At 57.8% G+C, this 56,660-nt stretch carries 53 protein-coding genes and 1 other RNA gene (1 of these 54 running past the window's edge); 16 read left to right on the top strand and 38 right to left on the bottom strand.

Going from position 1 to position 56,660, the window contains the following annotated elements:
* The 4 genes from B347_RS0103940 to B347_RS0103930 form a co-directional block, all read right to left on the bottom strand.
* Positions 1-424, bottom strand: the 5' portion of a protein-coding gene (locus tag B347_RS0103940; RefSeq protein ID WP_019408408.1) for a 5-formyltetrahydrofolate cyclo-ligase. The gene continues 182 nt to the left of window position 1, outside the view; only the first 424 of its 606 coding nucleotides appear in the window; the start codon lies at positions 422-424; its stop codon lies off the left edge, out of view.
* Positions 425-516: 92 nt separating this feature from the next.
* A non-coding RNA gene (ssrS, locus tag B347_RS25760) (6S RNA) lies at positions 517-694 on the bottom strand.
* Between the two features lie 31 nt (positions 695-725).
* Positions 726-1,043 (bottom strand): cell division protein ZapA, encoded by a 318-nt coding sequence (locus B347_RS0103935; protein WP_019408407.1) that lies wholly within the window; start codon positions 1,041-1,043, stop codon positions 726-728.
* Positions 1,040-1,249 (bottom strand): TIGR02449 family protein, encoded by a 210-nt coding sequence (locus B347_RS0103930; protein ID WP_019408406.1) that lies wholly within the window; start codon positions 1,247-1,249, stop codon positions 1,040-1,042. The genes B347_RS0103935 and B347_RS0103930 overlap by 4 nt, the downstream gene beginning before the upstream one ends.
* Positions 1,250-1,383: 134 nt before the next feature.
* On the opposite strand from B347_RS0103930, the gene B347_RS0103925 reads away from it, so the two are divergent.
* The 8 genes from B347_RS0103925 (at position 1,384) to gcvH (ending at position 10,427) form a co-directional block, all read left to right on the top strand.
* Positions 1,384-1,947 (top strand): YecA family protein, encoded by a 564-nt coding sequence (locus tag B347_RS0103925; RefSeq protein ID WP_019408405.1) that lies wholly within the window; start codon positions 1,384-1,386, stop codon positions 1,945-1,947.
* A 29-nt stretch (positions 1,948-1,976) separates the two neighbouring features.
* On the top strand, positions 1,977-3,311 hold the full coding sequence (gene pepP / locus B347_RS0103920; RefSeq protein ID WP_019408404.1) for a Xaa-Pro aminopeptidase: 1,335 nt from the start codon (positions 1,977-1,979) through the stop codon (positions 3,309-3,311).
* Entirely contained in the window at positions 3,308-4,495 is a 1,188-nt protein-coding gene (ubiH, locus tag B347_RS0103915) for a 2-octaprenyl-6-methoxyphenyl hydroxylase (protein WP_019408403.1), read from the top strand. Before pepP ends, ubiH begins: the two co-directional genes overlap by 4 nt.
* 76 nt (positions 4,496-4,571) lie before the next feature.
* The gene (locus B347_RS0103910) at positions 4,572-5,798 is read left to right on the top strand and encodes a 2-octaprenyl-3-methyl-6-methoxy-1,4-benzoquinol hydroxylase (protein WP_019408402.1); all 1,227 of its coding nucleotides are present in this window, start codon (positions 4,572-4,574) and stop codon (positions 5,796-5,798) included.
* Between the two features lie 144 nt (positions 5,799-5,942).
* Positions 5,943-6,944 (top strand): extracellular solute-binding protein, encoded by a 1,002-nt coding sequence (locus B347_RS0103905; RefSeq protein ID WP_019408401.1) that lies wholly within the window; start codon positions 5,943-5,945, stop codon positions 6,942-6,944.
* 182 nt (positions 6,945-7,126) lie between these two features.
* Positions 7,127-8,743, top strand: coding sequence for an ABC transporter permease (locus B347_RS0103900; RefSeq protein ID WP_019408400.1), 1,617 nt, complete (start codon positions 7,127-7,129; stop codon positions 8,741-8,743).
* 156 nt (positions 8,744-8,899) lie between these two features.
* Positions 8,900-9,982, top strand: a complete 1,083-nt coding sequence (gcvT, locus tag B347_RS0103895; protein ID WP_019408399.1) for a glycine cleavage system aminomethyltransferase GcvT — start codon at positions 8,900-8,902, stop codon at positions 9,980-9,982.
* Positions 9,983-10,043: 61 nt separating this feature from the next.
* Entirely contained in the window at positions 10,044-10,427 is a 384-nt protein-coding gene (gene gcvH, locus B347_RS0103890; protein WP_019408398.1) for a glycine cleavage system protein GcvH, read from the top strand.
* 59 nt (positions 10,428-10,486) lie between these two features.
* Here the strand turns inward: gcvH and B347_RS0103885 are convergent, their stop codons facing one another.
* The 6 genes from B347_RS0103885 to B347_RS0103860 form a co-directional block, all read right to left on the bottom strand.
* Positions 10,487-11,629: a DegT/DnrJ/EryC1/StrS family aminotransferase gene (locus tag B347_RS0103885; RefSeq protein ID WP_019408397.1), complete on the bottom strand. Its 1,143-nt coding sequence runs from the start codon at positions 11,627-11,629 to the stop codon at positions 10,487-10,489.
* Positions 11,630-11,787: 158 nt separating this feature from the next.
* Positions 11,788-12,102 carry a DUF2388 domain-containing protein gene (locus B347_RS0103880; protein ID WP_019408396.1) on the bottom strand — a complete coding sequence of 105 codons (315 nt, stop codon included), beginning with the start codon at positions 12,100-12,102 and terminating at the stop codon, positions 11,788-11,790.
* Between the two features lie 65 nt (positions 12,103-12,167).
* Positions 12,168-12,617: an NfeD family protein gene (locus B347_RS0103875; protein ID WP_019408395.1), complete on the bottom strand. Its 450-nt coding sequence runs from the start codon at positions 12,615-12,617 to the stop codon at positions 12,168-12,170.
* Between the two features lie 3 nt (positions 12,618-12,620).
* A complete protein-coding gene (locus B347_RS0103870) occupies positions 12,621-13,541 on the bottom strand; it encodes an SPFH domain-containing protein (protein WP_019408394.1) in 921 nt (306 codons plus the stop codon).
* Between the two features lie 102 nt (positions 13,542-13,643).
* Positions 13,644-15,410, bottom strand: a complete 1,767-nt coding sequence (locus tag B347_RS0103865; RefSeq protein WP_019408393.1) for a GspE/PulE family protein — start codon at positions 15,408-15,410, stop codon at positions 13,644-13,646.
* 115 nt (positions 15,411-15,525) lie between these two features.
* Complete coding sequence (locus tag B347_RS0103860; protein WP_019408392.1) at positions 15,526-15,852, bottom strand: hypothetical protein; 327 nt, start codon at positions 15,850-15,852, stop codon at positions 15,526-15,528.
* Between the two features lie 127 nt (positions 15,853-15,979).
* On the opposite strand from B347_RS0103860, the gene B347_RS0103855 reads away from it, so the two are divergent.
* Complete coding sequence (locus B347_RS0103855) at positions 15,980-16,444, top strand: Lrp/AsnC family transcriptional regulator (RefSeq protein ID WP_019408391.1); 465 nt, start codon at positions 15,980-15,982, stop codon at positions 16,442-16,444.
* Positions 16,445-16,591: 147 nt separating this feature from the next.
* On the opposite strand, the gene B347_RS0103850 is transcribed toward B347_RS0103855, so the two are convergent.
* The 5 genes from B347_RS0103850 to B347_RS0103825 form a co-directional block, all read right to left on the bottom strand.
* Positions 16,592-17,518 carry a hypothetical protein gene (locus B347_RS0103850; protein WP_019408390.1) on the bottom strand — a complete coding sequence of 309 codons (927 nt, stop codon included), beginning with the start codon at positions 17,516-17,518 and terminating at the stop codon, positions 16,592-16,594.
* Positions 17,519-17,774: 256 nt separating this feature from the next.
* Positions 17,775-18,245: a glycine zipper domain-containing protein gene (locus B347_RS0103840; RefSeq protein WP_019408388.1), complete on the bottom strand. Its 471-nt coding sequence runs from the start codon at positions 18,243-18,245 to the stop codon at positions 17,775-17,777.
* Between the two features lie 286 nt (positions 18,246-18,531).
* Positions 18,532-20,880 (bottom strand): FdhF/YdeP family oxidoreductase, encoded by a 2,349-nt coding sequence (locus B347_RS0103835; RefSeq protein ID WP_019408387.1) that lies wholly within the window; start codon positions 20,878-20,880, stop codon positions 18,532-18,534.
* Positions 20,877-21,716 (bottom strand): formate dehydrogenase accessory sulfurtransferase FdhD, encoded by an 840-nt coding sequence (fdhD, locus tag B347_RS0103830; protein WP_019408386.1) that lies wholly within the window; start codon positions 21,714-21,716, stop codon positions 20,877-20,879. The genes B347_RS0103835 and fdhD overlap by 4 nt, the downstream gene beginning before the upstream one ends.
* 94 nt (positions 21,717-21,810) lie before the next feature.
* Complete coding sequence (locus B347_RS0103825) at positions 21,811-22,698, bottom strand: LysR family transcriptional regulator (RefSeq protein ID WP_019408385.1); 888 nt, start codon at positions 22,696-22,698, stop codon at positions 21,811-21,813.
* 66 nt (positions 22,699-22,764) lie between these two features.
* On the opposite strand from B347_RS0103825, the gene lysM reads away from it, so the two are divergent.
* Positions 22,765-23,205, top strand: coding sequence for a peptidoglycan-binding protein LysM (gene lysM, locus B347_RS0103820; protein WP_019408384.1), 441 nt, complete (start codon positions 22,765-22,767; stop codon positions 23,203-23,205).
* Positions 23,206-23,313: 108 nt separating this feature from the next.
* Here the strand turns inward: lysM and yrfG are convergent, their stop codons facing one another.
* The gene (yrfG, locus tag B347_RS0103815) at positions 23,314-23,976 is read right to left on the bottom strand and encodes a GMP/IMP nucleotidase (protein ID WP_019408383.1); all 663 of its coding nucleotides are present in this window, start codon (positions 23,974-23,976) and stop codon (positions 23,314-23,316) included.
* An 88-nt stretch (positions 23,977-24,064) separates the two neighbouring features.
* Here yrfG and nudE point away from each other — a divergent pair, with 88 nt between their 5' ends.
* Positions 24,065-24,631: an ADP compounds hydrolase NudE gene (gene nudE, locus B347_RS0103810; protein ID WP_019408382.1), complete on the top strand. Its 567-nt coding sequence runs from the start codon at positions 24,065-24,067 to the stop codon at positions 24,629-24,631.
* Positions 24,628-25,452: a 3'(2'),5'-bisphosphate nucleotidase CysQ gene (cysQ, locus tag B347_RS0103805; protein ID WP_026013976.1), complete on the top strand. Its 825-nt coding sequence runs from the start codon at positions 24,628-24,630 to the stop codon at positions 25,450-25,452. Before nudE ends, cysQ begins: the two co-directional genes overlap by 4 nt.
* A 157-nt stretch (positions 25,453-25,609) precedes the next feature.
* Here the strand turns inward: cysQ and B347_RS0103800 are convergent, their stop codons facing one another.
* From B347_RS0103800 to rfbB, 5 genes are all read right to left on the bottom strand, one after another.
* Entirely contained in the window at positions 25,610-26,065 is a 456-nt protein-coding gene (locus tag B347_RS0103800) for a thioesterase domain-containing protein (RefSeq protein WP_019408380.1), read from the bottom strand.
* 20 nt (positions 26,066-26,085) lie between these two features.
* A complete protein-coding gene (locus B347_RS0103795) occupies positions 26,086-27,480 on the bottom strand; it encodes a sigma-54-dependent transcriptional regulator (RefSeq protein ID WP_019408379.1) in 1,395 nt (464 codons plus the stop codon).
* Complete coding sequence (locus tag B347_RS0103790; RefSeq protein WP_019408378.1) at positions 27,477-29,291, bottom strand: sensor histidine kinase; 1,815 nt, start codon at positions 29,289-29,291, stop codon at positions 27,477-27,479. Before B347_RS0103790 ends, B347_RS0103795 begins: the two co-directional genes overlap by 4 nt.
* 124 nt (positions 29,292-29,415) lie before the next feature.
* Positions 29,416-30,285 carry a dTDP-4-dehydrorhamnose reductase gene (gene rfbD / locus B347_RS0103785; RefSeq protein WP_026013975.1) on the bottom strand — a complete coding sequence of 290 codons (870 nt, stop codon included), beginning with the start codon at positions 30,283-30,285 and terminating at the stop codon, positions 29,416-29,418.
* Between the two features lie 17 nt (positions 30,286-30,302).
* Positions 30,303-31,385 carry a dTDP-glucose 4,6-dehydratase gene (gene rfbB, locus B347_RS0103780; protein WP_019408376.1) on the bottom strand — a complete coding sequence of 361 codons (1,083 nt, stop codon included), beginning with the start codon at positions 31,383-31,385 and terminating at the stop codon, positions 30,303-30,305.
* Positions 31,386-31,694: 309 nt separating this feature from the next.
* Between rfbB and aguA the strand changes: the two genes are divergently transcribed.
* Positions 31,695-32,801, top strand: coding sequence for an agmatine deiminase (gene aguA, locus B347_RS0103775; protein ID WP_019408375.1), 1,107 nt, complete (start codon positions 31,695-31,697; stop codon positions 32,799-32,801).
* 293 nt (positions 32,802-33,094) lie between these two features.
* On the top strand, positions 33,095-34,378 hold the full coding sequence (locus tag B347_RS0103770; protein WP_019408374.1) for an OprD family porin: 1,284 nt from the start codon (positions 33,095-33,097) through the stop codon (positions 34,376-34,378).
* A gap of 103 nt (positions 34,379-34,481) precedes the next feature.
* Here the strand turns inward: B347_RS0103770 and B347_RS0103765 are convergent, their stop codons facing one another.
* The 12 genes from B347_RS0103765 to B347_RS0103705 form a co-directional block, all read right to left on the bottom strand.
* The gene (locus B347_RS0103765; RefSeq protein ID WP_019408373.1) at positions 34,482-36,896 is read right to left on the bottom strand and encodes a TonB-dependent siderophore receptor; all 2,415 of its coding nucleotides are present in this window, start codon (positions 36,894-36,896) and stop codon (positions 34,482-34,484) included.
* A 111-nt stretch (positions 36,897-37,007) separates the two neighbouring features.
* The gene (locus B347_RS0103760) at positions 37,008-37,955 is read right to left on the bottom strand and encodes a FecR domain-containing protein (RefSeq protein WP_019408372.1); all 948 of its coding nucleotides are present in this window, start codon (positions 37,953-37,955) and stop codon (positions 37,008-37,010) included.
* Complete coding sequence (locus B347_RS0103755; protein WP_019408371.1) at positions 37,955-38,455, bottom strand: sigma-70 family RNA polymerase sigma factor; 501 nt, start codon at positions 38,453-38,455, stop codon at positions 37,955-37,957. Before B347_RS0103755 ends, B347_RS0103760 begins: the two co-directional genes overlap by 1 nt.
* Before the next feature lie 541 nt (positions 38,456-38,996).
* Complete coding sequence (locus tag B347_RS0103750; RefSeq protein ID WP_019408370.1) at positions 38,997-39,773, bottom strand: hypothetical protein; 777 nt, start codon at positions 39,771-39,773, stop codon at positions 38,997-38,999.
* A 13-nt stretch (positions 39,774-39,786) separates the two neighbouring features.
* Entirely contained in the window at positions 39,787-40,614 is an 828-nt protein-coding gene (locus tag B347_RS0103745) for an acid phosphatase (RefSeq protein ID WP_019408369.1), read from the bottom strand.
* 52 nt (positions 40,615-40,666) lie between these two features.
* Complete coding sequence (locus B347_RS0103740) at positions 40,667-41,509, bottom strand: MipA/OmpV family protein (RefSeq protein WP_019408368.1); 843 nt, start codon at positions 41,507-41,509, stop codon at positions 40,667-40,669.
* A 71-nt stretch (positions 41,510-41,580) separates the two neighbouring features.
* The gene (locus B347_RS0103735) at positions 41,581-42,615 is read right to left on the bottom strand and encodes a DUF1254 domain-containing protein (protein WP_019408367.1); all 1,035 of its coding nucleotides are present in this window, start codon (positions 42,613-42,615) and stop codon (positions 41,581-41,583) included.
* Between the two features lie 158 nt (positions 42,616-42,773).
* Positions 42,774-43,757, bottom strand: coding sequence for an AraC family transcriptional regulator (locus tag B347_RS0103730; protein ID WP_026013973.1), 984 nt, complete (start codon positions 43,755-43,757; stop codon positions 42,774-42,776).
* 237 nt (positions 43,758-43,994) lie between these two features.
* On the bottom strand, positions 43,995-44,234 hold the full coding sequence (locus B347_RS0103725; protein WP_019408365.1) for a pyocin S6 family toxin immunity protein: 240 nt from the start codon (positions 44,232-44,234) through the stop codon (positions 43,995-43,997).
* A gap of 51 nt (positions 44,235-44,285) precedes the next feature.
* Positions 44,286-44,525 carry a pyocin S6 family toxin immunity protein gene (locus B347_RS0103720; RefSeq protein ID WP_019408364.1) on the bottom strand — a complete coding sequence of 80 codons (240 nt, stop codon included), beginning with the start codon at positions 44,523-44,525 and terminating at the stop codon, positions 44,286-44,288.
* A 127-nt stretch (positions 44,526-44,652) separates the two neighbouring features.
* Positions 44,653-44,886 (bottom strand): pyocin S6 family toxin immunity protein, encoded by a 234-nt coding sequence (locus tag B347_RS0103710; RefSeq protein ID WP_019408362.1) that lies wholly within the window; start codon positions 44,884-44,886, stop codon positions 44,653-44,655.
* A complete protein-coding gene (locus B347_RS0103705; RefSeq protein WP_019408361.1) occupies positions 44,883-45,944 on the bottom strand; it encodes a colicin E3/pyocin S6 family cytotoxin in 1,062 nt (353 codons plus the stop codon). Before B347_RS0103705 ends, B347_RS0103710 begins: the two co-directional genes overlap by 4 nt.
* A gap of 317 nt (positions 45,945-46,261) precedes the next feature.
* On the opposite strand from B347_RS0103705, the gene B347_RS0103700 reads away from it, so the two are divergent.
* Complete coding sequence (locus B347_RS0103700) at positions 46,262-49,036, top strand: UvrD-helicase domain-containing protein (protein ID WP_019408360.1); 2,775 nt, start codon at positions 46,262-46,264, stop codon at positions 49,034-49,036.
* A gap of 79 nt (positions 49,037-49,115) precedes the next feature.
* Here B347_RS0103700 and B347_RS0103695 read toward each other — a convergent pair whose 3' ends face one another.
* The 5 genes from B347_RS0103695 to B347_RS0103675 are packed head-to-tail and all read right to left on the bottom strand — an operon-like array spanning position 49,116 to position 55,306.
* Positions 49,116-50,855 (bottom strand): acetyl/propionyl/methylcrotonyl-CoA carboxylase subunit alpha, encoded by a 1,740-nt coding sequence (locus B347_RS0103695; protein WP_019408359.1) that lies wholly within the window; start codon positions 50,853-50,855, stop codon positions 49,116-49,118.
* Complete coding sequence (locus tag B347_RS0103690; protein ID WP_019408358.1) at positions 50,852-52,471, bottom strand: 5-oxoprolinase/urea amidolyase family protein; 1,620 nt, start codon at positions 52,469-52,471, stop codon at positions 50,852-50,854. The genes B347_RS0103695 and B347_RS0103690 overlap by 4 nt, the downstream gene beginning before the upstream one ends.
* Positions 52,472-52,480: 9 nt before the next feature.
* Complete coding sequence (locus B347_RS0103685; protein ID WP_019408357.1) at positions 52,481-53,287, bottom strand: putative hydro-lyase; 807 nt, start codon at positions 53,285-53,287, stop codon at positions 52,481-52,483.
* Positions 53,284-54,054, bottom strand: coding sequence for a LamB/YcsF family protein (locus tag B347_RS0103680; RefSeq protein WP_019408356.1), 771 nt, complete (start codon positions 54,052-54,054; stop codon positions 53,284-53,286). The genes B347_RS0103685 and B347_RS0103680 overlap by 4 nt, the downstream gene beginning before the upstream one ends.
* 19 nt (positions 54,055-54,073) lie before the next feature.
* Positions 54,074-55,306, bottom strand: coding sequence for an NRAMP family divalent metal transporter (locus B347_RS0103675; protein WP_026013972.1), 1,233 nt, complete (start codon positions 55,304-55,306; stop codon positions 54,074-54,076).
* Between the two features lie 321 nt (positions 55,307-55,627).
* Between B347_RS0103675 and B347_RS0103670 the strand changes: the two genes are divergently transcribed.
* Entirely contained in the window at positions 55,628-56,227 is a 600-nt protein-coding gene (locus B347_RS0103670; protein ID WP_019408354.1) for a GntR family transcriptional regulator, read from the top strand.
* Positions 56,228-56,660 lie beyond the last annotated feature (433 nt).

The following is a 56,660-nucleotide window of genomic DNA, read 5'->3' as shown; positions in this document are numbered from 1 at the left end:
CAAGTCGGCCACCGGTTGCATCGAACCCCACCAACGGCAGCAGCACCAGATCGAGTGCCCATACCTTGCGTTGGCGTGCGTGATTGATACGCGGCTCAAGAATTCGGAAACGGTTGGGGATCAGCTTTTCGCCCGGCGCAATACGCTGGAACACCATCTTGGTTCTGGGCCAGGCGCTGAGCACCGGCAGGTAGGTGATTTTGCCCCGTCTCTGGGCTTCCCGCAGCAGCAGGCGCGGGTCGATTTCACCGTCTGTGGGCAGGTACAGCGAGATGTGTTTAGCGCGGCGAAACAGCGGGTGCTGCGCCAATTGGCGGTACAGGCCACGGGCTGCTTGACGTTGCTCGCTGGGCGACAATTCGCGGCGGGCCTTGCGCAGCAGTCGGCGAAGTTGCGGGCGGGTAGGCGTCGCAGGTTCGGTCATGATGGCGTGCTGTTCGAGATCGAGCTAACCGGGCAGTTAGCTCGTAGAAAGCCAACGCCAGTAAAAAGAATCTGGCATTGCGCTAGAAAATCAGGCTCCCCGACGTACCGCTGTCGGCTTGGCCCTTGAACCCGAAAGTTCAAGGTGGAAGTTGCAGTAGACCTTAAGGCTTTCCGTCTAGCGGACATGCACACCGGTCCAACGTGCAAGCTCCAGGGTAGTGCGAATCGGCTCAGGGACATCGCTAACTGGCGAATACTCCAGGGAGTGGCGCGAGTATACCCCAAAGAAACGTTTTGAATCAGCTCTGACGTTCGTTCGGATCAGTGGCCAGCACCAAATCGACCCGGTCTAGCAGGTCGCGCACTTGTTCGCGCGTCGCGGTGCTGGTCTGTACCTCAGGTGCTTCCTGCTTATGCAGCAGGTCGTGGGTAATGTTCAGGGCCGCCATCACGGCGATGCGGTCGGCACCAATCACTTTGCCGCTGCTGCGAATTTCGCGCATTTTGCCGTCCAGATAACGGGCGGCACTCACCAAGTTGGCGCGCTCTTCCTGGGGACACATGATCGAATACTCTTTATCAAGGATGTGTACGGTGACGCTACTGCTTGTACTCATGAGTCTTGCTCCAGGGCTTTGAGACGCGAAATCATCGATTCCACCTTGTGCCGGGCGATTTCGTTTTTTTCAATGAGGTGCGCGCGTTCCTCGCGCCAAGTCTTTTCCTGAGCTACTAAGAGTCCGTTTTGACGTTTAAGTTGCTCGACTCGCGTAATCAGCAGCTCGAGTCTAGCCATCAGTGCATGCAGGTCGGTGTCTTCCATTGTGTCCTACTGTGTATTTTCTGATGGATGGCGACTGTCAACCGAGTTGACGCCTCGATGGTCTAGCCCGTCTGCCGATGCTAGGATACAAGGCCTCCATTCTAGACATAGCGCCGCTTGGCGCCTAGCTGACCATGCCTATTCAGAACTCTCCGTATCAAGCCTTTGCCACCCTGCTGACGACCAGCGGCCATAATATTTCGCCTGCAGAACTGCATGGCCTGTTGTTGGGCCGCAGCGCTGCGGGTGCCGGCTTCGACCACGATGGCTGGTTAGCTGACGCGGCCGAGCTGTTCCAAAGCGAAAATGAAATCAGTGACAACGTACGCAATGCCTTGATCGGTTTGCAAGAAATGGTCAAAGGCGAACTGACCGGCGATGACATGACGGTCGTGCTGCTGTTGCCAACCGATGACGCGCCGCTGACCGAGCGCGCCATTGCGCTGGGCCAATGGTGCCAGGGCTTTCTGGCCGGTTTTGGCCTGAACTATCGCGACAATGCCTTGAGCATTGAAGGCAAAGAAGTCCTGCAAGACTTGGCGGCGATTTCCCAGGTGCAAGACGCTCTGGAAGAGTCCGATGATGGCGAAAGCGATTACATGGAAGTGATGGAATACCTGCGCGTCGCGCCGCTGTTGCTGTTCACAGAAACCAAAAAGCCTGTTGAACCCGCACCTGCTAAGCCTTCGTTGCACTGATTGATCTTCAAGAAGGAACCCGTCTGCCCATGATCCATATCCCGAAAGCGGAATACACCCGTCGCCGTAAGGCGCTCATGGCGCAGATGGAGCCCAACAGCATTGCGATCCTGCCCGCTGCCGCAGTGGCCATTCGCAATCGCGATGTCGAACATGTGTACCGCCAGGACAGCAACTTCCAGTACCTGAGCGGTTTTCCCGAGCCGCTGGCCGTGATCGTCTTGATCCCGGGCCGGGTGCATGGCGAATACGTACTGTTTTGTCGCGAGCGCAATGCCGAGCGTGAGCTCTGGGATGGCTTGCGTGCCGGGCAAGAAGGCGCAATCTGCGACTTTGGCGCAGACGATGCCTTTCCGATTACCGACATCGACGACATCTTGCCGGGGCTGATTGAAGGCCGTGACCGGGTGTATTCGGCGATGGGCAATAACCCTGAGTTCGACCGCCATCTCATGGAGTGGATCAACACCATTCGCTCCAAGGCCAGCCTTGGCGCCAAGCCGCCAAACGAATTCGTTGCTCTGGATCATCTGCTGCATGACATGCGCCTGTATAAATCGGCGGCAGAGATCAAGGTCATGCGCCACGCGGCGCAAATATCTGCCCGCGCGCATATCCGTGCGATGCAGGCCAGCCGCGCCGGGCTGCACGAATACAGCCTGGAGGCCGAACTGGATTACGAATTTCGCAAGAGCGGGGCCAAAATGCCCGCCTATGGCTCAATCGTCGCCTCGGGTGATAACAGTTGCATCCTGCACTATCAGGAGAACGACGCTGCGCTCAAAGACGGCGATCTGGTGTTGATTGACGCGGGGTGTGAAATCGACTGCTACGCCAGTGACATCAGCCGTACGTTCCCTGTGAGCGGCACGTTCTCGCCTGAACAAAAAGCCATTTACGAGTTGGTGCTGGCTGCGCAAGAAGCCGCTTTCACCGAAATTGCGCCAAACAAACACTGGAATCAGGCTCACGAAATCACCGTTAAGGTGATCACGGCTGGGCTGGTTGATCTGGGGCTGCTGCAGGGCGATGTCGACGAACTGATCGCCAGCGAAGCCTACAAATCCTTCTACATGCACCGTGCTGGCCATTGGCTGGGGCTGGATGTGCATGACGTCGGTGAGTACAAAGTCGGCGGTGAATGGCGCGTGCTGGAACCCGGCATGACGCTGACCGTCGAGCCCGGTATTTATATCAGTCCGAACAACCTGCAGGTCGCGAAAAAGTGGCGTGGTATTGGCGTACGCATTGAGGACGACGTGGTGGTCACCAAAAACGGCTGTGAGATTCTGACTGGCGATGTGCCGAAAACTGTCGCCGAGATTGAAGCCTTGATGGCCGCAGCACGAGCGAACGCAGCATGAGTCGATTCAATCTGGCGATCATCGGTGGCGGGCTGGTCGGCGCGAGCCTTGCGCTGGCATTACAGGCCGGGGCCAAGGCGCGGGGCTGGAAGATCGTCCTGATCGAACCCTTTGCCCCCGGCAATACCTATCAGCCCAGTTACGACGCTCGTTCGTCGGCACTGAGCTATGGCGCCCGGCTCATTTATGAGCGTTTGGGCCTGTGGCAAGCGATTGCTGAGCGGGGCGAGCCGATCAAGGACATCCACGTGTCCGACCGTGGGCGCTTCTCTACCGCACGTTTGTCGGCCAGTGAAGAGGGCGTGCCAGCACTGGGTTATGTGGTTGAAAACGCCTGGCTCGGTCAATGCTTGTGGAAAGGCCTGGACCCGGATGTGATCAGTTGGCGTTGCCCGGCTGAAGTTATCCACATGCAGCCGATTGAAGCGGGTTATCGCCTGACCCTCAATGATGAAACCATGCTCGATTGTGACTTGGCGATTTTGGCCGATGGCGGACGTTCCGGCTTGCGTGAGCAGTTGGGCATTCATGTGCGTAAACGGCCTTATGATCAAAGCGCACTCATCGCCAATATCACCACCAGCCAGCCTCATGACGGAATGGCCTTCGAGCGCTTCACCGAGGAAGGGCCGATGGCGTTGTTACCGCTGGCTGATAACCGTTGTGCGCTGGTCTGGACCCGTCTTGGCATGGACGCCCAGCGTCTGGCGGCGCTGGATGAGCGCAGCTTTCTCAGCGAGTTGCAGGGCGTCTTCGGCTATCGCCTCGGCACCCTTAAGCAGGTTGGCGCGCGGCACTTGTACCCGCTCACGTTGATTGAAGCCCAAGAGCAGGTACGTCCGCATCTGGTGGTGTTGGGGAACGCGGCGCACAGCTTGCACCCGATTGCCGGGCAGGGTTTCAACCTGTCACTGCGTGACGCCCAAGCCTTGGCCGATGCCTTGCTCGCGAGCGATAAAAAGCCCGGCGATCTGGCCACGCTGCTGAGTTATCAACAGCGTCAGCAACGAGATCAACACCTCACGATTGGTTTCTCGGATCAAGTGACGCGGCTCTTTGGCAGTGATCAAACGCTGATTTCGTTTGGCCGCAACCTAGGTTTGCTGGGCCTCGATTTATTACCTCCGGCCAAGCGCTGGTTTGCCCGTCAGGCTATGGGCCTGGGCACACGCGCAGACAGCTGATAGCGGCCGGGGCGTTTGCCTCGTGTCGATCCATTTTTAGAGGCGGCCCTGGCCGCTAGCGAGACAGGCATAAAGCATGGAAATGCGCGCAGATCTGCTGATTGTCGGGGCCGGAATGGTCGGAAGCGCCTTGGCGCTGGCGCTCAAAGACAGTGGGCTGAACATTGTGCTGCTCGACGGCAGCCCGCTCAGTGTCAAACCCTTTACCGCCCAAGACCCCTTTGAACCCCGGGTCAGCGCCTTGTCGGCCGCCAGCCAACGCATTTTGCAACGCCTTGGCGCTTGGGACGGGATCCGTTCGCGGCGTATCAGCCCGTATTCGCACATGCACGTGTGGGACGGCAGCGGCACCGGGCATATTCAATTCTCAGCGGCCAGCGTGCATGCCGAGGTGCTGGGCCATATTGTTGAAAATCGCGTGGTGCAGGACGCCTTGCTGGAATGCGTGCAAGGCACCGATATCGAGATGCTGGCCAGTGCGCGCCTGGAGCAAATGCGTCGCGCGGGTGACGACTGGCTGCTGACGCTGGCTGATGGCCGCACCTTGCGCGCGCCGCTGGTGATTGCCGCCGACGGCGCCAACTCGGCGGTGCGCCGCCTGACCGGCTGCGAGACCCGCGAGTGGGATTATCAGCATCACGCCATCGTCACCAGCGTGCATTGTGCGCAGACGCATCAGCAGACTGCCTGGCAACGTTTTACCGATCACGGGCCGCTGGCGTTTTTACCGCTGGAGCGTGAAGGGCAGCAAGACTGGTGTTCGATCGTCTGGTCGACCACCCCGGAGCAAGCTGAAAAACTGATGGCGCTGGACGACGCCGCATTTTGCCGCGAGCTGGAGTTCGCCTTTGAAGGCCGTTTGGGCGACGTGCTCAGCGCTGACCCTCGGGTGTGCGTGCCATTGCGTCAACGTCACGCCAAACGTTACGTGGCTGAAGGTCTGGCCTTGATCGGCGATGCGGCGCACACCATTCACCCGCTGGCGGGGCAGGGTGTGAACCTGGGTTTCCTCGATGCGGCAGTGTTGGCTGATGTGTTGTTGCACGCGACTGATCGCCGAGAACGCTTGGCCGATGTGCGGGTATTGAGTCGTTTTGAACGGCGCCGCATGCCCCATAACCTTGCGCTGATGGCGGCCATGGAAGGCTTTGAGCGACTGTTCCAGTCCGATTCGCTGACTGCACGCCTGATACGCAACACCGGTTTGAAATGGGTCAACCAAATGCCCGAAGCCAAAGCCCTGTTCGTGCGCCAGGCGCTGGGCCTCACCGGCGACCTGCCGCCGCTGGCCAAAGCTTTGTAGGAATACTTCTAATCGAACGCGGCTCTATAGGGAGATTTTGATTGTCTGCAACATCTGGTAACGCCTGCGGGGCGAGTTCGGTTGAGATGGCAAATGTGATTCACTACCATTTACGCCCGATTCGCATTAGAGAGACCACCTCCCATGCTGGTACCCAAGCGTCTACTGACTGCCCTGACCCTTACTCTGTTTGGGAGCAGCGTTTTTGCTGCCGATGAAGTGGTGGTTTATTCCTCGCGTATCGACGAACTGATCAAGCCGGTATTTGACGCCTACACCGCTAAAACCGGGGTTAAGGTTAAGTTCATCACCGACAAGGAAGCGCCGCTCATGCAGCGCATCAAGGCTGAAGGCCAAAACGCGACCGCTGACCTGTTGCTGACCGTGGATGCGGGCAACCTGTGGCAAGCCGAGCAAATGGGCATCTTGCAGCCGCTAAAGTCCGACGTGATTGATAAAAACATCCCGCCGCAATACCGCTCCTCTTCCCACGAGTGGACGGGGCTTAGCCTGCGCGCGCGTACCGTCGCGTATTCCACTGACCGGGTGAAGCCAGACGAGCTATCGACCTACGAAGCCCTGGCAGACAAGAAGTGGGAAGGCCGTTTGTGCTTGCGCACGGCGAAGAAGGTCTACAACCAGTCGCTGACCGCCACCATGATCGAAGTGAATGGCCCGCAGAAAACCGAAGAAATCCTCAAGGGCTGGGTGAACAACCTGTCCACTGACGTGTTCTCCGATGACATTGCGGTGCTAGAAGCGATCAACGCCGGGCAGTGCGATGTGGGCATCGTCAACACCTATTACTACGGTCGTCTGCACAAGCAGAAGCCGGATCTGGCAGTCAAACTGTTCTGGCCGAACCAAGCCGACCGTGGTGTTCACGTCAACTTGTCGGGCATCGGCCTGACTAAATACGCGCCGCACCCTGAAGCCGCCAAAGCGCTGGTGGAGTGGATGACCACCCCTGAAGCCCAAGCGATTTTTGCCGGCACTAACCAAGAGTTTCCGGCCAACCCAAGCGTTGCGCCGTCGGCTGAAGTGGCCAGTTGGGGGGATTTCAAAGCTGACGAATTGCCGGTTGAAGTCGCAGGCAAGCGCCAGGCTGAAGCGATCCGCATGATGGACCGCGCTGGCTGGAACTGATAAAACCCAAAAGCCTACCCTCACCCCAGCCCTCTCCCAGAGGGAGAGGGAGCTAATTGTGGAGTTGCACAGAACTGCTTTTGCTTTTAGTCCCCTCTCCCTCCGGGAGAGGGTTAGGGTGAGGGGCTTTTAATCGCTGCGCGCCCTACAATCCTGCGCACCAACCCTTCCGAGAATTTTTCGTGGCCCATCCTGCCCAACGTCGCTGGTATCCGCTGGTCTTTGTCATTGCCGCTTTAGTGCTGCTGCCGCTGAGCGTTTTGCTGCTGTCCTGGCAAAACATTGACAGCCAGATCTGGAGCCACCTATGGGACACGCAGATGCCACGTCTGCTGGGCAATACGCTCACGCTGATTGTCGGTGTCGGCATCGGGGTGACACTGCTCGGGGTCAGTCTGGCGTGGCTCACCAGCCTCTGCGAATTCCCCGGCAGGCGCTGGCTGGATTGGGCGCTGATGCTGCCGTTTGCGATTCCCGCCTATGTGTTGGCGTTTGTTTTTGTCGGTCTGCTGGACTTTGCCGGGCCGGTTCAAACCCTGCTGCGGGAATGGTTTGGGATGGGCCTGCGGCTGCCGCGCGTGCGTTCCACCGGCGGCGTGATCATCGTGCTGATTCTGGTGTTTTACCCCTACGTGTACTTGCTCGCGCGTACTGCCTTTTTGGCCCAAGGCAAAGGCCTGATGGAAGCTGCCCGCGTGCTGGGGCAAAGCCCGTGGCAGGCTTTTTGGCGCGTTGCTTTGCCCATGGCCCGCCCAGCCATCGGCGCCGGTGTCGCGCTGGCACTGATGGAAACCCTGGCTGATTTTGGCGCCGTGTCGGTGTTCAACTTCGACACCTTCACCACCGCGATCTACAAAACCTGGTACGGCTTTTTCAGCCTTTCGACCGCGGCTCAACTGGCCAGCTTGCTATTGCTGGTGGTGATGGTCGTGCTTTACGGCGAGCGTCGGGCCCGCGGTGCCAGTCGTGCCAGCAACGAGCGGCCGCGGGTCAAGGCCTTGTATCACTTGCGTGGCCCCAAGGCGTGGCTGGCTAGCGGCTGGTGCCTGCTGGTATTTGCCTGTGCATTCGTTATTCCAATGCTGCAACTGGTGGTGTGGTTCTGGCAGCGCGGGCGTTTTGACTTGGATGAGCGCTACACCGGGTTAATTCTGCACACCCTGTATTTGGGCAGCATGGCCGCGCTGATCACCGTGTGTGTGGCGCTGGTGTTGGCGTTTGCCCGACGTCAGGCTCCGACGCCTGCGATCCGGGCCGGGGTCAGCTTGGCCAACCTCGGCTACGCCTTGCCGGGCTCGGTGCTGGCGGTGTCGATCATGCTGGCTTTCAGCTATCTGGACCGCGAATTGGTTATCCCGGTGTCGGGCTGGCTGGGGGGGGCGGGTAAGCCGCTCTTGCTGGGTAGCTTGTCAGCGCTGTTGCTGGCGTATTTGGTGCGCTTCATCGCGGTCGCTTACGGCCCATTGGAAAATAGCCTGGCACGCATTCGGCCTTCATTGCCTGAAGCTGCGCGCAGTTTGGGCGTGAGTGGCCCGCGACTGTTTTTCAAAGTGTATCTGCCGTTATTGCTGCCGGGCACCTTGAGCGCCGCGCTGCTGGTGTTTGTGGATGTGCTCAAAGAAATGCCTGCCACGCTGCTGATGCGCCCGTTCGGCTGGGATACGCTGGCGGTACGGATCTTTGAAATGACCAGTGAAGGTGAATGGGCGCGAGCTTCCCTGCCAGCATTGACCTTAGTTCTGGTCGGCTTGCTTCCGGTCATCGGCCTGATTCGTCGCTCGGCCCATCGCAACAGTTAGGTGTCAGTCCTCCTGCATACGGCTACAATGCGCGGCATTCGGTGCGGTCTGTCTGTCAGGCCAGGTTGTTTGTTAAACACACTAAGGCCACTTTCAACGGTCTGAAATGTTGCGCAAGCCTGTCCGCACCTTCGCCAAGCCCGGAAGGAGAAACCCATGGGACAGCGTACGCCTCTGTATGACCTGCATCTCGCCCTAGGCGCGAAAATGGTCGATTTTGGCGGTTGGGATATGCCCTTGCATTACGGCTCGCAAGTTGAGGAACACCATGAGGTGCGCCGCGACTGTGGGGTTTTTGATGTCTCGCATATGACCGTGATTGACGTTACCGGGGATCAGGCCAAGGAATGGCTACAGCATTTATTGGCTAATGATGTCGACCGTTTAAACACGCCCGGCCGAGCACTTTACAGCGCCATGCTTAACGAGAAGGGCGGAGTGGTCGACGACATGATCGTCTACCTGATGCCCTCGGGTTATCGGCTTATCGTCAACGCCGCCACCCGCGACCAGGATTTGGCCTGGATGAACGCTCAGTCGCAAGGCTATGCGGTTAACCTGTTGGAGCGTCCTGAGTTGGCGCTGCTGGCGATTCAGGGGCCTCAGGCGCGGCAAAAAGTGGCCGAGTTGGTGAGCCAAGCGCGTAGCCAGCTTATTCAGCAACTCAAGCCCTTTGAAGGGCAGACCAGCGGTGACTGGTTTATCGCCCGCACCGGCTACACCGGCGAAGATGGCCTGGAAATTCTGCTCCCGGCCGATCAAGCCCCAGCATTCTTTAATGATCTGGTCGGCGCCGGAATTTCCCCTATCGGTTTGGGCGCGCGCGATACCTTGCGCCTCGAAGCCGGCATGAATCTTTATGGGCAGGATATTCACCTGTCTGTCTCGCCACTCTCAGCCAACATGGCCTGGACTGTTGCCTGGGAACCTGCCTCGCGCACGTTCATCGGGCGCGAAGCGCTAGAGGCCGAAAAAGCCAATGGTTCAGGGCTCAAGCTGGTGGGTTTGGTGCTCGAAGAGCGAGGCGTCCTACGGGCTCATCAGGTTGTTCGTATAGCTGATGTTGGCGAAGGAGAGATAACCAGTGGTAGTTTCTCTCCTACGCTAAGCAAATCGATCGCTTTGGCGCGAGTTCCAATGGCTACGGCTGACCGTGCCGAGGTCGAAATTCGCGGTAAGTGGTACCCGGTTCGCGTAGTTAAACCGACTTTTGTTCGTCTTGGCAAAGCCTTGATCTAACGTTTACTGGCAGGTTCGCACACGGTGTGAGCCGCTGACTTTTCTTCTGAGGACACTGAATATGAGCCTGATCCCTGCTGAGTTGCGCTTTGCTGAAAGTCACGAGTGGGCACGTCTGGACGCGGATGGCACGATTACCGTCGGTATCAGCGATCACGCTCAAGAAGCCCTGGGCGATGTGGTGTTTGTTGAGCTGCCAGAGGTTGGCAAAGTGTTTGCCGCGGGCGATGCCGCAGGCGTGGTTGAGTCGGTAAAAGCGGCGTCGGATATTTACTCGCCAGTGTCAGGCGAAGTCATTGCGGTCAACGAAGCGCTGGGTGACGCCCCAGAAGACCTAAACAACGACCCGTACGCCAGCTGGATCTTCAAGCTCAAGCCAGGCAACACCGCTGAGCTGGAAAAACTGTTGGACGCTGCCGGTTACAAAGCCGCCATCGGCGAGTAATCGCAACATGTAGGAAGAGGCAATCGAGCGTCGACTGGCTCTTCCTACAGTTTCAGGTGTTAAGCGTCTTTCAGTACGGCTTTAACGGCCGCCACAGAACGCTCTACATCGGCCTTGGTCATTGCCGTGAACATTGGCAGTGACACGATTAAACGTCCTACACGTTCGGCAATCGGGAACATCCCTTCCTTGAAGCCGCGTGCGCGGTACAAGCTCAGCAAGTGAATCGGCGGGTAGTGATAACCCACACCGACGCCTAGCGCCTGCATCTCTTTCATAAACGTCGCACGTGCAGGCTCACCGTCTTTGCGCTCTGGCAGCACCAGTTGGAACAAATGCCAGTTGGTGTTGTTGAAGTCCGCTACAGGCAATTGCGCCCCGTATTCGGCTTCGAAGCCTGGCCCGAAACATTCGAAATAATGTTTGGCCAATTCCCGACGATGGGCGGTAATCGCTTCAATATGCGCAAACTGACCTAGGCCAATGGCTGCGGCAATATCGGTCATGTTGAACTTGCCACCCAGCACGTCGACATCAAGCCCGTCAAAACCGGTGCGAGTTACGCCTTGCAGGCGATATTTCTCGGCCAGGCGCGCCTCTTCTTCGTTGTTCAGCACCAGGCAACCGCCCTCAGACGAGGTGATGTTCTTGTTGGCCTGAAAACTGAACGAAACAAAATCACCGCGAGCGCCGATGCGCTGCCCTTGCCAGCTCGAACCCAAGGCTTGAGCAGCGTCTTCAACCACGCGCAAGTTGTGCTTTTTAGCCAGCGCGTAGAGCGCGTCCATGTCCACCGGCAAGCCCGACAGATACACCGGAATAATAGCTTTGGTACGAGGTGTGATCGCGGCCTCAAGCTTGGCCAGGTCGATATTGCGCGTGACTGGGTCAATGTCGGCAAACACCGGCGTGGCGCCGACTTCAATGATTACGTTGGCGGTGGCCACCCACGAAATAGGCGTGGTGATGACTTCATCGCCAGCACCGATGCCCGCGATGCGCAGCGCGATTTCCATGGTGCAGGTGCCGGAGTTAAAGGTACGCACCGGTCGCCCGCCGAAATACTCAGACAATTGCGCTTCAAACGCTTGAACCTTTGGCCCGCTGGTGATCCAGCCCGAGCGCAACACGTCGCCCACGGCAGCAATGGTGGCTTCATCAATAGTGGGTTTGGAAAACGGCAGGAAAGGCAGAGAGCTCATAGAGGCTGGACGTCCGATGTGAATTTGGGTGAGTAAAGCATACCCAGTGCCTTGTTCACAGCCGGTGAAAATTCTGTATGAATGCTGAATGAGCTCGCTGGAGAAACTGCTCCGTAGCAGTTGCCGAGCCTGCTACGGGTTTATGAGCGCAGAGGGGATTACTCAGCTGTAGCGTTTTTAACCAGAATCGCGTTTGCCAGGTCCATGTCGCTGACGTTCAGACTCGGGTTGTCAGCGCGCACTTGCTGCATGGCCGATTCAAGGTAGGGGCCGCGAATTTCGCCGTTGCTGGCCACAAAGCTGCCGGCATCATCTTGAGCTGCAATCACTTTGCGGTCTTTCTTGAACGTTAGGTAGGTCGAACCGGTGGTCGCGCCAGAAGACAGAACATTACTCCAGAAGCTATCGGCCATGGCAGAGCCAACAGGAAGGGACAACAACGCAATAGCGGCGACAGCATATTTCAGGCGCATGACGGTAACTCCGAATAGGTTAACTGTCTGTTTGATTGTAGTTAGCAACCCGGAGTTCCGTAATGTTAGGTAGCAATTTCTACGCTTAATACCGTGCCGTTTTGCGCCGTGACGCGCACAGCCGTTCCGACTTCGGCGTCAGGTCCAACAGCCATCCAGACGCCATCACCCACTTTTATTTTGCCTCGCCCTTCTACAATCGCTTGCTGCACCACAAACGTACGACCAATCAGCTCGTGACCACGGCTGTTGAGTTCGGGTTGATCGCTGTGGGCGATGGTATTGCGCTGGCGCTTCCACCAGAACACTGCCGTAAGGATAGCCAGCACGCCAAATAGAGGGAGTTGTAGCGCCCAGGAAAGGGCGGGGATCAGAAAGGTCACCGCCCCGACGATGATCCCGGCAAGGCCCACCCACAGCAGATACCCGCCTGCGCCGAACACTTCCAGAATCAACAGGACGGTGCCCAGTGCCAGCCAGTCCCAGTAGCTTAGGTTTTGCAGGAACTCCCACATGTATCAGGCCTTTTTGTTGTCAAAAGTGGCTTTGACGATTTCGCCGATACCACCCACTGCGCCAATGACTTGGCTGGCTTCCAGCGGCATGAGGATGACTTTGCTGTTGTTGGCTGATGCCAGTTTGCCCAGTGCATCGATGTATTTTTGCGCCACAAAGTAATTGATCGCTTGCACGTTGCCGGTGGCAATGGCTTCGGAAACCACCTGCGTTGCCCTGGCTTCTGCTTCGGCCTGGCGCTCGCGGGCTTCGGACTCAAGGAAGGCTGCCTGGCGACCCCCCTCGGCTTCGAGGATCTGTGCCTGCTTTTTACCTTCGGCGGTCAAAATCGCCGAGGCTCGCAGGCCTTCGGCTTCAAGAATTTGCGCACGCTTGATCCGCTCAGCTTTCATCTGACCACTCATTGCGGCCATCAGGTCTGCGGGTGGGCTGATGTCCTTGATCTCGATACGGGTGATCTTGATGCCCCAAGGTGCCGTGGCCTCATCGACGGTACGCAGCAGCTTTTCATTGATCCCGTCACGCTGGCTGAGCATTGCGTCCAGTTCCATCGAGCCAAGCACGGTACGGATGTTGGTTTGTAGGAGGTTGCGAATGGCGTGCTCTAGGTTGTTGACCTCGTAGGCGGCCTGGGCAGTGTTGACCACCTGAAAAAAGCACACGGCGTCGATTTGCACGGTGGCGTTGTCGGCGGTAATGACTTCTTGCGGCGGGATGTCCAGCACGCTTTCCATCACGTTGATTTTGCGTCCGATGCGGTCCATGACCGGGATGATGATGTTCAGGCCGGGTTTAAGGGTATTGGTGTAGCGGCCAAAGCGCTCAACGGTCCATTGGTAACCTTGCGGAACGACCTTGAACCCCATAAAGAGCACGGCAATCGCCAGCGCGACAAATAACAGAACCACAGTACCTACTTGCATGACCTTTCCTTGTTTGTGATGTACCAGCAGGGGAAGCCCCCTGCCGCAGACTACGCGCACGCATACGGCCCAGCTGTTTAAATTTTAGTCAAAATAATTCAACTACGCCGGGGTTACGCGTAATACCTCCTCTAGAGTGGTCATGCCGCTGGTCACTTTATGGGCTGCGGCGATTCTCAGCGGGCGCATGCCTTCGCGGCAGGCTTCGCGGCGCAGGGTGTTGATGTCTGTTTGCGGACCGATCAGGGCGCTGAGGCGGTCGTTCATCTGCATGATTTCGTACACCCCGGCACGCCCGCTGTAGCCGGTGTCCCGGCATTCCACGCAGCCATTGGCCCTGCACGTATGCGTCGGCGGCGGGTTAGCCCAGGCGGGGGCTAGGCTTTGCCAGTCGCCCGCCAGTAGGGGCTGCTCGCTCTTGCACTCAGGGCACAGCGTTCGCACCAGCCGTTGGGCCATGACGCCCAGCAACGTGGCTTTGATCAAGTAGGGTGCGACGCCCAGCTCTTGCAGGCGGCTGATGGCGCTGGGGGCGTCGTTGGTGTGCAGGGTGGAGAGCACCAGATGCCCGGTCAAGGCGGCCTGAATGGCAACTTCGGCAGTTTCGAGGTCGCGTATCTCTCCGAGCATGATGATGTCTGGGTCTTGTCGCATCAGCGCCCGCACACCGTTAGCGAAGGTCAGGTCGATATTGGGCTGTACCTGCATCTGGTTGAAGGCGGGCTCAATCATCTCGATCGGGTCTTCCAGGGTGCACAAGTTGACTTGCGGAGTGGCCAGTTGCTTGAGCGTTGCATACAGGGTGCTGGTTTTACCTGAGCCTGTCGGGCCGGTGATCAGAATGATGCCGTTGGGCTGGTGAATCATGTGTTCCCAGCGTTGTAGGTCTTCGGTGCTGAAACCCAACTGATCGAAGTTTTTGAGCAACACCTGCGGGTCGAAAATACGCATCACCATTTTTTCGCCAAAGGCAGTCGGCAGGGTGGCGAGTCGCAGTTCCACTTCTGCTCCCGCTGGGGTTTTGGTTTTGATTCTTCCGTCCTGAGGTTTGCGCTTTTCGGCGACATTCATCCGGCCCAGGCTTTTGAGACGGCTGACGATGGCCATCGTGACCTGAGGGGGAAATTGGTAGACGTTGTGCAGCACCCCGTCGATGCGAAAGCGCACACAGCCCTGTTCGCGGCGCGGCTCGATATGAATATCACTGGCGCGTTGCTCAAAGGCGTACTGAAACAGCCAGTCGACGATATTGACAATGTGTGCGTCGTTGGCTTCGGGCTCTTGGCTGCTGGTGCCGAGCGTGAGCAGTTGCTCAAGGTTGGCCGGGGTGCTGGTTTTTTGATCATTGAGCGCCGCCCCCGTGACCGATTTAGCCAGTTGGAAAAACTCCACGTTTAGGCGCTGAATCTCCAGAGGGTTGGCAATCACACGCTTGATAGGGCGCTTGAGCACGTGCTTGAGGTCGACTTCCCAACTGCTGACCCAGGGTTGAGCACTGGCAATGGTGATGGCCTCTTCATCCGCCGCCACCGCGAGGATTTTATGCCGCTGCGCGAAGGCAAAAGACATCAGCCCGGTGACCATTGCGACATTAATTTTCAGTGGGTCGATGCGCAGATAGGGCTGCTTGTACTGCGCAGCAAGCCACGCGGTCAGCGTTTCGATGTCGAGGGTTTTGCCGGGGCGGCTGGGGTCATCTAAGTGTTGATTAGCCAAAAACACTAACGGGTGCAGTTGGTTGTTCAGAGGGTCTCGGCTGGCGATCAAGGCCTGTTCAGCGCAGCCTTGCAGCAGTCGGCCTTGGGCGAGCAAGGCGGGCAGCAATTGTTTCAGGCTGAGCCACTGATCATGGGGCGGGGCGTTGCGCATAAAAGCTCCTGGGGACGGCTTCAAACACCGGCGCGGACGTATCCTTGTCTGCACCTTGAACCGTGAAGCCTAGTCACCCAAGGGAAGCCTTGGGCTGCCCAATAGTTGCGAGCTGTTACCCGGTAAGTGCAGCCATGGCGGGTTTAGCCGGTGCCAGTGTCATGTCGAACACACTGACCAGATTGCGTAATTTTTCGCCAATTACCTGAGCGCGGTGCCAGCTTTGCTCGTCACTGAGGATCTCAATGCTGAAGCTGTCGCGATCGCGCACTACATCCACTCGTTGAGGGATCAGCTGTTGCAAGGCAAATAGATTAAGGACCCGGCACAGCACATCGGCATCCGCCTCGGCCTGGATGCGAAACAACACTGCACAGGGGGCCGTATTGCTGGCCCACACGTCGGGACGGGTTGAGGGGTGGACGGCTTCCAGAGGCGGCATGCGAGTACTCCTGATTAGGCTGAAGAAATATTTACACGCCGCGTAGGGAATTTCTTATCTAAGATGCATTTATTGAGCAATAAAACGACTGGATTAAGTCTTCAACTATTTATTTAAAGGTATTTTTATGCAGGGCGAGCTAGACGCTTACGACCGGCGCATTTTGGCACTGCTGCAAGAGGACGCCTCGCTGTCCAGTGCACAGATCGCCGATCAGGTGGGGTTGTCGCAATCACCGTGCTGGCGGCGCATTCAGCGAATGAAGGACGAAGGCATAATTCGTGGGCAAGTCACCTTGCTGGACCGCAAGAAAATCGGCCTTAACACGCAGATATTTGCCGAGATCAAACTCAACGCTCACGGGCGCTCCAACTTCACTGAGTTCACCGATGCTATTCGTGGTTTCCCCGAGGTGCTGGAATGTTATGTGCTGATGGGGTCGGTGGATTTTTTGCTGCGCATCGTCACCGCAGACATTGAAGCGTATGAGCGCTTCTTCTTTGAAAAACTGTCGATGGTGCCGGGTATTCAGGAAGTGAACTCAATTGTTGCGTTGTCCGAGATCAAGTCCACCACCTGTTTGCCGGTTTGATCAGAACGCAAAACGGCCTCCACTAGGGAGGCCGTTATCAGGGATTAAACCTGGCTGTCAGTGAACAAACAGCGCAATCAAAATAATGATCGGGATTGGGATACCGAGGAAAAACAACAGAAGTGAGCGCATTTTTATTCTCCAGGATTAACGATCAACTGATGGGGTGATAGGGCGATCAAGGTAGGTCACGGCATCACGGCGACGACCGCCGAAGGTCGCGCACAGGCTGGCAAAGAACGCGCCGAGCAACAGCGTGATAAACATCCACAGGGTGGTCCAAGCAGCCACTTTGGCGGCAGTGTCAGCCGCTTGCTTAGCCTTAACCTTGGCGTCTTCAATGGCTTGGTGCGCTTTGGTGTAGACCTGGTCAACCCGTTGCTCAGCTTCTGGCTGGGTCAGGTTGGTCCGTTGGGCAACGATTTGTGCCAAGTAGGAGCGGTCTTCGGTGCTCAGTTGGCCATCGTTGCTCAGGCTGCGTACAAAGATGCGGGTCACGATGCCGTGGGCCGCGTCTTCGCTGACAGCGGTGCCGCGATCATCGCGAAACAGCGTGTCGATGAAGTAGTCCGAGCTTTCGCTGGAGCCATTTTTAGCGTGTGCGCCGGCGGCGCTGCTTGCAGCTGTCACAGCACCCGAGGCAACGTTGGCGGAGGCTTGTACACCGCTGCCGATAACGCTGCTAATAGAGCCTGCAATCAAGGTTGCGGTGACGAGCGTTGCGACCGCCCAAGACAAAAAGCCGTGGGCTGTGTCGCGAAAGTACACTTCATCGCCATGCATGTTGGACCATTTGACCCGCAAGCGACCTGCCAGGTAACCGCCCATACCCGAGGCAATGATCTGGGTTAAAGCCAGCCAGACAATAGCGGTCAGGCCTAAGCCTTTGGCGCCAATACCTTCGCCCGCCCAAGGTGATACGGCAGAAAACCCCAAACCAGCTCCCAGCATTATCAGCAGCAGAGAGAGTGAGGCAGCGGCAGCGGCGCCAGCAAATATAGCGGCCCAGGAAACGCCTGAGTGGCTAGAGGAATCTTGCTGGGCAGCGGGATAGTGCTCTGAAGTCCCGATCATTATTGTTGTGCTCCTGAAATGGTATGAAGTGCAACCTTCATTCAGGTAAGTGCAGGGGCTATGCCAACAATCGATTTGTATTAAAAGTGTTAATTTTCAATTGGTTAGTATTTTGAGTCATGAACGCAGTCATGCAGCCTGCATGATCAGGCTGAAACAGGCGGGCTTAATGCACTGAAACAATTTGGTGGGCGGGAAAGGGGTGTAGTTGTGCATAAACAAAAACGGGAGACCTGAGGTCTCCCGTTTGATGGCATCAATCGCGGTGATGCTTTCTTTTGTGATGGCCATACGCATGGCCACGACCCCGGTGATCGTCGCGGTAGTAGCGTCGGTTGTCGCGACTGGAGCGGCGATCATCGGCATCGCTTTTATTGCCCATGTAGTTGCCCAGCGCGCCCCCGGCGCCCCCGCCAGCGGCCGAGCCGACCAATGCGCCGGTGCTGCCGCCAACTCCGCGCCCCAGCACGTTACCGCCTGCTGCGCCTAGTGCACCACCAATGGCGGCTTCGCCACGGCTGCGTTTATCTGCACCAACAGCACTGCCTGCTGCGCCGCCTACGCCTGCGCCAATGGTTGAGCCTGTTGAACCGCCGAGTTGTTGCCCGACTACGGCGCCCAGCACCCCGCCTAATGCGCCGCCTACACCGGCTTCGGTGGTGCCACCGGCCGAGGCTACGCCACTGACCAGGCCAAGGGACAACAAGAGAATCGAGGTGAGCTTCATAGGTGAGCCTCAAAAGGATGACGGCGCGATCCTGAGGCTGGAGAAGGTTGCTTACAATCGGAATCCGACGAGTAACACGAGTTGTACACAATTACCTAAGTTATTGTTTTTGATAGGGAACTTAATAATTTTTAGGCGGTCTGTTAGCTATTCGGATAAACCACTTTTGCATGGCTAAACGCTGGCGAAAAGTACCGTCGCTGCCCGAATCGTGTAGGCGCGAGCGTGCCTACACGGATGCCGCCAGCGCTAAAAATTGTGCCCTCTGCGAGAGGGCACTTTTGTTTCAGCTCGCTTTCGCCATAATCAGCCGCGATGGGCTGGCCGCTTCAAGGTAGATCGCCACGAACTTGGACGTTGGCGTATGGCTACCATCCCCCGTGCTTTCCAGCGGCACCAGCGGGTTAACCTCGGGGTAATAGGCCGCTGCCTGCCCTGCGGGAATATCAAACGCCAGTAAGGTGAAGTTCTTCACGCGGCGTTCATGCTCATCATCCCAGATCGACACGATGTCGACTTTTTGCCCCGGTTTAAAGCCTAGGCGAATGATGTCGGCTTCGTTGACGAACAGCACGTCACGCTGGCCCTTAACCCCGCGATAACGGTCGTCGAGCCCATAAATGGTGGTGTTGTACTGGTCGTGCGAGCGCATCGATTGCAGGATCAGGTCAGGCAATCGCCCCGTAGCGCGGGTGCGGGCATCCACTAAATCTTGCGGTAATTCGTTGATCCGGAAGTTGGCGCGCTGGGTCGGGGTGTTCCACTGGCGGGCACCCGCAGAGTTGCCTAGATAGAAGCCTCCAGGGTTTTGGACGCGGGTATTGAAATCCTTGAAGCTGGGAATGGTATCGGCGATCAAGTCACGAATGCGCCCGTAGTCGGCGACCACCCAGCTCCAGTCAATCGGGTGTGTGCCCAGCGTGGCAGCCGCAATCCCGGCAATGATTGCAGGCTCGGAGTGCATTTTAGGCGACAGCGCTTTCAGTTGGCCATTAGAGGCGTGGACCATGCTGAACGAGTCTTCAACGGTCACCGCCTGCGGACCTTCGGCCTGGATATCGATGTCGGTTCGGCCCAGACACGGCAAAATGAGCGCTTCTTTGCCGTGCATCAGGTGGCTGCGGTTGAGCTTGGTGCTGATTTGAACCGTCAGGTCGCAATTGCGCAGCGCTTGGGCCGTGCGCGGACTGTCTGGCGTGGCTTGGGCAAAGTTGCCGCCCAGGCCGATGAACACTTTGGCCCGACCTTCGAGCATGGCGTGAATGGCCTCAACCACGTTGTGCCCGTTTTCACGCGGGACTTTGAATTTGAAGCGGCGCTCCAGCGCGTCAAGGAAGGCCACGGGTGGGCGTTCGTTGATGCCCATTGTGCGGTCGCCCTGCACGTTGCTGTGACCGCGCACCGGGCACAGGCCTGCGCCAGGGCGGCCGATATTGCCGCGTAGCAGCATCAGGTTGGCGATTTCCTGAATGGTTTGTACCGAATGCCGGTGCTGAGTGATGCCCATCGCCCAGCACATGATTACGTTTTTACCTTTGAGGTACATGCGGGCAGCGCGTTCGATGTCAACCAAGGTGAGCCCCGATTGCTCGATGATGTGCTCCCACGATGTGGCGTCTAGGCTGGAGATGTAATCGAGCACGCCTGAGGTGTGCTCATTCAAAAAGGCATGATCGAACACGGCCGGTTCGCCTGCGGCGAGGGCGTCGCGCTCCCATTGCAGTAAGAACTTGGCCATACCGCGCAACAGTGCCATGTCGCCGCCCAGTGCCGGGCGCAGGTAGGCGGTGTTGGTCGGGCGGTCGCCGTTAGTGAGCATTTCCAGCGGGTGTTGCGGGTTCTGGAAGCGTTCGAGGCCGCGTTCTTTGAGCGGGTTGACGCACACCACTTGAGCGCCGCGTTTAACCGCCTCGCGCAGCGGTTCGAGCATGCGCGGGTGGTTGGTGCCGGGGTTTTGGCCGAGCACGAAAATAGCGTCGGCATGCTCAAAGTCGTCAAAGGTCACGGTACCTTTACCCACCCCGATACTTTGCGCCAACGCCACGCCGCTGGCCTCGTGGCACATGTTTGAACAGTCCGGGAAGTTGTTGGTGCCGAACGAACGCACAAACAACTGATACAGATAAGCCGCTTCGTTGCTGGCCCGTCCCGAGGTGTAGAACTCGGCCTCATTGGGGCTCGACAGGTTCAGCAAATGCTTGGCAATCAGGCCATAAGCAGCATCCCAACTGATCGGCGTGTAATGGTCGGTTTCGGCGTTGTAGCTCATCGGCTCGGTCAGGCGGCCCTGATATTCGAGCCAGTAATCGCTTTGCTCCAGCAACGCACTCACGCTGTATTTGGCGAAGAAGGCAGCATCCACGCGGCGCTTTGTCGCTTCCCAGTTCACCGCCTTGGCGCCGTTCTCGCAGAATTTGACTAGGCCGCTTTCCGGCGAATCGCCCCACGCGCAGCCAGGGCAGTCGAAGCCGCCATTCTGGTTGGTCTTGAGCATCATGCGCAGGTTTTTCAACGCGTTGTCGCTGGTCAACCAGGCTTGCGCCACACTGATCAGCGCACCCCAGCCACCCGCTGGGCCGGTGTAGGGCTTATAGCGTGGCGTTGGGGTTTTGTCGGCTTGATGATGAGTGCTCATGGCTGAATCTCCTGCACCGGGCTGTAGACCCGTGGCGCGCTTTTTTGCGGCAGATGAATAAGGTTGAGGTTGTGGCGACGGGCCCATTGCAGCGCCAGGCCAGTAGGCGAGGACAGGCTGATCAGGGTTTGAATCCCGGCACGCAACACTTTTTGAATCAGTTCAAGGCTGCAACGGCTGGTGACAATGGCAGCACCGCCGGTTAGGTCGACGTTCTGGCGCACCAGTGCACCGATCAATTTATCGAGGGCGTTGTGTCGGCCAATGTCTTCGCGGCCCATCAGCAACTGGCCATTGCCATCCATATAAACAGCGGCATGCACGGCGCCGCAGTGTTGGCCCAACGGTTGAAACGCGCTGATGCGCTGGCGTAAGCCGTCGAGCCATTGAACGGGCGGCAAGGGCGCGCCGGGCAGTACGTTAAGGTCGGGCAGTGCCTGCTCGACCGCCTCGACGCCACATAAACCGCAGCCGCTGGTGCCCGCGAGTTGTCGGCGTTGCTGCTTGAGGTTCCAGAACGCCCGGCTGGCGATTTCGACGTGTGCGTACTGCGCCGAGCCTGAACCCATGAGTTTGAGATCGTAGATTTCGCTGGCGTGATGAATGATCCCGCTGCCCAAGCTGAACCCGACGATAAAGTCTTCAAGGTCGGTGGGGCTGACCAACATTACGGCCTGACTGATGCCGTTATAGGCAATTGCTAGGGCGACTTCTTCCGCCAAGGCTGTTTCAGCAACGCTACTCTGGTCGAGCGTGGCGTAGTGATAGGTCTGGCTAGCAGTTGGCGCGGGCGATGTGGTGGCGGGCGCCGCGCACAAGGGGCGCTTGGCGTTCATAGGGCATTACCAACGGGTGATATGACCCTAAGCCTAGGCGCGACACTCTGTCGCGTCTAATCGCTAGCGTTGATCTATTGATAGATGCCATCGATCACGAAGGGTTGAGTGATTTTTGGTACAGCGCAAAACAGGCCTCAGCCAATGCCGAGCGCGGCGCTTCGCGGCGCATGATCAAACCCAGTCGCGCCAAGGTTTTAGCGTCTTCGATGGGGTGCAGGCGCAAGTCGTCTGTGAGTGCTTGCAGCCCGCCCTCAAGGGGCATCACCGCACAGCAAAAGCCGCCGTGTACCGCTTGTAGAAGTTGATGAACGGCATCAGTTTGTAACAAAGGATGCGGTGTAAGACCTCGGCTGTGGAAATTGTGATCGATGGACTGACGAAAGTGCATGCCGCCGCTGAGCAGGCCCAGTGGCAGCTCAATCAATGCCTCCCAACTTAAGGGTTGTTCACCAAAGTTGAAGTGCCGTTGGTCGTAAAGCAGCCCCATGCGGGTTTCACCCAGCGCTTGGGAGTCGAAGCGCTCATGGTCTAGGCGGTCCAGATACGACACCCCCACGTCCAACTGGTTGCTGGCCAGTTGTTCAAGGATCTGCTCGGAACTGAGTGCAGATAACTCAAAGCGCAATTCAGGGTGGTCCTGATGCAGGCGTTGCAATAAAGGCAGCGGATCGAAGCTCGACAGCGGCACCACGCCCATACGCAACGTGCCGATCAAATTGCCGCGCCAGGCGGCGGCTTCGGCTTGCAAGCCATCGTAGGCGGCCAGCACCGTACGGGCCCAGGCCAGCACGCGCTCGCCGGGGGCGGTAAAGCTTTCAAAGCGCTGCCCGCGATTGACCAGTTGCAGGTCGAGTTCCTGCTCAAGGCTGCGCAAGCGCATCGACAAGGTGGGCTGAGTGATATGGCAACGGGCAGCGGCCTGACCGAAATGCCGGGTTTCATCGAGGGCAATGAGGAATTTCAGTTGCTTGATGTCCATCGTTGCTCCGCGAATGTTGGTCTACGCTTAGGTCTCTGGATATTTCAACCCTTAGGAGCGTGACTGATGAGCCTTTTAAGCTTTGTGAAAGAAGCAGGTGAAAAACTAGCCCACCTGTTTACACCGGGTAATGCCAATGCCTCGGACGAACTCAAAAAGCACGTAGCGGACGTGGGCTTGGGCAATCCTAATATTAAAGCCGAGGTGGAGGGCGACAAAATTACCCTCAGCGGTGAGGTGGCCACCCAGGAAGAGAAAGAAAAAATCATTCTGGCGGCTGGCAACATTGAAGGCGTGGCCAGCGTTGACGACCAGATCACCGTGGCCGGGCCGACCGTTGTGGCTTCGCGCTTTGTCGTGGTGAAAAAAGGCGACACCCTGAGCGCGATTTCGCTGCAGGTGTATGGCGATGCCAACCAGTACAACAAAATCTTTGAAGCCAACAAACCGCTGCTCAAGGATGTGAACAAAATCTACCCAGGTCAGACGCTGCGTATTCCTGAGTAACCCCTTTGTAGCCGCTGCCGAAGGCTGCGATAAGGGCCGCAGGACCTTCGATCTGGGGAGCGCTTTGCCCCCCATCGCAGCCTGCGGCAGCGGCGACAGGTGTGTTGTTCAAAGTCCTTCCAGCAACTCGCGATAATCCTTCAGTGCCGCAAACTCTTCGGTGTCTTTCGGCCCTTTTTTGCTGTCCGGCTGTTTAACGGCCAACAAGTGACCCACCCCAAACGCGCGGGCGCTGCGCAGAATCGGCAAGGTGTCGTCGATAAACAGGCTGCGGCTCGGATCAAAATCAATGTCGGCTTGCAAGGCATCCCAAAACTGCGGGCTTTCCTTGGGGAATCCGTAATCGTGGGAGCTGATCAGGCGCTCAAAATATGGCGCCAGTTCGATGCGCTCCAGTTTCAGCGATAACGAATCACGGTGCGCGTTGGTGATCAGAATCACCCGCTTGCCAGCCTGCTTGATCGCCGCTAAAAAGGTGTCGGCATCGGGGCGCAGGGCAATCAGGTGTGCAGTTTCGAGCTTGAGTTCACGCACCGGGATAGCCAGTTCGCTGCTCCAGAAGTCCAGGCAGTACCACTTCAACTGGCCTGCATTGTTTTCAAACAGTGGCGTCAGCTCCAGATCCGCCATGGCGCGGCTGATGCCATGCAGTTCGGCATAGCGCTGCGGCAGGTGCTCCAGCCAAAAGTGGTTGTCGTAGTGCAAGTCGAGCAGCGTGCCGTCCATGTCCAGCAGAACGGTATCAATGTCGCGCCAAGGTAACGCTGTCATGCAAAACTTCCCCCGCAGTAGAAAAACATCCGACTCAGACAATCGGAAAAGCCGGGGTATAGTAACCCGTTCATATTGAGGAGCCGCTATGCGCCAAAAACCCACCGTTCTTGCCCGTGAAATTGTTGCCAGTAGCCGATTGTTTCGGGTCGAAGAAGTGCAATTGCGCTTTTCCAATGGCGTTGAGCGTACTTACGAACGGTTGGTGGGACGTGGCAACGGTTACGGCGCGGTCATGATCGTGGCGATGATCGACGACGAGCACGCCATTTTGGTCGAAGAGTATTGCGGCGGAACTGACGAATATGAACTCTCATTGCCCAAAGGCCTGATCGAGCCGGGCGAAGACGTGCTGGCTGCCGCTGAGCGTGAGCTCAAAGAAGAAGCGGGCTTCGGCGCCCGTCAGCTTGAGCATTTGACCGAGCTGTCGTTGTCGCCGGGTTACATGAGCCAAAAAATTCAGGTGGTATTGGCCACCGACCTCTACGAAGAGCGTTTAGAAGGCGATGAGCCGGAACCCATGCGGGTTGATCGGGTTAACTTGCGCGACTTATCGAACCTTGTGCAAAACCCACAGTTCAGCGAAGGCCGTGCATTGGCCGCGCTGTACCTGGTGCGTGATCTGCTGACCCAGCGCGGGGTGTTCCAGTCGTGAGTCGTGTGCATCCCTTGCTGGCCCCAGTCATTGAACTCGCGCACCGTGCGGGCGAGGCCATTCTGCCGTTCTGGCGTGTGGATGTTGCGGTGACTGCCAAGGACGATGATTCGCCCGTCACGGCGGCCGATATTGCCGCGCACCACCTCTTGCTTGACGGCCTGACGGCGCTGGACCCGAACATTCCGGTGCTCTCGGAAGAGGACGCCAACATCCCACAAAGCGTACGTGCAAGTTGGGCGCGTTGGTGGCTGGTTGACCCGTTAGATGGCACCAAGGAATTTATCGCAGGCAGCGAAGAGTTCACCGTTAACATTGCCCTGATTGAACACGGTCGCGTGGTGTTCGGCGTGGTTTCAATGCCCACCAGTGGCCGTTGCTACTACGGTGGCGCAGGTTTGGGCGCGTGGCGGGCGGATGCGGACGTGATCGTGCCGATCAATGTGCGCGATCAGCCGCCAGCGGGCGAACCGCTGATCGTGGTGGCCAGCCGTCGACATTCAAGCCCTGAGCAAGAGCGTTTGCTGGCGGGGCTGGAAGCGGCGGTTGGATCGTTGGAAACGGCCAACATAGGCAGCTCGTTGAAGTTTTGCTTGTTGGCTGAAGGCGCGGCTGACTGCTACCCGCGTCTGGCGCCGACTTCGCAATGGGACACGGCGGCTGCGCAAGGTGTGCTTGAAGGGGCTGGCGGGGTGGTGTTGCAGCTCAATGGCCAACCGTTTACCTACCCGGCGCGTGAATCGTTGCTTAATGGCTATTTTTTGGCGTTACCCGCGAAGGCGCCGTGGCGTGAGCAGTTGTTGGCGTTGGCGCAAGGTTAAAAGTTAAAAGCCCCTCACCCTAGCCCTCTCCCTGAGGGAGAGGGGACTGATTGGGGGATATTGAAGGTTTTCTACACTCTGACGGACTGCGCTGAATCTGAAAACACCTCGGTAAAGCGCCCTTTCCCTCCGGGAGAGGGTTGGGGTGAGGGCTGGGCTATCGATGCAACACATACTGCCCGCTAAACCGCACCGCATCGTCCCCGCCGTCGGCATTGATCATCCGCGTTTCAAGGGTTAAACGTGCGCGGCCATGGCGTTTGTACATGGCCAAAAATTTGTTCCACGCAGCCTCTGATGGGGCATCGCACAGGGCAATGGCGTCTTGGGTCACGGGCAGCGGGTAGCTGATGTGGCCTTCCTGAATCACGATGTGGCCGTCTTCGATCCCGGCTTCGCGCAGGCTCAGGTGCAGCCAGCCCCAACCGGCCAGCACTGCGCCGCAGTACAGGCTGCCGCCAAACATGGTGCTTTTGTGGTTGATGTTGGCTTCGAGCGGCAGTTGCAAACGCAACTGCTTGTCGTGCCAAGCAATCACCTTAAGACCCATTTCACGGGTGAGCGGGATGTCGTGATGAAGGATGGATTCCAGATAACGGCTGTCGCGGCTCATGCAGGGGCATCCTGTTCAGGTCAATCAAGTTCATCAGTGTGGGGGTGGCTGCCACTTTCGAAGTTCAGCCCGTGTTTGCGCAATTTGTCATGCAGTGTCTTGCGCGGTATGCCCAGCGCTTGCGCCAGGCTGCGCATCGAGCTGTGCGAGCGTTCGAGTTCAGCCGCGATCAGGCTCTTTTCAAAGTGCTCAACCTGCTCGCTCAAGCTGCCCGAGATTTCAAGGTCCGACGGCTGGGCGCTTTCGTCCGCGCCATTGTCCAGAGACAACTCCAACCCCAAAGCGAAGCGTTCTGCGACGTTTTGCAGTTCGCGCACATTACCCGGCCAACTGTGACGCAGTAACAAGGCACGCTGTACTGGCTGCAATACGTTGGGCGTCAGGCCGTGGCGGGCGCTGGCTTCGTCGGCGAAGTGTTGAAACAGCATCAGGGCGTCTTCACCTCGTTCACGCAACGGCGCGATACGTAGAGGGGCGACGTTCAGTCGGTAGTACAAGTCGGCGCGGAACCGGCCTTGATCGGCTGCCTGGCGCAGGTCTTCCTTGGTCGCGGCGATAACCCGAATATCCAGCGGGATTAGCTGATTGCCGCCCAAACGCTCAACCACCCGTTCTTGCAGCATGCGCAGCAGTTTGACCTGTACATCCATGCTCATGCTTTCGATTTCGTCGAGGAACAGCGTGCCGCCATTGGCGAATTCGAATTTGCCGATGCGACGCTTTTGCGCGCCGGTAAAGGCGCCGGGTTCATGGCCGAACAGCTCGCTTTCGACCACCGATTCGGCCAGCGCGCCCGCGTTGATCGCCACAAACGGTCCGCTGCGTCGACTCGACAGGTCATGTAGCGCGCGTGCAACCACTTCTTTGCCAGAGCCGGTTTCGCCCAAAATCAGTACGTCGGCTTTGGTCGCGGCCAACGCGCCGATTTGCTCGCGCAGACGCAGCATGGCCGGGGAGTGTCCAATCAAGCGGGTGCTCAGTTGCTGACGATCACTGAGCGCCAGGCGCAGGCTTCGGTTATCCAGCACCAAAGCGCGCAGGGCCAGCGCCCGGCGTACGCTGTCGAGCAGCGCGTCGCTGGCAAACGGCTTTTCCAGAAAGTCGTAGGCGCCTGCGCGCATGGCTTGCACGGCCAGCGGTACATCGCCGTGGCCGGTGATTAGCAACACGGGCAGCTCTGGGTCTTGGGCGTGCAATTGAGCCAACAGCTCAAGGCCATCCATACCCGGCATGCGAATGTCACTGACCACCACGCCTGCCCAGTCACGCTGAATGCGCTCGGCAAGGCCGCTCGCTTCGGCCAGCGGCAAGACCTTAAGCCCGGCCAGATCCAGGGTTTGATAGAGCGCCTGACGCAGGTGCGGGTCATCATCGATCAAGATGACCTGAACCTGCGGATCAATGGGTTGGCTCATGATCGAGAGTCCTCGCTAGCTTGCAGGCTTACGCCCGGCGCACCGGCGCGCAGTCGTAGGGTAATTAAGGCACCGCCTTCCTTGTGGTTGGCGAACAACAATTCACCGCCAAACGCGCGAATCAGCGTGTCACAAATGGCCAGCCCCAAGCCCAGCCCCTGAGTGCGGGTTTTAGTGGTGTAAAACGGCTCACCGGCGCGGCCCAAGGCTTCCATGCAAAAGCCCGGGCCGTTGTCGCGAATGTACACAGTGACGCCCTCAGCTGTGGATTGGGCACTTAGCCACAAACGCCGCGGCGGACCTTTCTCGGTGAGGGCATCAAGGGCGTTGGCCAGCAGGTTGCCCAAGACCTGGCGCAAACGTGTTTCCCCAGCTTCAACCCACAGCGTGGCGGCGGGTAGGTCGCGGATCAGCTCGACCTCCATGCTGCGCCGACGCTTGGCCAGCAAGGCCAGCGCATCGTCCAGCGCTGGCTGGAGAGCAACACTTTCCGGGGCGTGCCGATCACGCCGGGCGAACGCACGTAGGTGGGCGATGATCGAGGACATACGCCCGGTCAGTTCGTTGATTAATTTGAGATTGCCGCGGGCGTCATCGAGGCGCTGATGATCAAGCAACACTTCGGCGTTCTCGGCATAGCTGCGGATAGCCGCCAGCGGTTGGTTGAGTTCGTGGCTGATGCTGGCCGACATGGTGCCCAGCGCCGACAGTTTGCCCGCTTGCACCAGGTCATCTTGAGCGCGTACCAGTTCTTGCTGCGCGTGTTCGCGTTCCAGCACTTCCTTGCGCAGGCGCTGGTTGAGGCCTTCAAGGTCTCTAGTGCGCTCGACCACACGGCCTTCGAGTTCGCGGCGGGCCTTCGCTTCAAAAGCAATGCGATCCAGATAGTGACGACGGCGCTGCATCATCAAGCTGATCAACAGCATGACCACCAGCAACGTGGCGCCACCAATGGCCAGTACCGTGCGTACGGGACGATCGACCAAGGTCCGTGGCGCGAGAATGTTCACGCTCCAGCCGGTCTCGTCGATGATCTGGGTTTGCACCAGCCAGGCATTCATGTCGAGGTTCAATGGCTGCAAGTCGCGAGTCGGGTAGGGCAGGATGGCAAAAATATCCTGACGCTCTTGCGGCGACAGTTCTCGCGTGGCTTTGAAGCGCCAATCGGGACGCGAGGTCAGAATGACCACGCCGTTGTTGTCCGTTGTCAGCAATTGCTCCGGGGTGTTGCCCCATAGACGTTCGGTGTGATCAAGGTCGACCTTGACCACCAGCACGCCCATTGTCTTGCCGTTTTCGATCACCGGCGCGGCAAAGTAATAACCGCGCTTGCCGGACGTGGTGCCCAGACCGAAGAAACGCCCCAGCTTGCCAGCCATCGCTTCGCTGAAATACGGACGAAAAGCGAAGTTGCGGCCTACAAAGCTGTCGGATTTATCCCAGTTCGACGTCGCCACTGTGTTGCCGTTGGCGTCGATCAGGTACATGACTTCAGCGCCGGTCTGGCTGCTGATTTCTGCGAGCAACTGATTGGCTTTTGCGATGGCTTGTGGGTCTTCCGGCTCGACCAGCAAATTGCGCAGTGCGGGCAGTTCGCCGAGGATTTGCGGCAGCACCTCATAGCGGTGCAGCGTGCCCAGCAAGTTGGCGACGTAAAGGTCGAGGGTTTGACGGTTTTGCCCGGCCAGTTCACTGCGGTAATAGCGTTCGGCCAAGTGTTGCAGCGGCCACAACAAAGGCGCCAGGCATAGCGCCAGTAGGGCCAGGCTGCGCCAGCGGGGTCTGCGAGGAACTGAAGGGGTCGTGATCATACGGCGCAGTATACCTACGCTGAAACGCTGTAGAAGCGAGCTTGCCTCGCGATCTTTTGCTTTTTAACGATTAAAAGATCGTGAGGCAATCGAGCGTCGACCGGATGCTCCTACAAAGGGCTTTTCAGCGTTGCTCGGCCACGCATGCATCGAGTGCAACGCGCCAGTCTGGCTGGCTGACGTGCCATTCGCGCGCTAGACGGCTGCAATCCAGGCGCGAGTTTTGCGGGCGGGCCGCTGGCGTTGGGTAGTCGCTGGTCGCAATGGGCTCCAGCGTTGCGCATTGCTTGCCTTGGGCTGTCAGGTGCTCGGCAATGGCTTGGGTAAAGCCAAACCAAGAGGTTTCACCTTGGGCCGTCAGGTGGTAAACACCCCATGCCCCGGCCTCACCGGCTTGCCAGCGTTCGATCAAGGCCCGTGTGCTTTGCGCGATGGTGCCCGCCCAGGTGGGTGCGCCAATCTGGTCAGCCACCACGCGCAACTCCGTTTTCTCCGGCAGTAAACGCTGCATGGTCAGCAGGAAGTTTTTGCCGTGAGTGGAGTACACCCAACTGGTGCGCAGGATCAAATACTGCCCGCCCGCTGCGGCGATGGCTTGCTCGCCCGCCAGTTTGCTTTTGCCGTACACGCCCAGCGGGTTGGGTTGATCGTCTTCGGTGTAAGGCGCGGGTTTGCTGCCGTCGAACACGTAGTCGGTGGAGTAATGGATCAGCGGAATGCCGAGCGCTTTCGCTTCTTCGGCCAACACTCCCGGTGCTGTGCCATTGATCGCAAATGCCAGGTCTGGCTCGCTTTCAGCCAGATCCACGGCGGTGTGTGCGCCTGCGTTAATGATCAAGTCAGGCATGTGGGCGCGTACTTGAGCGCGGATCTGTTCGGGCTGGCTCAGGTCCAGCGCGTCGCGCCCCAGCACAATCAACTCGCCTAACCCAGCAAGATGCTTTTGCAGTTCGATGGCCACTTGGCCGGTTTTACCGCTAATCAGGATTTTCAACGGCGCCGAAGGTTGGCTCATGCGATCAGGTCCCGGGCGTCGGTGAAACCTAGGCGTTGGCCTTGGTAGCTGCCGTCCTGAACGCGTTTGCACCACTCCAGGTTGTCCAGGTACCACTGCACGGTTTTGCGCAGGCCGGTTTCGAAGGTTTCTTCAGGCACCCAGCCCAGTTCACGTTCGATTTTGCTAGCGTCGATCGCATAGCGCTGGTCGTGGCCCGGACGGTCCTGAACAAAGGTGATCAGGTCAGCAAACTGCGCGACACCAGTTGGATGCTCAGGTGCCAACTCTTCGAGCAGCGCGCAGATGCCACGAACCACGTCGATGTTTTTCTGCTCGTTGTGGCCGCCGATGTTGTAGGTCTCGCCGACCACGCCTTCGGTCACGACTTTAAGCAGGGCACGGGCGTGGTCTTCTACAAACAGCCAGTCACGCACTTGCAGACCATTGCCATACACCGGCAGCGGTTTGCCAGCCAGAGCGTTGAGGATCACCAGCGGAATCAGTTTTTCCGGGAAGTGGAACGGCCCGTAGTTGTTCGAGCAGTTGGTCAGCAGCACCGGCAAGCCGTAGGTGTGGTTCCAGGCGCGGACCAAGTGGTCAGACGCCGCTTTACTGGCCGAGTACGGCGAGCTTGGCGCGTAAGGTGTGGCTTCCGTGAACAGATCATCCACGCCGTGCAGGTCGCCATACACTTCGTCAGTCGAAATGTGATGGAAGCGGAAGGCGCTTTTAGCCGGTTCTTGCAGCGTCGACCAATAGGCGCGGGCGGCTTCGAGCAGGCTATAAGTGCCGACGATGTTGGTCTGTATGAAGTCCGCCGGGCAGTCGATGGAACGGTCAACGTGCGACTCGGCCGCTAGGTGCATGATCGCCTGCGGCTGGAAGCGCTCGATAATGGCGCTGACAGCGGCCTGGTCGACAATGTCTGCCTGAGCGAATTCGTAGCGGGTATCTGTTGCGATGCTCTGCAGCGATTCAAGGTTGCCAGCGTAGGTCAACTTATCGAGGTTGAGCACGTCGTGCGCGGTGTTCTTGATCAGGTGTCGGATCAGCGCTGAACCAATAAAACCGGCACCGCCGGTGACTAAAATACGCATGTGGATATTCCTTATTCCCTGACGGCCCTAAATCATGTGGTGCGGTTCAGTGTGGCGCAAGTGAGAGCGGTCGGGAAAATGCGGTTTAACGGCCCAGAACTCAGAAACCTTGGTTTTTATATCGATTTATATCTGTTTTAAAGTCTCTTCTAAGCGGGTTTTATGCGATAAATGGATTTTATTGTAGATATATATCGGCTATAAAGACGCCCTGCGTTGACGCAATAAAGACTGGCGTCCACAGTTTGCGGTCTGGCATTTTTATGATCCCATTCACCTCTTCGACGGTTCCCAGGAGTCCTGACGGTTATGACTACTTTGCACAGCACGCCCCGCGCTGACGGCTTCCATATGCCGGCTGAATGGGCTCCACACGCTCAAGTCTGGATGATCTGGCCTGAGCGCCCGGACAACTGGCGCCTCGGCGGTAAACCCGCGCAGGCAGCGCACGCGGCCGTGGCCAAGGCCATCGCCCGTTTTGAGCCGGTGACCGTCGGCGTGTCGGCTGCGCAATACGAAAATGCCCGTGCGCAACTGGATGTGCCGAATATCCGTGTGGTTGAGATCTCCAGCGATGACGCTTGGGTGCGTGACAGCGGGCCGACCTTCGTCATCAACGACAGCGGCGAAGTGCGGGGTGTGAACTGGGACTTTAACGCGTGGGGTGGCTTTGACGGTGGCCTGTACTTCCCTTGGAACCGCGATCAGCAAGTGGGCGGCAAGATCCTTGAAATAGAGCGCTCCGCGCGCTACCACACCGAGGGTTTTGTGCTTGAAGGCGGTTCGATCCATGTCGATGGCGAAGGCACGCTCATCACCACGGCTGAATGCCTGATGAATCGCAACCGCAACCCGCACCTGTCTCGTGAGGAAATTGAAGACGTTCTGCGCGCGCAACTGGCTGTGGATAAGATCATTTGGTTGCCGGACGGTCTGTTCAACGACGAAACCGACGGCCATGTGGATAACTTCTGCTGCTACGTTGCACCGGGCGAAGTGTTGCTGGCGTGGACCGACGACGAGCGCGATCCGAACTACGTGCGTTGCCATGAAGCGATGAACGTCCTGGCCTCCAGCACTGATGCCAAGGGCCGTCCTTTTGTGGTGCACAAAATGCCGATTCCGGGGCCGATGTATGCCACCCAGGAAGAATGCGACGGCGTGGACAAAGTCGCTGGTAGTCAGGACCGTAATCCGTCGGAGCGTTTGGCCGGTTCTTACGTGAACTTCCTGATCGTCAACGGCGGCATCATTGCCCCAAGTTTTGATGATCCGATGGATGCGCAGGCCAAAGTCATCCTGCAAAACATCTTCCCGCAACACGAAGTGGTGATGGTGCCGGGCCGTGAGTTGCTACTGGGCGGTGGCAATATCCATTGCCTGACCCAGCAACAACCCGCGCCGCATAAGGCTTAACTGATTTAGCGCTAGCCTGCGGACTGGATGGTTGCTGGGGGATAAAAGTCGACGAGTCGATTATCGGTAAGGAAAATGTGGTCTTTTGACAAAATTTTCACGAAATTGACACGTTGCCTTAACGACGGCTAGGATCCGCACCAACGCCTGTGGCGATAAGCCATGCACCAACTTTTTTAAAAGACCCTTACGGAGTCTCGTAAGGGTCTTTTTTGTTTCTGTGAAGCAACCACCACTCAATGTTTCAGCTTGATTCCCACAGCGCGTCTCTATTCAGACATAAGGAAAATAAAATGTTGAACAAACGGATAGGTCTACTCGCTCTGGGCGTACTCAGTGCTACCCAAGCCATGGCAAACGATCAAGCTGACGCAAAAGGTTTTGTAGAAGACAGCCACCTCAATGTACTGGCACGCAACGCCTACATCAGCCGTGACTACAAAGATGGCAATCCAGACCGCGCCGAGTGGGGCCAAGGCTTCCTCGGCACGTTCACCTCGGGCTTCACCCAAGGCACTGTGGGCGTGGGTGTGGATGCGTTCGGCATCTACGCGCTGCGCTTGGACGGTGGCCGTGGCAAAAGTGGCCAGGGCGGTATCGACTTCTTCAAACAAGACCATAACGGTAAAGCGGCTCACGACATCGCCAAAGCGGGCGCTGCTGTGAAGTTCCGTGTGTCAAATACCGTGCTGAAGTACGGCGATCAAATGCCTGCGCTGCCGGTATTGATGTACGACAATTCGCGTCTGATGCCAGAAAGCTACACCGGTACTCTGTTGACCTCCAAAGAGATCGACGGCCTGGAACTGAATGTGGGTCGCTTCACCGAGGAGTCGCGTAAAAGTGCTGAAGCGCGTAACAGCGGCGGCCTGAAGAGCATCAACGTGTTCGGCGGTAGCTACAAGTTCACCGACAACTTCTCGGCCTCGTTGTACGGCTCCGAGATGAAAGACGAGATGCGTAAACAGTACGTAGGCATGACCTACGTGCTGCCGCTGGAAGACAAACAGTCACTGACGTTTGATTTCAACGGTTACCGCACTCACTTTGACTCGGCCTATGCGCGTGACGTACTTCAGACTGACGGTTCAAAGAACAAGATCTGGAGCCTGGCAACCACCTACGCTTTCGGCCCGCACTCCTTGCTTCTGGCTTACCAGAGCAGCACCGGTGACATGGGTTACCGTTACGGCGGCTACCGCAACGACCGCGGCGTGGGCGACGGCGGCAACACCATCCTGCTGGCCAACTCCTACTGGTCTGACTTCAACGGCAAAGACGAGCGTTCTTGGCAGTTGGGTTACGGTTTCGACTTCGGTGCCGTTGGCATTCCGGGCCTGACCTACAACATTGCCTACGTTCGCGGCAGCAACATCGACGACGGTTCAGGCGATGGCCGTGGTACCGAGCGCGAAATCTACAACCAGGCCAAGTACGTTGTACAAAGCGGTCCGGTTAAAGACCTGAGCGTACGTCTGCGTGGTTCGTGGTTGCGCGTTTCTAGCAGCGCGAGCGACTACAACATCGGCGGCAACGAAGTACGTGTATTTGTTGATTACCCAATCAGCATTTTCTGATGCGACTGGCCTGATAGCAGGCCGGACATCTGAATAAAAAACGCCCCGAACTGATTGGTTCGGGGCGTTTTTTTGTTGCGCACTTTTAGGCGGTTCTACCGTCTTAGAAATCCCAGCGTGTGGTGACCATCACGTTGCGCGGGTCGCCGTAGTAGGCGGAGGTGTAGAAGCCGATGTTGGTGTAGTACACCTTGTCGAACAGGTTGTTGACGTTGAAGGTCGCCGACAGGTTGTCGGTGATTTGATAGCGGGCCATCAAGTCCACCAGCCAGTACGGGTCTTGGGTGAATTTTTCTGAGCTTCTTTTGCCGCTGTTATACAGCGTCTGCCATCCAGCGCTCTGCCAACGTGCGCCGCCGCCAAGCGTGAGTTTGTCTAGGTCGCCCTTGAGTTTGTAGCTGCTATAGAAACTGACTTGGTCTTGCGGCTCCCAAGTCGAGACTTTCTCGTCGGTGTTGTTCTCGCGGGCAATTTTGTGTGTGTAGCCTGCCTGCAACTGCCAGCCAGGGCTGAGCTCGCCGGAAATTTCTGCTTCGTAACCTTTGGTTTTGGTCTTGGCAGCCATGTACGCAATGTCGTTGCCCGGAACGGCGTTGAAGAGCGTGTCTTGTATCGGCCGGTTGTTTTCATGCACTTCAAAATAGGCAAGGCTGGTGTTCAGGCGGCCACCGTAAAACTCGCCTTTGATGCCCAGCTCATAGTTCTTGCCTTCGTTGGGCTCCAGCATTTTGCGCGTACGGTCCAGGTATTCGGTGTGCGGCTGAAAAATCTCGGTGTAGCTGGCGTATGCGGAGAAGTTGTCGTTGAGGTCGTACACCGCGCCTGCATAAGGCAGGACCTTACCGCTTGCTCGGCTGTCTCGGGTGCCGGTGACCTGGTAGTTGGCGACTCGGGTGCCTAGCGTCAGGTGCAGGTCATCCATGAGGCTGAAGCGACTGGCGATGTAAGTACCCGTCTGGCGGGTGGTGACGTCGTTGATTCGGGTGGGCTGGTTCCACTCGGGTTCGATAGCTTCGCCGTGCCACTGGTAGAAATCGTATGAGTTGTCGAAATAGGTGGCTCTGCCGTAGTCCTTGCCTTTCCACTTGGCAGTGGACAAGGACTGGCCCACCACCAGTTGGTGTTCCCGGCCAAGCAGTTCGAACGGCCCCGAGGCGTACACATCCAGGCTGTCACTGGTGGTTTTGCCGGTGTACTTTTGCGCCCAGATGGAACTCTCGGTGGCGGAGTCCTGAGAGATATAACCCAAAGGCGCGTCATAGCCGTTGATCTGATGGTTGTACTGCGCTTTGGTCACCCAGCCATTGGCAAAGCTATGTTCGAGGGTGGCGAAAACCGTACGGCTGTACTGCGCCCAAGCGCTCCACTTTGGGCCGTTGTTGAACGAGCGGGGCACATCCAGACGGTTGCCGACCGCATCGAACACAGTACGCGAACCCGTCCAGCTTGAGCCTTTTGGATCGCTGTCCTGATAGTCCGCCCCCAAGGTCAGCAGAGTGTCTTCATCCAGATCAACTTCAAGAATGCCGTAGTAAACGCCGGTCTTGCGTGAGTAGTGGTCGAGAAACGACTGTTTGTCTTGATAAGCCGCAACCGCCCGGCCGCGCACGTTGCCGGTTTCGGTCAACGGGCCGCTGACGTCAACTTGGCTGCGGTAGTTGTCCCAAGATCCCGCCCCCAGTTCGATGCTGCCCTGGAAGTCTGCAGTGGGTTTTTTACGAATCAGGTTGATGGTGCCGCCTGCGCCGCCCGCTCCAGTGAGCAGCCCGGTCGCGCCTTTGAGCACTTCGACCCGGTCATAAATGGCCATGTCGCTCAGGGTCTGGCCCGCTGAATATTGGGTGTCCCGCAGGGTTGGAATGCCATCGTATTGGAAGTTGACGATGGAAAAGCCGCGGGAGTAGTAGTTTGTGCGCTCGGCGTCGTAGGTCGACACGGTGATGCCCGGCGTGTGGCGCATCACGTCATCAATGGAGTTGAGCCCGAAATCGTCCATGACCTGACGGGTCACCACCGAAATCGACTGCGGCGTTTCGCGTGGGGTCAATACCAGACGCGTGGCCGTGGCGATGGTGCCCGGCGTGTAGGATCCCGTGCCCTCAGTAACCGACCCCAACTGGTTGGTGGTGACCTGAGTGGCGCCCAGTTCCAGTGACGATGGCGAATTGCGAGCGACCAGCACATAGCCCCCGTTGCTCTGGCGCTCAGCGTGTAAGCCGCTGTTGGCGAGTAGGCGCTCCAAGCCTTCTTCAACGCTGTATGAACCTTCTAGCCCGTCAGTTTTGAGGTGGCGAGCCTGTTCCGTGTCGAACGAAATGGTCACTCCCGCTTGCACGCCAAATTGGGTTAGCGCCTTGCCCAGCGGGCCTGCGCCAATGTGATAAACCGTCTGGCTTTGCGCACACACTTGGGTCGGCATCAGCGCCAGACCGGGCAGGCTGGCGAGGGACGCGCCAAACACCGCCAGCCGAACAGCGCGCGTTATCTTTGTTGTGGCATTGAGAGGAAGCGGGTCCATCGGGTGATCCTTCCGTTAGTCTGGCAGAGAGCCGCTGTATTCGCGGTTTGTGTCAAAGACGGATGAGAATCAAAATCAGCAAGGTTGTTGGCTGACATTTTTGCATTGAGTTCACGCAGGCTCGATGCTGGTCCAATAACGCGTCACATAACGCACCTTGACCGGCAAGGTTTTGCTCAGGTTTTGCAGCACCGTGTCGGTGTCATCGATCCGAAAAGCCCCTGAAATACTCAACCCTTGAATCGTCGGGTCGCAGCGCAGCACGCCTGGGCGATAACGGCCCAGTTCTTCGACAAAGTCGCCCAGCCGCCAGTCGTCCACGCTTAACATGCCTTGCACCCAAGCCGTCGACCCCGCGGGTAAAAGGCTGACGGCATTCACTGCATCGCGATCAAATGAGGCTTGTTGCCCGGCCTCCAGGCGCACAGGCCGATCGAGGTGTTGAAGCGGGCGTACTTCAACAGCGGCTTGCAGCACACAGACGCGTGTTTGGTCGGGTAATTGGCGCACGCTAAAACGGGTGCCAAGCGCACGAACGCTGCCATCAGCGGTATGAACCACAAAGGGGCGAGGGTCCTGGGCTTTTGCGGTCTGGACCAGCATCTCGCCCCGGTGCAACTGGATCTGGCGCTGCTGCGAGTCAAAGCGAATATCCAGCGCCGTGTCGGCGTTCATCTCCAATTGCGAGCCATCATCCAGACGCAGCGAGCGGCGCTCACGCATGCCCGTGCGTTGCTCCGCAAGCATTGCGCGGTACGGCACCTGCTCAACAGTCAGCCATGAAGCGCCCCCCACGGCCACCAGCATGCCCAGCATTTTCAGCACTTCGCGGCGCTGCGCCTTGGCGGCGCCCAGGCTGGATAACGCGGCTTGTTTGGGCATCATCGACCATTGCCGTTGCAGCGTTTCGACGCGCGCCCAAGCCGCCGCATGCTGCGGGCTGGCGTGCATCCAAGCCTGCCAAGCGCGATGTTGGGCCTCACTGACCGTCCCGTCATTGAGCTGCACATACCAAGTGGCGGCGGCTTCGAGGGTTTTAAGGTCCAATGAACACGACATCACGGCTCGACCAGCAAAAGGCAGCGGGTCATTGCGCGAATCAGATGATTTTTAACCGTTGTCACCGACACCCCAAACTGTTCTGCTGCCGCCACATACGTCAGCCCTTCAAGCTGAACCGCGAGGAAAATCTCCCGCGTTCTGGGGCCTAACTCATCGAGCAGCGTATCGATCGCAATCAGCATCTCGATAATCGACAAACGCACGTCTGGCGACACCTCCACCGGCTCGGGCCTCTGAGACAGCGCGAACAAATATGCTTGCTCAATCGTGCGGCGGCGAGATTTATCGATCAACAGCGAACGGGCAATCGCACTGAGATAGCCACGCGGCTCGCGAATCGGCATATCAGTGCGGGCCGTCATCACCCGCACAAACGTGTCCTGAGCCAAATCCGAAGCATCGGCCGCATTGCCCAGGCGCACGCGCAACCAGCCTTTCAGCCAACTGTTGTGTTCGCTGTACAACTGATGAAGAGCTGAATGATCGAGCGCCGACATGAGAAAGTCACCAAGAGCGTAAATGGTAATCGCTCTCATTGTCGTGATGGTCTGGGGTTTATGCAAGGGGGAAGGGCAACTACCTTGAGGGCTGTCTGCACTACCCTCGTAGGAGTTGACGAGCTTTGCGAGGCTACGTCCGACTGTGAAACAGTCGTAAAGCAGGTTGTCACGGCCTTTCGGTTAAACCGCGCTTTCAGGGTATACGCTTGCTGCGCAATCGGACGTAGCCTCGCAGGCTCGGCAACTGCTACGGGGTGCATATCGTACACAAACCGGTCGTTGCCCATGGCCCTATACCCGGCCACCGCCGAAAAGCCGGGTGTAAATTCCCAGCCTGCTAGCCATGATTTTTGACATGGATACGGCCTGCACCACTCTCGTAGCAGTTGACGAGCTTTGCGAGGCTACGTCCGACTGTGAAACAGTCGTAAAGCAGGTTGTCACGGCCTTTCGGTTAAACCGCGCTTTCAGGGTATACGCTTGCTGCGCAATCGGACGTAGCCTCGCAGGCTCGGCAACTGCTACGCGGTGCATATTCTCAAAACCGTCCGCTAATCCCAAGCAGCGGGCCTTTTTGCACGATGTCGTACACAAACCCGTCGTTGCGATAATTCACGCCCATGGCCCTATACCCGGCCACCGCCGAAAAGCCTGGGGTGAACTCCCAGCCTGCTAGTGCTGCCACGTCCCAGTCTTCACGCGATTGCCCGGCACCCACCATGCCCCAAGACGACAACCAGAACCGCTCACTCACGGCATAGCGCCCCCGCAGCCCGACCATGGCGTCTGCCCACGTGGCGCTGTCAGAGCCAGAATGCCCCGCAGCTTGCCCACCATGAAGGGTCAGGGTGGTGCTGCTGTACCAGACGCGCACGCCGCCCGCGACGTCGACCCGGTAATCGTCATCGCCGAGTACCGTATAGCCGCCGCCCAAGAATCCTGACGCTGTCTTGCCTTCAACCTCCAGCTTGGACCCGGTTGGCAGGCGGTTACGGGTGTCGGTGTCGATGTACATCAGGTCAGCGAGCACGCTGTAGGGGCCGCGCCGCGCTTCGCCCATGAACATCACCGACATATCGACGGTACGCGCGATGTCAGAAAAGTCGGACTTCACAAACATAGTCCCGGTGTTTTTGTGACCGACGTGCCCACGAATCCCGGCGCCCCACAGGTAAGGCCCGCCGTTGAACTGCCATTCATCGCTGTCTGCCGCGTTGGCGACAGTCGGCAGGCCGCTTACGGCGCTCGCCAACGCCCCAAACAGCAGGGCCAAGCGAGTGTGCTTGCGCCGCAACGAAGTGTTACTGAGCCTCATGGCGCATCCCCGTTCAGTGCTGCGTCAACGAGAGCGCCACGCCCTCGGCGGCGCAGTTTTCTGTCGGCTTATTGCCGGCCTTTTGTGCCGCCTGTATTTCTTCCTTCGCGGCTGCCAGATCCTTCAGGAACGCCGGATTGCTCTGCAGGCTGGCCACCGTGGCGGCGCCCATGATGCGCCCCGCATCCACGTCGCTTTGCCAGTGCGCGTTGCAGATGACGCGGCTCTGGCCGTACGCCAGGCCACGGGTCATCAGTTTAGTGGCGCGTGCCGGGTTCACTTGCGCGAGGATCAAGCCCCAGGCCCAGCCCGCCGCCGAATGGCCAGATGGCCAGGAGCCGTCGGTGCGCAGCAGCGGCTCCATGTCTTTGCGGCACGTGCTTTCGTCATGCACCACAAAAGGACGGGTGCGGTTGTAGGCGTTTTTCCCGGCATACGTGGAGCCACCGGCATCCGTCAAGGTGCGTTGCATCAAGGTGTAAAGATGCGGTGTGGTCTTCTCGCTGATCTGCACGCCCATCGCACACGAGAACGTGTTCGCCGGGCCTGGGAATGCGAGCTCTGCATCCGTTGCGGCGAGTTTCTCCCGGGCCGTGCCACGCAGTGCCAGCGCCGCCCGCCGTGCCTCTTCATCCCGCGCCAGCGCCGCAGAGTCTGGTTTAGGCGGCGCGCCGAGCAACGCCAGACGCAGCGGCAAATCGGCCGTGTCCAAGTAGCCTGGAGCCAGCTTGAAATGAGGGTCCGTGATCTTGGTAGCGGCCTCTTCGGCAAGCGCCAGCCCCGACCACAGCAGGCCAGTCAGGGACACGGTGAGCCCCAACTGCTTATGTCGTTGTTTCATCGCGTATTCCCTTGTCTGCTGTGTCGCGGATGGCTGCGGCGTGAGCGGTTAATCAAAACGAGTACAGAGCGTTCAGGTAGGCGCCTGCGCCCACCTTTTCACCCGTGAGCGGGCTATTGCGAGCGTCGGAGACCAGTGCGTAAGTCTTGATCCCGCCTTCTAGAGCGATTTGTGGCTGCCATTGCCAAGTCAGGCCCAACTTCAAGGTCACGTCGCGCATCCCGCCACCCGGACGGTATTCCTCGAACTGGGTGCGGGCCGCTTGCTGGGCCGTGACGCCAAAGCGCGCCATCATGTCGTTCTCATTGCTCCACGTGCCGTAGAGCGTCGAGTCCAGGGTCAATGTCGAAGACAGTTCGTAGGCCGTGGCGACCCCAGCCTCTAGATACGCGGTATGGCCCAGACGCTCGCCGCCGTAATTGCGGTTATCGCTGGAGCGCAGACCTCGCACAAATAGGCGCCCGGCCGGCAGCGCCCAATACGCTTCTGCCCCGACCAGTGCGGTGCTGTCCAGGTTGCCCATGCCCCGCAGATAGTCATCGCGACCGCCCAAGGTGTGGATTCTTTCTTTGCGGCCTTGGTCATAACCAATCAATAGCGCAAACCCGAAAGGCGACAACCCCGGCAAGTCCCAACGCAAGCCCTCAGGGAACGCCGCGCTAAACGTGCCCCATTCTTCGGTCGGCAACACGGCCTTCAATTTCAACGACGGGAAAGCTGCGTAGTGCGACGAACCTTCGTACAGCGGGCCGACACCAATGCCGCCACCGACGGTCACGGACGGCTTACTTGAGTCGTCTGCGTGTACCGGCAGCACCATCGCAACTGCGAGCGTCGCACCTGTAATGAGTGTCATGGGATGCTTGAGAAAGTGTGAACCGCCGAGGGTTGTCATTGCTTCTTTCCTTGGGTGTAAACCAAACGTAGTGGCATGTGTGCGGGGTTATAAACGCCGGGCGTTATCAATTAGCGTGCTACAAGCTGCGGCTTCGGGAAATGCCATTGGCCATTCAGTATTTGTTCGCTCGGCTGATAAAGCCTGACGGTGTAGTTCCAGCCGGGCGTGGTTGGCAGGCAATTAGCGGTCTTCGCGTCGCAACCGCCGAACTGGATAACAATCGAGCCATCCTCACTTTTCTGGGCGGTGAGGTTGTTCAACGAATAGGCGTCATAGGGGTTTTTCTGGAAGTAACCGTCGGCGTTATAAACACTGACCGACCAGAAACTATTGACGGGGACATCTCCAACCTTAAGTTGATAAACGGTTTTCCCATCGTTCTCAGGCATCACGCCGCCTAGGTAGATAGCGTCCTTGGCTGGGTTGCCACCCCACCCCGTCGCCGTGCCGATCAAATGATGGATTGGATTGACCGAGCCCTTGGGGCCAAAGGACTGGTTGTAGTCAGGAATCGTCGAACCCAAGACTTCCAGAGCCTCACGCACCTTTGCCTGGCTGGCCTGGTCCCACTTGGGTACTACAAACTCCCCAACCTTGGCTTGGCTGACGGTGATTGCATCCTGCAGTGCATGTACCTTTTCAAGGTCTTTGCGGTCTGCGGGATCGAAGAAGGTACGCACGGCCACAAATACATAGCGTGTGCCGACTGATTCTTTCGTCAGTGTCTGGCTGCCGGCGCCGTAAGTGACGGCGGGGACATAGTGATCTTCATTGATGACCGCCATCGACATGAAACGCCCATCTGCCTCAGGCAAGGTAATTGTGACGGGGCCTGCATCGAGGTCGAACACGGCTGACGAATAGAGCGTGTCCCGATTCATTCGGACTACATTCTGGGCGTCGATGGGCACTGCTTCGCGGCTGTGAACAAACCGGCCCAAACTCCCAGTTGCCACCATTTTCCCCAAGTAAAGGTCGGACTCGGCACGGGCAAAGTTATCCACACCCACCGGTATCGCCGCTTCTGGGGATGACTGAGCGTTTGCACTTCCAAAAGCTGCCAGCGCCATGGCAAGGATGCAGACCGAGGATGAACGGGACATTTAAACCTCTTGGTTTTATAAGTTGGCGTTAATTTTTGGACTGTATAAGAACCCCTTTGCGCAAACTTGCCATTTGGTGCCAAACGTAATGCGAGCGCGCACGCGAAGGCCGCCTAGCAAAGGGGCCACGTGTTTTTTGGGGAGGTTAGACGGGGAGGTTAACGGCCTTGCTTCAAGAGGGCGCGATAGTGCGACGGCGGGCTGCCCGTCCAACGCTTGAAGGCGCGGGTAAAGTGCGCCGGATCGCTGTAACCGACCATGTAGGCAATTTCGGTTGCGCTATATCGGCCGCTGGCAATCAACTGCAGGGCTTCACTGCGACGTGTCTCGTCACGTAATGCCTCGAAGTCGATGCCGCAATGTTCGAGACGCCGCTGCAGCGTTCGAGCAGACAGCCCGATTTTTCGTGAAATAGTGACAAGTTTGGACAGTTCTTGATCCGCTATCTGCTGGGCGAGCACGTCAGCTGCGTCAGCGGTCGACTTCAGGGCTTGGGTGGTTTTCCAGGCAACATCCCGAACCGGCTGCAGAGGCGTTTCGAGCAACTCACGATCAAATTCGATCATGTTGTACTCAGCGTTCATTTCGAGATTGGGGCCCAAATACTCTTCAAGCGCCTCGTCGCCTCGCTCTCTCGAGTTTTTTAGGTACACACGAATGGCGCCAGGCTCACCGGACATCATCGGGAGTTTTCTCAGCAGCGCCAGCGTGCCCAAAATCACCTGCTTAGGGTCCGCCCCGTGGTGCCCGTTAAAGTGATGAATCAGCTTCGTCATCCGGCCTTCGGTGATGATCTTTACGTCACTGCCTCTGTGCAGCAAGTCCGTATTCACCGCCGCCAATGCACACGCCTGAGCAAGATTAGTCGAGCCCAATACCCGTTCGCCCCAGGCACCGAGCGAACGCACCTCAATCAGATGCCCCACCGACGCACCGGCAAACGGGTCCTGGGCGACCGCGGCCATTTCATTGGCAATGTGAAAACAGGCTGCACGCGGAACCCAGGCTTCAGGGTTTTGAAACACCTGTGGGGAAATCCCATAACGCCGAAAAAACTCCAGCGGCGACACACCGCGCATCCCCAGATAAGGAGCAATGTGCCGAAGCGTACTGAGCTTTATCGAGGGCGCAGCATTCGTCATCGCGTTCGTACCTAATCAAAAGGCAAAAAAATCGGCAGGGAGCAGCGGGAATAGGGTGTTGGCGCCTGCTGGCGCGAGTGATGGCACAGTAAACACGATGTTTGTTTCAGGGACAAGGCGGTGGGGGTGGGGAGGTTTTTTTTGGGCTGTAGCTATCTCTTCGCCGGTTTCGTGATTGAGCTTGCCCAATTTATTGCCCTTCTTGCTGTACAGCTGAGTTCACAAAAAGCCCAACTATCAGGCACGCACACCCATGTAAAGCTCTAAGTCGATTGGCAGATGCTCATCAATTGCGATACTGAGCTGCTTTATTTGGTCGTTCGTCAGCAACCATTCACCCTCTGGGCTTTGGTCCAGACTTTTCCTACCAAAAATTGCCATTACAGCGGCTTCATACTCAGGTTTAACGGTCAGGTCGTACTTCAAAGAATCGTCCTCATCGTCACCCTTTAAAAAACCACTGATCCATAAAAGCATGATTCATGTCCTGATTTATTTAGGCGTCATTTGCCGGGCCATTTTTTTCGCTCAGGCTTCAACACCAATAAATAACTTTAAATCGGTTGGCAGTGCTACTCCGGTGATCTCTGATAGGTGTGCAATTTGCTCGTCCGTGAGTAGCCATTCCCCTTCAGCCATAGCATTAAGATTTTTATGGCCCAAGATCTGTACGATTTGGTCGTTAAGGGAACTATCCAAATCATGCTCAAACTTAAGTGAGTCATCTTCGGAGCTTTCCAGCAAGAATCCACTGATACACAAATGCATGATTCATCTCCTGATCTGGTTAGGTGTCGTTCTGCTAGGCTTTGTCAGTATTTCATTTGCTTCGCATTGCTTCTCGACCAAGCACATTGGCCTGTTCGATGACGGTTGATGTGTATTCTGCAATGCGTCAACCCACGTTACAGGTAAGTTGGAATATATATTTTTCGTTCTTGAAGCACTTATTTGTCAATACCTCAATGTTTGATAGTTGAGCGTCATTGAGGTTGTAGCCCTCATCGCCTCGTTGTGGTGATGTCCAGTTCATTATTTTTGCTAGTTGAGTTTCGCACCCCTCTGGAAGCGCAATTTCAAAGGCTAGAGATTCGTCTTCTTTATCAAATGCTTCAACAATATAAATCATGGCTCAACCTCTCTTTTTTTATCCGCATCTTTTGTTTGCTCACCTGTTTCGTGATTGAACTCACCAAGATGCTTTCCGCGCTTGTTATATTTTTCTACAGTACCGTGTTGGCTGTCCCATTCAAAAATAACCCCATCCTTAGTCTTCCATCTTTTACGCACTCCGCCTCCGCCTTGTAGAGGCGTTTTCCTAGGCGCCACTTTTGCATCAGGAAAGGCTGTCAGCCCCTTTGGCGGAGGATGGTAACTGTGGTCTCCACCAACCGGCTTTGCAAACACCACATACAGCGACGTCAGCCCACTGTCTGCCGGAAAAACCAGAATGCAGTCGTCGGTTGTAATGTCTTCGCCGGGCAGCCCTTCAAGTTGACTATCCATATTGTCTGCGATCGGGTGCACGAGAATCGTGCCCAGTTGCGCGCCGCTGTTATCGGGGTAGACCAGCGGAGGCATGTGACCCAAGCGCCCATTCTGCGGTGTCCAGAGAATAGTGATGCCATTTAGCTCGGCTTCCAACGCCGTTTTTGCCGCATTCCACTTAACCTGCACCGTGCGTACCGAGTCGTCGCCTGACGCGCCCGTGTGAATGCCGTACACCTGTAACACGCCTTCAGCATCGCGACGGAACTGAAAGCGCACCCGAGTGGTGGCCCTGCTCATGCTGCGTAGCTGGTCGTCAGTGTGCAGTGTGCCGTCGCCCATTTTGGTGGGCAGCATGCCGAGTATAAAAACGCTGGCAGGCCCGCCGGCGCCACGCAGAGCCCAGGTCATGCGCTGCTGCATGATGCCACCACCGGCCATGCGGCCTAGTCCTGCATCGGCGCCGAGGGCTAGCGCGATAGCCGTTGAAGCGTCAGGCAAAAGCATCGCGCCAGCCACCATGACGTTGCCGAAATGTGAAGCAGGTTCTGTGGTCGTCCCAGCGTCGGTGCGGCACCAATTTTTAGACACGCACGACTTGGCAAATACCAGGTCTGTTCGCGCTTTGGGGGACGGCCATTCATCTTTTGCGATGTAGACCGGTTCTGGCTTGGAGGGGGGGGGCTCCATGCTGCCCATGAAGCGCCACCGTTCGGAAGTCGTGGCAGCCAGTCGTGTCTTAGAAAAGGGTCGTCCGTTTTATCCTTTTTCATGACACGCCTTGTATGACTGCAGAGTGAGTCATGGAGGGTGCCGCTCTATTTCTGCCTTGGTCAAATTGGCCCGGTTACATGGCGTTTCAGGGGGTTTTGAGACTAGGCGGCGTGGGCCATTAATGCCGCCACGGGTTGAAGGAGAAAAAATGCACTTGAGCCAATAAGCCTGTAGGCAGATTCGCGCATGAATGTAGGACGCCTTGAGGTAGACTGCGATTTTTATGCGCTTGTGGAATCAGGATGACAATGGAATGGCGAGCATCCGCGTGGGGGCGGTTGCTGACAAAAACTGAGCCATGGCGTCTGCACGTCGAGGACGAGCGGCTTTTTTTGAGGATTGGCGATCATGTCGTCGAGGTTCATCCTGAGAACCTTCCTACTGTAGAGATCAACCGTGGGGTGCTGTGGACGGATATCACCCTCCGTGAAGGCCGCACATTCCGCGTGGATGGATTGCCTAACGCGAAGGAGCCACTGCTGCGCGAGCAAATAGGCCGGCTCCTCACCATTACTCGCCGGCAGCGCTTTCAAGCGTGCTACTCGGCCATTCGAACCTGGCTAAACACTGTCGCAGAGTCTGTGCAAACGGCTGATTCGAAATGCGTGTGGCTGACACATGAGATGCAGCAAGCGCTGCTAGCCGCTAAGCCGATTCTCAACCTCGACAATCAAGCGTTAAACACGCTGTTCCAGACCCCAGAAATTCAGTCTTCCTTGCCAGAAGCCGACACGACTGTTGAGCGGAATCTGGAGCGCTGGATGTGCGACTGGCCCAAAGCTTGGGCCCAGCGAAACGACGATCACATGCAGCGCGAACTTGAAGCGTGCAAAGCGCTATTGGCAGCAGTGGAAAGCAAGCCGCTCACCGATGAACAATCGCGTGCGGTGATCTGTTTCGATAACCGAGTGCAAGTCATTGCTTCTGCAGGCTCAGGAAAAACATCAACCATGGTGGCCAAGGCTGTTTATGCCCTGCACCGCACATTGGTGTTTCCTAGCGCTATCGTGATGCTGGCATTCAATAAATCGGCCGCCGAAGAGCTTCAGGCGCGGGTCGCGCTGTCTCTTGAGCGTGTTGGTATCGAAGACATACAGATCGAGGCCAAAACCTTTCACTCCCTTGGCCTGTCGATTATTGCCGAGGCGACTGGGCGCAAGCCGCATGTTCCTGACTGGGCAGTGGAGAATGCCTTAGGTTTTCAGAAGCTCATGACCCTTGTCGATGACCTCAAGGATCAATCTGAAGCGTTCAGAATGGAGTGGGATCTGTTTCGCCTGGTGCTTGGGCGAGACATCCCGGCAGCCGGGGATGATCAATTATTCGAGGCGTGGGATAAGGAAGGACTTGGTCGCCTTGTCTCGCTCAAGGGTGACCATGTGGCGAGTCAGGAGGAGCGAGTCATCGCCAACTGGCTTTTCTACAACGGTGTCGAATATCAATATGAACGTGCTTACGAGCATGACACCGCCACCGCCATGCACCGTCAATATTTTCCAGACTTCTTCTACCCTGACATCAACCTCTACCACGAGCACTTCGCCCTAGACGCGTCGGGTCAGGCTCCGGAGCATTTCAAGGGCTATGTTGAGGGGGTTAAATGGAAGCGTGAGACCCATCAAAAAATGGGTACGGCGCTCATCGAGACGACCTCACATCAGTTGCACAGCGGCGAGATATTCAAGCACCTGTCCAATGAGCTGACGGCTCGAGGGCTGGTACTTGAGCCCAATCCAGACCGTCCTATCCCTACCAAAGGGATGGTGCCGATGGAGCATGCTGACTTGGTCAAACTGATCCGCATGTTCATCACTCATTTCAAGAGTAATAGCCTTACCGTCGAGTCCCTTCATGAGCGGATCGAAGAGCTGCCGACCGGTGTCTTCAGATACAGATTCGAGGCGTTTCTGAAGCTGGCAACTACGGCACTTGATGGCTGGAACATGGCCCTGTCGTTGGAGAAAGGAATCGACTTTGAGGACATGATTAACATGGCTGCCGAGGTTTTAGAGCGAGGTCATCCTTCGCCCTACAGCTTGGTCATGGCGGACGAGTACCAGGACGCATCGAGAGCGCGTGCGCGCCTGTGCCGGGCGTTGGTGGCCGAACCCGGTCGACATTTTTTTGCGGTGGGGGACGACTGGCAGTCGATCAACCGCTTTGCCGGTGCAGACCTCAGCGTCATGACCGGCTTTCGAGAATGGTTTGGGCACGGCCAAGTCTATCGACTGGAAACAACCTTCCGATGCCCACAAGCGATCTGTGATGTGTCGAGCCAGTTTGTGTCTAAAAATCCGTCCCAGCTACAGAAGCGGGTGACCTCGGTAAGTCCTGAACTGGATGTTCCGATTCAGGCGTTTCAAGTCCCAAACAGGAACGAAATCCAAGGGGCGATCCATCATTACCTTGCCGAGTTACAGAGTCGTTTGGCGCAAGGTTTGGTGCCGTTAGGAAAGAATGGCAAAGTCACGGTCTTCATCCTGGGTCGCTACAGGAACGACCGGCAATACATTCCAGAGAGCTGGCAGGAGCACTTTGGCAACCTGATCGACGTCAGGTTCAAGACCATCCACACCTCGAAAGGTGATGAAGCAGACTATGTCGTCCTCCCGGGCCTGGTGTACCGAGGCTTTCCTAGCATTAAGAGCGATGACGCTTTGCTGGAGCTCGTCATGCCAGCAGGGGACACGTACCCATACAGCGAGGAGCGGCGTTTATTCTACGTAGCGCTGACCCGTGCGCGTCGTTCAGTGGCGATGTTCACGGTCATGGGCAAAAATTCGCCCTTTCTCGATGAAATGGTCAAGGAAGGCGCTGTCAACGTGACGAATGTCCGGGGGGAGCCGATTCAGGAAGATCGTTGCCCGATCTGCAAAATTGGCGTATTCGTCCTTCGCCAAGGGCCATACGGGGAATTTCGCTCATGTTCGAGTTTCCCCATGTGTGAACACAAACCCAAACCGCCCAGGAAAACTGCCAGCCAGCGTGCAAGTTTTTCAGACCGTGGCCCTTGGTGATTCGCTGGCCTGATCAGTCCTTAAGCGCAAGCAGACCTTGTAGGAGCCAGCAAGCTCGCCCCTACAAGACGCGTTTAAATCAACGAGCTGTTTTGATACGGCCGATCAGCGAGCCGGATTCAAAGTAAGTCCCCGGTTGTTGGGTAACTTGAACCTCGCCAGCACAGGGCGCCAGAACCGAAGTTTCCATTTTCATCGCTTCTAATACGGCGATTACTTGCCCGGCACTCACCGTCTCACCGTCCTCGACGACCCAGGTATGCAGGTTGCCCGCTACCGGCGTCAGTATCGCCTGTGGATCAACTGCCTCGCTTGGGCTCGCGCTTTCGCTGGCTGGGCCAACTGTGTTCAGGCTCATACCGCGCAACAAGGCTGCGGGCAGGCCCAACTCGTGGCGCTTGCCGTCAATTTCGACGAAGGTGCGCAGGACTTCTGGGTTCCCCGTTTGAGCGTTGCGGGGGGCGATGGTGATCTGTTCGGCGAAGTCGGTCTCGATCCAGCGAGTGTGCACGTCGAATCGGTCAGCGCTGGTGAAGTCGGCATGGTCCATCACGGCCCGGTGGAACGGCAGCACTGAGGCGATGCCTTCGATGTTGAATTCCGCCAGGGCGCGACGGGCGCGTGTGATCGCCTGCTCACGAGTTGCACCGGTGACAATCAGCTTGGCCATCATCGAATCGAAGGTGCTCGGCACGCTGGAACCGCTGACCACGCCACTGTCCAAGCGTACGCCGGGGCCAGAGGGTGGCATGAATGCTGTGATTTGGCCGGGGGTGGGCAAAAAGCCTTTACCTGCGTCTTCGGCGTTGATGCGAAATTCAAAGCTGTGGCCGCGCGGGGTCGGCGTTTCGCTGAACGACAACGGCAGGCCGTCGGCGATACGCAGTTGCTCAATCACAAGGTCGACGCCGGTGGTTTCTTCGGTCACCGGGTGCTCGACCTGCAAGCGTGTGTTGACCTCCAGGAATGACAGGGTGCCATCTTGGCTCAGCAGGAACTCCACGGTGCCAGCGCCGACGTAGCCGGCCTTGGCGCAAATATCGTGGGCCGATTGATGAATACGCTGGCGCTGTGCGTCGCTGATAAACGGCGCGGGCGCTTCTTCCACCAGCTTCTGGTTGCGTCGTTGCAGCGAGCAATCACGCGTGCCAACCACCACCACCTTGCCGTGTTTGTCGGCCATTATTTGCGCTTCAATGTGCCGAGGGCGGTCGAGGAATTGCTCAACGAAACATTCGCCACGGCCAAACGCTGCTTCGGCTTCGCGCACCGCCGAGGCAAACAGTTCGGCCACCTCGTCTAGGCGCCAGGCTACTTTCATGCCGCGTCCGCCGCCCCCGAAGGCGGCCTTGATGGCAATCGGCAGGCCGTGTTGCTCGGCAAAGGCCAGCACTTGGGCGGCGCTTTCAACCGGCCCAGGCGTACCGGCCACCAAAGGCGCACCAACCTGCTGGGCGAGCTTGCGCGCTTCGACCTTATCGCCCAACACATCAATGGTCTGCGGGGTGGGGCCAACCCAGATCAGCCCAGCGTTGATCACCGCACGGGCGAAGTCGGCCCGCTCAGACAGAAAGCCATAGCCTGGGTGCACGGCGTCGGCTCCGCTGCGTTTGGCGACAGCCAGTAGCTTTTCGATGTCCAGGTAGGTCTCGGCAGGGCGTTGGCCATTCAGAGAATAAGCTTCGTCGGCATGGCGCACGTGCAGCGCGTCAATGTCTGCGTCGGCATAGACGGCAACCGACTGCACACCGTAGTCACGGCAAGCGCGAGCGATGCGGACGGCGATTTCGCCACGGTTGGCGATCAATAATTTTTTCATGACTTGTTCTTCGCATCGGCAGTTGAGAAAGAGGCTTCGGTGCTGAGTTGTATTTCTTCAAACGCATCCAGCGGGTTGAAACGAATCTGTGCATTGACCGGTATCTGTCCAGCCAAATCCAAATGGTGGCTGGCAACCGAGGCAATCACCGGATAACCACCGGTCAGTGGGTGGTCGGCCAAGAACAGCACTGGTTGGCCGCTGGCGGGAACCTGGATCGCGCCAACTGAAGTGCCTTCGCTGGGCAATTCCTGATGATGACTGCGCTCCAGTGGTGTATCACCGGCCAGACGGATACCGACTCGGTTGGATTGAGAGGTGACGCGCCACAGCTGGCTGCTCAGACGCTGGATGGCGTCTTGGGTAAACCAATCGGTGCGCGGCCCCATCACCACATCGAGGGTGACAATGTTGGCGGTGGTCGGCAGCTCAAAGGCTGGGGCTTCGTTCAGGGATACGCTGGTGCCGGTGACCGGTTCGGTAAAGCCCAGTTGGTCGCCAACTGCCAGAGCGTCAGGACCAAGCTGCGCCAAGGTATCGGTGGACAGGCTGCCGAGCACCGGCGTGACGTCGAAACCTCCACGGATTGCCAGATAACTGCGCAACCCGGCCTTGGGTGAACCCAGGCTCACGCGGTCGCCCGCTTCCAGCTCGATGGGTTGATAGTTGCTGGCTTGCCATTGCAGGCCGCTGGCGTTGGTGATGGTGACCGGGGTGTGCGCGCCGGTGATGGCGATCACGGCATTGCCATGGCAAATGAAGCTCAGGCCCCCAAGTACCGACTCTACGCAGGCCATGTCCGAGGGGTTGCCGACGGCGCGGTTGGCCGAGCGCAGAGCACCAAGGTCCAGCGCGCCGGAGCGGGATACGCCCTGGCCGGTCTGGCCGGGGCGGCCCATGTCCTGCAATACGCTATGCAGGCCTGGGCTGATGATCTCCAGATACGTGCCTGACGTGGCGTCGGTGCGTGCTGGCGTCGCAGGTGCTGGCAGGCCACAGGCAGGCAATGGACCTGCGTCGGTGAAACGTACCTTATAGCCAGGGCGCAACAGGGCAGGCTCGGCGCGGTTCAGGTCCCACATCTGCAACGGCGTGACGCCGATGATCTGCCACCCACCAGGGCTGGCTTTGGGATAGACACCGCTGAAGTCGCCCGCCAACGCCACGGCACCGGCAGGGATGCGAGTGCGCGGCGTTTGCCGACGAGGCACCTGGAACCCGGCGCCGCCCGTCAGGTACGCGAAGCCCGGCGCGAAACCGCAGAACGCCACGCTGTAGTCATGAGCGGTGTGACGCTGGATGACTTCTGCGCGGCTGATATTGAGCAAAGTCGCGACTTCGTCGAGGTCTTCGCCGTTGTAATGCACCGGGATTTCCACCCGACGGTGTTCGCCCTCGCGGCGCTGGCTGAGGTCTTGGCCAGCGATGCGGTTGACCAGCGTTTGACGCTCGAGGGTGCTGGGGCGGAATTGGATCATTAACGTGCGTGCGGCAGGAACGATCTCCTCCACGCCCGCAATGGGGTCCGCCGTCAGGGCGTCGAACAAGGCCAGGGTCTCGTCCATATCCTTCAATTCGACGAGCAAGACGTCCAGGTTGACCGGTAGAAAGCGCACAGGGAACTCCTAGACGTGGTAAGTGCTGTCAGGCACGTCGGTGATGAACATATGGCCCGGCGAATGGGTGATTGCGAAGGGCACACCTGATGCCATGACTGCGGCCTGAGGTGTGACACCGCAGGCCCAGAAAACCGGCACTTCGCCAGGCTTGATGCTAACGGCATCGCCGAAATCGGGCCGACTCAGGTCGTTGATACCCAGTCGCCCAGGCTCACCGATATGGACTGGAGCGCCGTGCACCGAGGGGTAGCGCCCGGAAATACTGCTGGCCTCGGCCACGCGATCAGCCGGAATCGGACGCATCGAAACCACCATTTCGCCCTGTAACCGACCGGCAGGACGGCAGGCGCGGTTGGTGCGGTACATCGGCACATTGCAGCCCTCGGTGATGTGTCGCACTTCGATGCCCGCTTCTTGCAGCGGGGTTTCAAAGGTAAAGCTGCAACCGATTAAAAACGCGACCATGTCGTCGTGTTCAGCCCAGGCTTGGGTTGCGTCGCTGACTTCTTCCGCCAGCGTGCCATCGCGCCAGATGCGGTACATCGGGATGTCGGTCCGCAGGTCCGCGCCTTCAGCCAAGAGGGTGATCGGGCTGCCAGCGTCGCTGACATCCAAGATCGGGCAGGCTTTGGGATTGCGCTGCGCGTAGAGCAGGAAGTCGTAGGCCCAGTCGCGGGGCAAGGCGATCAGGTTGGCTTGGGTCATGCCGGGTGCGATACCTGCCGTGGGGCTAACCAGACCGTTGCGGTAAGTGCCACGTGCCTCGCGGGCTGCGGCGATGGCGCTTTGACGGGCTCGATCAAAGGCATTCATGGGCGTTCTCCGGCAAAGGGTTGCAACGATGTATTGGCTTGTTTCAGTACGCGGCGCAGTTCGCGGGCCATCTCTACGGCGGCGGGGCTGTCGCCATGCACACAAATCGAGTCGGCCTCTATTCTGACTAGGCTGCCATCAATGGCTTCGATGGAGCCCGACTGAACCAGACGCAACATGCGCTGGGCCACGAGCTCGGGGTCGTGAAGAACGGCCCCAGGCTCGCGCCGCGAAACCAGAGTGCCCTGCGGCGTATACGCACGATCAGCGAAGGCCTCGGCGACGCACTGCAAGCCTTCGCTACGGGCCAGCTCAATCAGGCTGGAGCCCGCCAGAGCGACGAGCACCAGCGTGGGGTCAATGGCGCGGATTGCCTCAATCACCGCCATCGCTTGTCGGCGGTCGTGAGCAATAGTGTTGTACAAGGCTCCGTGAGGTTTGACGTAGCGCACAGAGGTGCCCGCAGCCTTGGCCAGGCCTTGCAGCGAACCGATCTGATAAATCACGTCGGCGGTCAGTTCGTCGCTCGCGACGTCCATGTTACGGCGGCCAAAGCCAACCTTGTCTGGATAGGAAACGTGAGCGCCAATCGTGACGTTCTTTGCGGCAGCGGCTTTCAGTGTCCGCAGGATGCCCGCCGGGTCACCGGCGTGAAAACCACAGGCGACATTGGCGCTGGTCACGATGTCGAGCATGGCTGCATCGTCGCCCATGTCCCAGGCGCCGAAGCTTTCACCTAGGTCGCTATTAAGATCAATCGCACGCATTTGAAACTACCTCCTGTAATCAGGCTGCGCCAATGAACGAAAAGATGGCACCGGCGGACTTGTACGCCATGTACCACGACAGCAGACAGGTCAGAATGCCCAGCACCAGCAACCAACGTGGATAGTGGTACCCATCCATCAGGTCAGACCGGGCCCAGCCCACGTACATGAAGATGCTCAGGCCCAGCGGCAGGATCAAGCCGTTGAAACCGCCTGCAAACACCAGCAACGCAGCCGGTGGCTTGCCCAGCACCATATACACCGTCATGCAGATGACGATGAAAAACACGGTGGCGAGGTTACGCACACGCTCAGTGATCTTCTTGGAGAACACCGTGATAAAGGACATCGACGTATAAGACGCGCCGATGACACTGCTGATACCCGCCGCCCACAGCACCAGACCGAACATCATCATGCCGATGTCGCCTGCCGCTGCCTGGAATGCCTGACCAGCAGGGTTTGCACCCTTGCCAGACACGTCGATAACCACTCCGCTTGCCACCACACCGAGAATAGCCAGAAACAACACGTAGCGAGCGATGCCTGTGACCAAGATACCGGTCAGTGCCGCGCGGGATACGGCCTGAATGTTTTCTACACCCACGGTGCCGCGATCAAGCAGACGATGAGCGCCTGCATAAGTGATGTAACCGCCTACTGTGCCGCCGACGATGGTGGTAATAGAGGCAAAGTCGATGAAGTCAGGCCATACCGACTGGCGCAGGGCTTCGCCCAGCGGAGGATGGGTCGCGAAGCATGCAAACACGATCAGGCATATTTTCAAGATGCCCAGCCCCATCATTATCCGGTCCATCGCCACGCCTGCGCGATGAGACGAGAAGATCGCAATGGCGAGCAGCGCACTCAAAGCACCGCCCCATTTAGGATCAAGGCCGGTCAGCGCGTTCAAGCCCAGACCTGCACCGGCAATGTTACCCAGCATGAACACCAGGCCACCGCATAGCACCAACAAGGTCAACAAGTAGCCACTGCCCGGAATAGCCGCATTGGCCAGATCGGCCGCGCGCATTTTAGTCAGAGACACGATGCGCCAGACATTCAGTTGAACGACGAAATCAATCAGGATTGACGCCAGAATTCCGAAGGCAAAGGCAGCACCCAATGTTGCCGTGAACGTAGCGGTCTGGGTCAGGAAGCCTGGACCGATAGCAGACGTGGCCATCATGAAGACGGCGGCGACTAAAGACGCCCGCCGCGCCTTTGTGAACTCTTTTGTTGTCGTTGTCACGGCATCATTCCTACGGTGAGAGGTACTTCGACTGAGCAATGAGCATGCCAACACTCAAGAATCACCAATTGAATGTAGGTCTATAAAGGATTCTTTGTTGAACAATCCATGCGCTATGACTGATTCATAAGCACCAAATTGTTACCTTAAGTGCTTGCCGTGCTACTTAATGAAGCACGCCTCACGCTTCATCCTTGTGCCGCGTACTAAGCTCTGATGGAATATCCCGGCGGTTTTCCTCATTCTGGATCTCTTATGAACGACGCCTCTCCCATCCTTCCCCGAACACTGGGAGAAACCATCACCCAAGAAATACGCAGAATGCTGGTCGAGGGTGAACTGGTGCCCGGCCAACGCCTTTCAGAAGCCGCACTGGCCGAACACCTCGACATTTCGCGGAACACATTGAGAGAGGCATTCCGGGTTCTGACGCGCGAAGGCCTGCTCAAACACGAACCTAACCGCGGAGTTACGGTTGCCGAGCCTGACATGGCCTCGATCATCGACATCTACCGGGTGCGCCGCTTCATCGAGTGCAAGGCCATCGCCCAAGCCTACCCCCAGCACCCTGGCACCTTGCACATGCGTGAGGCTGTCGAACTCGGCGTGCGGGCGCGCGAATCGAAAGATTGGGTCGCGGTCGGCACTGCCAACATGATGTTTCACAAATCAATTGTCGAACTGGCCGATAGCCCGCGCCTACAGGTGTTTTATGGGCAGATCTCGGCTGAATTGCGGCTCGCCTTCGGGGTTCTCAACGACCCCCAATTTCTGCACTTGCCGTTCCTCGATATGAACGCATCGATACTTACATGCGTTGAAGAGGGCCGAGCAGTCGACGCTACGACCATGCTGGATGCCTACCTCGTGCAATCTGAGCGAACTGTCCTGGCAGCTTACGAACGCAGCATGAAACGGTAGTCGCCTTGATACGGGGGTTGGGAGATCAGCCTCTTCGAGGGTGTGTTGATTTGTCGGGCCTGAAGTTTCCGATAGGAAATAGTTAATTCCGGGGAATTAAAGGGAATGAGTTTTATCTGTGCCTGCTTTTGTTGATGGCCTTGCGTGGACAAGCGCATCACAGAGATATAAATACCGAGCGCTTACTCAACTGCGCCACGTTTTTGCTTTTAAACGAGTGACGTTCGGTCAGGTCTGGTTCGCGAATTTTGAGCTTGGCTGAGCAGCAAGCCGAATTGGGGGGAGTAGAGCAGTGGTGCGGGGTATGGGGAAGTTCCTCCCTTTACCGAAGCGATTTTTATCTCAGATGCTGCTTTAAACCGATTGGAATCCGACAGAACCCCAAAACGAAAGTAAGCGCTCCATAAACCCCACATTCAAAGCGCTTAGCTGA

Source organism: Pseudomonas psychrophila HA-4 (genome assembly GCF_000282975.1).
GTDB lineage: Bacteria > Pseudomonadota > Gammaproteobacteria > Pseudomonadales > Pseudomonadaceae > Aquipseudomonas > Aquipseudomonas psychrophila_A.
This window is presented reverse-complemented; position numbering and strand designations above follow the sequence as displayed.

What these genes read in the sequence shown, in the direction of transcription:
- B347_RS0103720 (WP_019408364.1), bottom strand. Translation starts at nt 44,525, where the DNA reads ATGCATTTGTGTATCAGTGGATTCTTGCTGGAAAGCTCCGAAGATGAC.
- B347_RS0103710 (WP_019408362.1), bottom strand. Translation starts at nt 44,886, where the DNA reads ATGATTTATATTGTTGAAGCATTTGATAAAGAAGACGAATCTCTAGCC.
- B347_RS0103760 (WP_019408372.1), bottom strand. Translation starts at nt 37,955, where the DNA reads ATGTCGTGTTCATTGGACCTTAAAACCCTCGAAGCCGCCGCCACTTGG.
- B347_RS0103750 (WP_019408370.1), bottom strand. Translation starts at nt 39,773, where the DNA reads ATGAGGCTCAGTAACACTTCGTTGCGGCGCAAGCACACTCGCTTGGCC.
- B347_RS0103910 (WP_019408402.1), top strand. Translation starts at nt 4,572, where the DNA reads ATGGAAATGCGCGCAGATCTGCTGATTGTCGGGGCCGGAATGGTCGGA.
- B347_RS0103685 (WP_019408357.1), bottom strand. Translation starts at nt 53,287, where the DNA reads ATGAATGCCTTTGATCGAGCCCGTCAAAGCGCCATCGCCGCAGCCCGC.
- lysM (WP_019408384.1), top strand. Translation starts at nt 22,765, where the DNA reads ATGAGCCTTTTAAGCTTTGTGAAAGAAGCAGGTGAAAAACTAGCCCAC.
- B347_RS0103850 (WP_019408390.1), bottom strand. Translation starts at nt 17,518, where the DNA reads ATGATCGGGACTTCAGAGCACTATCCCGCTGCCCAGCAAGATTCCTCT.
- pepP (WP_019408404.1), top strand. Translation starts at nt 1,977, where the DNA reads ATGATCCATATCCCGAAAGCGGAATACACCCGTCGCCGTAAGGCGCTC.
- B347_RS0103870 (WP_019408394.1), bottom strand. Translation starts at nt 13,541, where the DNA reads ATGCAAGTAGGTACTGTGGTTCTGTTATTTGTCGCGCTGGCGATTGCC.
- B347_RS0103865 (WP_019408393.1), bottom strand. Translation starts at nt 15,410, where the DNA reads ATGCGCAACGCCCCGCCCCATGATCAGTGGCTCAGCCTGAAACAATTG.
- yrfG (WP_019408383.1), bottom strand. Translation starts at nt 23,976, where the DNA reads ATGACAGCGTTACCTTGGCGCGACATTGATACCGTTCTGCTGGACATG.
- B347_RS0103725 (WP_019408365.1), bottom strand. Translation starts at nt 44,234, where the DNA reads ATGCTTTTATGGATCAGTGGTTTTTTAAAGGGTGACGATGAGGACGAT.
- B347_RS0103740 (WP_019408368.1), bottom strand. Translation starts at nt 41,509, where the DNA reads ATGACAACCCTCGGCGGTTCACACTTTCTCAAGCATCCCATGACACTC.
- B347_RS0103765 (WP_019408373.1), bottom strand. Translation starts at nt 36,896, where the DNA reads ATGGACCCGCTTCCTCTCAATGCCACAACAAAGATAACGCGCGCTGTT.
- B347_RS0103855 (WP_019408391.1), top strand. Translation starts at nt 15,980, where the DNA reads ATGCAGGGCGAGCTAGACGCTTACGACCGGCGCATTTTGGCACTGCTG.
- B347_RS0103930 (WP_019408406.1), bottom strand. Translation starts at nt 1,249, where the DNA reads ATGGAAGACACCGACCTGCATGCACTGATGGCTAGACTCGAGCTGCTG.
- B347_RS0103745 (WP_019408369.1), bottom strand. Translation starts at nt 40,614, where the DNA reads ATGAAACAACGACATAAGCAGTTGGGGCTCACCGTGTCCCTGACTGGC.
- B347_RS0103835 (WP_019408387.1), bottom strand. Translation starts at nt 20,880, where the DNA reads ATGAGCACTCATCATCAAGCCGACAAAACCCCAACGCCACGCTATAAG.
- B347_RS0103700 (WP_019408360.1), top strand. Translation starts at nt 46,262, where the DNA reads ATGACAATGGAATGGCGAGCATCCGCGTGGGGGCGGTTGCTGACAAAA.
- fdhD (WP_019408386.1), bottom strand. Translation starts at nt 21,716, where the DNA reads ATGAACGCCAAGCGCCCCTTGTGCGCGGCGCCCGCCACCACATCGCCC.
- B347_RS0103860 (WP_019408392.1), bottom strand. Translation starts at nt 15,852, where the DNA reads ATGCCGCCTCTGGAAGCCGTCCACCCCTCAACCCGTCCCGACGTGTGG.
- B347_RS0103800 (WP_019408380.1), bottom strand. Translation starts at nt 26,065, where the DNA reads ATGAGCCGCGACAGCCGTTATCTGGAATCCATCCTTCATCACGACATC.
- B347_RS0103935 (WP_019408407.1), bottom strand. Translation starts at nt 1,043, where the DNA reads ATGAGTACAAGCAGTAGCGTCACCGTACACATCCTTGATAAAGAGTAT.
- B347_RS0103735 (WP_019408367.1), bottom strand. Translation starts at nt 42,615, where the DNA reads ATGTCCCGTTCATCCTCGGTCTGCATCCTTGCCATGGCGCTGGCAGCT.
- B347_RS0103790 (WP_019408378.1), bottom strand. Translation starts at nt 29,291, where the DNA reads ATGATCACGACCCCTTCAGTTCCTCGCAGACCCCGCTGGCGCAGCCTG.
- B347_RS0103880 (WP_019408396.1), bottom strand. Translation starts at nt 12,102, where the DNA reads ATGCGCCTGAAATATGCTGTCGCCGCTATTGCGTTGTTGTCCCTTCCT.
- B347_RS0103730 (WP_026013973.1), bottom strand. Translation starts at nt 43,757, where the DNA reads ATGACGAATGCTGCGCCCTCGATAAAGCTCAGTACGCTTCGGCACATT.
- B347_RS0103755 (WP_019408371.1), bottom strand. Translation starts at nt 38,455, where the DNA reads ATGTCGGCGCTCGATCATTCAGCTCTTCATCAGTTGTACAGCGAACAC.
- B347_RS0103840 (WP_019408388.1), bottom strand. Translation starts at nt 18,245, where the DNA reads ATGAAGCTCACCTCGATTCTCTTGTTGTCCCTTGGCCTGGTCAGTGGC.
- B347_RS0103670 (WP_019408354.1), top strand. Translation starts at nt 55,628, where the DNA reads ATGCTGGTCGAGGGTGAACTGGTGCCCGGCCAACGCCTTTCAGAAGCC.
- nudE (WP_019408382.1), top strand. Translation starts at nt 24,065, where the DNA reads ATGCGCCAAAAACCCACCGTTCTTGCCCGTGAAATTGTTGCCAGTAGC.
- B347_RS0103885 (WP_019408397.1), bottom strand. Translation starts at nt 11,629, where the DNA reads ATGAGCTCTCTGCCTTTCCTGCCGTTTTCCAAACCCACTATTGATGAA.
- ubiH (WP_019408403.1), top strand. Translation starts at nt 3,308, where the DNA reads ATGAGTCGATTCAATCTGGCGATCATCGGTGGCGGGCTGGTCGGCGCG.
- gcvT (WP_019408399.1), top strand. Translation starts at nt 8,900, where the DNA reads ATGGGACAGCGTACGCCTCTGTATGACCTGCATCTCGCCCTAGGCGCG.
- B347_RS0103825 (WP_019408385.1), bottom strand. Translation starts at nt 22,698, where the DNA reads ATGGACATCAAGCAACTGAAATTCCTCATTGCCCTCGATGAAACCCGG.
- B347_RS0103875 (WP_019408395.1), bottom strand. Translation starts at nt 12,617, where the DNA reads ATGTGGGAGTTCCTGCAAAACCTAAGCTACTGGGACTGGCTGGCACTG.
- B347_RS0103905 (WP_019408401.1), top strand. Translation starts at nt 5,943, where the DNA reads ATGCTGGTACCCAAGCGTCTACTGACTGCCCTGACCCTTACTCTGTTT.
- B347_RS0103695 (WP_019408359.1), bottom strand. Translation starts at nt 50,855, where the DNA reads ATGAAAAAATTATTGATCGCCAACCGTGGCGAAATCGCCGTCCGCATC.
- rfbB (WP_019408376.1), bottom strand. Translation starts at nt 31,385, where the DNA reads ATGCGTATTTTAGTCACCGGCGGTGCCGGTTTTATTGGTTCAGCGCTG.
- aguA (WP_019408375.1), top strand. Translation starts at nt 31,695, where the DNA reads ATGACTACTTTGCACAGCACGCCCCGCGCTGACGGCTTCCATATGCCG.
- B347_RS0103770 (WP_019408374.1), top strand. Translation starts at nt 33,095, where the DNA reads ATGTTGAACAAACGGATAGGTCTACTCGCTCTGGGCGTACTCAGTGCT.
- B347_RS0103795 (WP_019408379.1), bottom strand. Translation starts at nt 27,480, where the DNA reads ATGAGCCAACCCATTGATCCGCAGGTTCAGGTCATCTTGATCGATGAT.
- B347_RS0103925 (WP_019408405.1), top strand. Translation starts at nt 1,384, where the DNA reads ATGCCTATTCAGAACTCTCCGTATCAAGCCTTTGCCACCCTGCTGACG.
- gcvH (WP_019408398.1), top strand. Translation starts at nt 10,044, where the DNA reads ATGAGCCTGATCCCTGCTGAGTTGCGCTTTGCTGAAAGTCACGAGTGG.
- B347_RS0103705 (WP_019408361.1), bottom strand. Translation starts at nt 45,944, where the DNA reads ATGGGCAGCATGGAGCCCCCCCCCTCCAAGCCAGAACCGGTCTACATC.
- B347_RS0103680 (WP_019408356.1), bottom strand. Translation starts at nt 54,054, where the DNA reads ATGCGTGCGATTGATCTTAATAGCGACCTAGGTGAAAGCTTCGGCGCC.